Source organism: Sphingobacterium sp. PCS056 (assembly GCF_023273895.1).
Taxonomy (GTDB): Bacteria; Bacteroidota; Bacteroidia; order Sphingobacteriales; family Sphingobacteriaceae; genus Sphingobacterium.
The window spans coordinates 4,498,373-4,556,043 of sequence record NZ_CP096883.1; the positions used below are offsets into that span (position 1 = coordinate 4,498,373).

At 35.9% G+C, this 57,671-nt stretch carries 48 protein-coding genes, 2 tRNA genes and 1 pseudogene (2 of these 51 running past the window's edge); 20 read left to right on the top strand and 31 right to left on the bottom strand.

Features of this window, described 5'->3' with window-relative positions; genetic code table 11:
- The 5 genes from carA to MUB18_RS18885 form a co-directional block, all read right to left on the bottom strand.
- Nucleotides 1-518: the start of a glutamine-hydrolyzing carbamoyl-phosphate synthase small subunit gene (gene carA / locus MUB18_RS18865; protein WP_045752669.1), read on the bottom strand. Its footprint begins 583 nt before the window's first position; the window shows 518 of its 1,101 coding nt (coding positions 1-518); it begins with the start codon at nt 516-518; its stop codon lies beyond the left edge, outside the window.
- A gap of 690 nt (nt 519-1,208) precedes the next feature.
- Nucleotides 1,209-2,207: a GTPase ObgE gene (gene obgE / locus MUB18_RS18870; RefSeq protein ID WP_045752668.1), complete on the bottom strand. Its 999-nt coding sequence runs from the start codon at nt 2,205-2,207 to the stop codon at nt 1,209-1,211.
- Nucleotides 2,208-2,251: 44 nt separating this feature from the next.
- Nucleotides 2,252-2,821, bottom strand: a complete 570-nt coding sequence (locus MUB18_RS18875; RefSeq protein ID WP_045752667.1) for an adenylate kinase — start codon at nt 2,819-2,821, stop codon at nt 2,252-2,254.
- 70 nt (nt 2,822-2,891) lie between these two features.
- Nucleotides 2,892-2,965 (bottom strand) — tRNA-Arg (locus MUB18_RS18880).
- Between the two features lie 496 nt (nt 2,966-3,461).
- A tRNA-Arg gene (locus MUB18_RS18885) sits at nt 3,462-3,535 on the bottom strand.
- A 188-nt stretch (nt 3,536-3,723) separates the two neighbouring features.
- Here MUB18_RS18885 and MUB18_RS18890 point away from each other — a divergent pair.
- Nucleotides 3,724-4,551 carry an alpha/beta fold hydrolase gene (locus tag MUB18_RS18890; protein ID WP_248754230.1) on the top strand — a complete coding sequence of 276 codons (828 nt, stop codon included), beginning with the start codon at nt 3,724-3,726 and terminating at the stop codon, nt 4,549-4,551.
- A gap of 75 nt (nt 4,552-4,626) precedes the next feature.
- Here MUB18_RS18890 and MUB18_RS18895 read toward each other — a convergent pair whose 3' ends face one another.
- Nucleotides 4,627-4,860, bottom strand: coding sequence for a hypothetical protein (locus tag MUB18_RS18895; RefSeq protein WP_045752665.1), 234 nt, complete (start codon nt 4,858-4,860; stop codon nt 4,627-4,629).
- Between the two features lie 579 nt (nt 4,861-5,439).
- Here MUB18_RS18895 and MUB18_RS18900 point away from each other — a divergent pair.
- The 4 genes from MUB18_RS18900 (at nt 5,440) to smc (ending at nt 11,127) form a co-directional block, all read left to right on the top strand.
- Nucleotides 5,440-6,051 carry a TetR/AcrR family transcriptional regulator gene (locus MUB18_RS18900; RefSeq protein ID WP_045752664.1) on the top strand — a complete coding sequence of 204 codons (612 nt, stop codon included), beginning with the start codon at nt 5,440-5,442 and terminating at the stop codon, nt 6,049-6,051.
- A 1-nt stretch (nt 6,052) separates the two neighbouring features.
- Nucleotides 6,053-6,685, top strand: a complete 633-nt coding sequence (locus MUB18_RS18905; RefSeq protein ID WP_248754231.1) for a nitroreductase family protein — start codon at nt 6,053-6,055, stop codon at nt 6,683-6,685.
- A 54-nt stretch (nt 6,686-6,739) separates the two neighbouring features.
- Complete coding sequence (locus MUB18_RS18910) at nt 6,740-7,441, top strand: DsbA family oxidoreductase (RefSeq protein ID WP_248754232.1); 702 nt, start codon at nt 6,740-6,742, stop codon at nt 7,439-7,441.
- Between the two features lie 143 nt (nt 7,442-7,584).
- Entirely contained in the window at nt 7,585-11,127 is a 3,543-nt protein-coding gene (gene smc, locus MUB18_RS18915) for a chromosome segregation protein SMC (RefSeq protein ID WP_248754233.1), read from the top strand.
- A gap of 96 nt (nt 11,128-11,223) precedes the next feature.
- Here smc and MUB18_RS18920 read toward each other — a convergent pair whose 3' ends face one another.
- The 5 genes and pseudogenes from MUB18_RS18920 to MUB18_RS18940 form a co-directional block, all read right to left on the bottom strand.
- Nucleotides 11,224-11,859, bottom strand: a complete 636-nt coding sequence (locus MUB18_RS18920; RefSeq protein WP_248754234.1) for a YceI family protein — start codon at nt 11,857-11,859, stop codon at nt 11,224-11,226.
- 111 nt (nt 11,860-11,970) lie between these two features.
- Nucleotides 11,971-13,295 (bottom strand): annotated as a pseudogene (gene murA, locus MUB18_RS18925) (UDP-N-acetylglucosamine 1-carboxyvinyltransferase).
- A 115-nt stretch (nt 13,296-13,410) separates the two neighbouring features.
- Nucleotides 13,411-14,223, bottom strand: coding sequence for a DUF4290 domain-containing protein (locus MUB18_RS18930; RefSeq protein WP_045753107.1), 813 nt, complete (start codon nt 14,221-14,223; stop codon nt 13,411-13,413).
- A gap of 52 nt (nt 14,224-14,275) precedes the next feature.
- Nucleotides 14,276-16,552, bottom strand: a complete 2,277-nt coding sequence (locus tag MUB18_RS18935) for an ATP-dependent helicase (protein WP_248754235.1) — start codon at nt 16,550-16,552, stop codon at nt 14,276-14,278.
- Between the two features lie 344 nt (nt 16,553-16,896).
- A complete protein-coding gene (locus MUB18_RS18940; protein WP_248754236.1) occupies nt 16,897-17,610 on the bottom strand; it encodes a class I SAM-dependent methyltransferase in 714 nt (237 codons plus the stop codon).
- Between the two features lie 91 nt (nt 17,611-17,701).
- Between MUB18_RS18940 and MUB18_RS18945 the strand changes: the two genes are divergently transcribed.
- Complete coding sequence (locus MUB18_RS18945) at nt 17,702-18,577, top strand: LysR family transcriptional regulator (protein WP_045753110.1); 876 nt, start codon at nt 17,702-17,704, stop codon at nt 18,575-18,577.
- Nucleotides 18,578-18,638: 61 nt separating this feature from the next.
- Here the strand turns inward: MUB18_RS18945 and MUB18_RS18950 are convergent, their stop codons facing one another.
- The 4 genes from MUB18_RS18950 to proS all read right to left on the bottom strand — a co-directional run bounded on the left by MUB18_RS18950 (nt 18,639) and on the right by proS (nt 22,958).
- Nucleotides 18,639-19,415 carry a TIGR02757 family protein gene (locus tag MUB18_RS18950; protein WP_248754237.1) on the bottom strand — a complete coding sequence of 259 codons (777 nt, stop codon included), beginning with the start codon at nt 19,413-19,415 and terminating at the stop codon, nt 18,639-18,641.
- Between the two features lie 81 nt (nt 19,416-19,496).
- Nucleotides 19,497-20,642 (bottom strand): cystathionine gamma-synthase, encoded by a 1,146-nt coding sequence (locus MUB18_RS18955; RefSeq protein ID WP_248754238.1) that lies wholly within the window; start codon nt 20,640-20,642, stop codon nt 19,497-19,499.
- Between the two features lie 39 nt (nt 20,643-20,681).
- Complete coding sequence (locus MUB18_RS18960; RefSeq protein WP_045753113.1) at nt 20,682-21,467, bottom strand: NAD-dependent epimerase/dehydratase family protein; 786 nt, start codon at nt 21,465-21,467, stop codon at nt 20,682-20,684.
- A gap of 18 nt (nt 21,468-21,485) precedes the next feature.
- The gene (proS, locus tag MUB18_RS18965) at nt 21,486-22,958 is read right to left on the bottom strand and encodes a proline--tRNA ligase (protein WP_248754239.1); all 1,473 of its coding nucleotides are present in this window, start codon (nt 22,956-22,958) and stop codon (nt 21,486-21,488) included.
- 177 nt (nt 22,959-23,135) lie between these two features.
- Between proS and MUB18_RS18970 the strand changes: the two genes are divergently transcribed.
- Together MUB18_RS18970 and MUB18_RS18975 are read left to right on the top strand one after the other, a co-directional pair.
- Entirely contained in the window at nt 23,136-24,266 is a 1,131-nt protein-coding gene (locus tag MUB18_RS18970; RefSeq protein WP_248754240.1) for a hypothetical protein, read from the top strand.
- A gap of 72 nt (nt 24,267-24,338) precedes the next feature.
- On the top strand, nt 24,339-25,901 hold the full coding sequence (locus MUB18_RS18975; RefSeq protein ID WP_248754241.1) for an OmpP1/FadL family transporter: 1,563 nt from the start codon (nt 24,339-24,341) through the stop codon (nt 25,899-25,901).
- A gap of 101 nt (nt 25,902-26,002) precedes the next feature.
- Here MUB18_RS18975 and MUB18_RS18980 read toward each other — a convergent pair whose 3' ends face one another.
- Complete coding sequence (locus MUB18_RS18980) at nt 26,003-27,352, bottom strand: NfeD family protein (protein WP_248754242.1); 1,350 nt, start codon at nt 27,350-27,352, stop codon at nt 26,003-26,005.
- Between the two features lie 45 nt (nt 27,353-27,397).
- Between MUB18_RS18980 and MUB18_RS18985 the strand changes: the two genes are divergently transcribed.
- The 5 genes from MUB18_RS18985 (at nt 27,398) to MUB18_RS19005 (ending at nt 32,067) form a co-directional block, all read left to right on the top strand.
- Nucleotides 27,398-28,147 carry a hypothetical protein gene (locus MUB18_RS18985; protein WP_248754243.1) on the top strand — a complete coding sequence of 250 codons (750 nt, stop codon included), beginning with the start codon at nt 27,398-27,400 and terminating at the stop codon, nt 28,145-28,147.
- A gap of 78 nt (nt 28,148-28,225) precedes the next feature.
- Nucleotides 28,226-29,038, top strand: coding sequence for a LysM peptidoglycan-binding domain-containing protein (locus MUB18_RS18990; RefSeq protein ID WP_248754244.1), 813 nt, complete (start codon nt 28,226-28,228; stop codon nt 29,036-29,038).
- 34 nt (nt 29,039-29,072) lie between these two features.
- Nucleotides 29,073-29,708, top strand: coding sequence for a uridine kinase (locus MUB18_RS18995; RefSeq protein WP_248754245.1), 636 nt, complete (start codon nt 29,073-29,075; stop codon nt 29,706-29,708).
- A gap of 107 nt (nt 29,709-29,815) precedes the next feature.
- Nucleotides 29,816-31,342 (top strand): bifunctional phosphoribosylaminoimidazolecarboxamide formyltransferase/IMP cyclohydrolase, encoded by a 1,527-nt coding sequence (gene purH / locus MUB18_RS19000; RefSeq protein WP_248754246.1) that lies wholly within the window; start codon nt 29,816-29,818, stop codon nt 31,340-31,342.
- Nucleotides 31,343-31,521: 179 nt separating this feature from the next.
- A complete protein-coding gene (locus MUB18_RS19005) occupies nt 31,522-32,067 on the top strand; it encodes a DUF1697 domain-containing protein (protein WP_248754247.1) in 546 nt (181 codons plus the stop codon).
- Nucleotides 32,068-32,113: 46 nt separating this feature from the next.
- Here MUB18_RS19005 and fabV read toward each other — a convergent pair whose 3' ends face one another.
- Nucleotides 32,114-33,310 (bottom strand): enoyl-ACP reductase FabV, encoded by a 1,197-nt coding sequence (gene fabV, locus MUB18_RS19010; RefSeq protein WP_248754248.1) that lies wholly within the window; start codon nt 33,308-33,310, stop codon nt 32,114-32,116.
- A 171-nt stretch (nt 33,311-33,481) separates the two neighbouring features.
- On the opposite strand from fabV, the gene MUB18_RS19015 reads away from it, so the two are divergent.
- Entirely contained in the window at nt 33,482-34,405 is a 924-nt protein-coding gene (locus MUB18_RS19015) for a multidrug resistance efflux transporter family protein (protein WP_248754249.1), read from the top strand.
- Here MUB18_RS19015 and MUB18_RS19020 read toward each other — a convergent pair.
- The 3 genes from MUB18_RS19020 to MUB18_RS19030 form a co-directional block, all read right to left on the bottom strand.
- A complete protein-coding gene (locus MUB18_RS19020) occupies nt 34,402-36,183 on the bottom strand; it encodes an ABC transporter ATP-binding protein (RefSeq protein ID WP_248754250.1) in 1,782 nt (593 codons plus the stop codon). The two genes, MUB18_RS19015 and MUB18_RS19020, sit on opposite strands and share 4 nt — an antisense overlap.
- 142 nt (nt 36,184-36,325) lie before the next feature.
- The gene (locus MUB18_RS19025) at nt 36,326-37,120 is read right to left on the bottom strand and encodes a S1/P1 nuclease (RefSeq protein ID WP_045753126.1); all 795 of its coding nucleotides are present in this window, start codon (nt 37,118-37,120) and stop codon (nt 36,326-36,328) included.
- Between the two features lie 67 nt (nt 37,121-37,187).
- Nucleotides 37,188-37,652 (bottom strand): DUF4268 domain-containing protein, encoded by a 465-nt coding sequence (locus tag MUB18_RS19030; protein ID WP_248754251.1) that lies wholly within the window; start codon nt 37,650-37,652, stop codon nt 37,188-37,190.
- Between the two features lie 132 nt (nt 37,653-37,784).
- Between MUB18_RS19030 and MUB18_RS19035 the strand changes: the two genes are divergently transcribed.
- A complete protein-coding gene (locus MUB18_RS19035) occupies nt 37,785-38,318 on the top strand; it encodes a lipocalin family protein (RefSeq protein WP_248754252.1) in 534 nt (177 codons plus the stop codon).
- Here MUB18_RS19035 and MUB18_RS19040 read toward each other — a convergent pair.
- Entirely contained in the window at nt 38,315-38,620 is a 306-nt protein-coding gene (locus MUB18_RS19040) for a hypothetical protein (RefSeq protein WP_248754253.1), read from the bottom strand. The two genes, MUB18_RS19035 and MUB18_RS19040, sit on opposite strands and share 4 nt — an antisense overlap.
- An 84-nt stretch (nt 38,621-38,704) precedes the next feature.
- On the bottom strand, nt 38,705-40,243 hold the full coding sequence (locus MUB18_RS19045) for an OmpA family protein (RefSeq protein ID WP_248754254.1): 1,539 nt from the start codon (nt 40,241-40,243) through the stop codon (nt 38,705-38,707).
- A 322-nt stretch (nt 40,244-40,565) separates the two neighbouring features.
- Here MUB18_RS19045 and MUB18_RS19050 point away from each other — a divergent pair, with 322 nt between their 5' ends.
- From MUB18_RS19050 to MUB18_RS19060, 3 genes are all read left to right on the top strand, one after another.
- On the top strand, nt 40,566-41,723 hold the full coding sequence (locus MUB18_RS19050) for a hypothetical protein (RefSeq protein ID WP_248754255.1): 1,158 nt from the start codon (nt 40,566-40,568) through the stop codon (nt 41,721-41,723).
- Nucleotides 41,724-41,728: 5 nt separating this feature from the next.
- Entirely contained in the window at nt 41,729-44,530 is a 2,802-nt protein-coding gene (locus tag MUB18_RS19055; RefSeq protein WP_248754256.1) for a hypothetical protein, read from the top strand.
- Between the two features lie 129 nt (nt 44,531-44,659).
- Complete coding sequence (locus MUB18_RS19060; RefSeq protein ID WP_248754257.1) at nt 44,660-46,072, top strand: alkaline phosphatase; 1,413 nt, start codon at nt 44,660-44,662, stop codon at nt 46,070-46,072.
- A 63-nt stretch (nt 46,073-46,135) separates the two neighbouring features.
- On the opposite strand, the gene MUB18_RS19065 is transcribed toward MUB18_RS19060, so the two are convergent.
- From MUB18_RS19065 to MUB18_RS19085, 5 genes are all read right to left on the bottom strand, one after another.
- A complete protein-coding gene (locus MUB18_RS19065) occupies nt 46,136-46,900 on the bottom strand; it encodes a TerC family protein (protein ID WP_045753134.1) in 765 nt (254 codons plus the stop codon).
- Between the two features lie 30 nt (nt 46,901-46,930).
- Nucleotides 46,931-47,461, bottom strand: a complete 531-nt coding sequence (locus MUB18_RS19070) for an adenine phosphoribosyltransferase (protein WP_045755341.1) — start codon at nt 47,459-47,461, stop codon at nt 46,931-46,933.
- 2 nt (nt 47,462-47,463) lie between these two features.
- A complete protein-coding gene (locus tag MUB18_RS19075) occupies nt 47,464-48,399 on the bottom strand; it encodes a helix-hairpin-helix domain-containing protein (protein WP_045753135.1) in 936 nt (311 codons plus the stop codon).
- A gap of 89 nt (nt 48,400-48,488) precedes the next feature.
- Nucleotides 48,489-49,790 carry an efflux RND transporter periplasmic adaptor subunit gene (locus tag MUB18_RS19080; protein WP_045753136.1) on the bottom strand — a complete coding sequence of 434 codons (1,302 nt, stop codon included), beginning with the start codon at nt 49,788-49,790 and terminating at the stop codon, nt 48,489-48,491.
- Between the two features lie 20 nt (nt 49,791-49,810).
- A complete protein-coding gene (locus tag MUB18_RS19085) occupies nt 49,811-51,181 on the bottom strand; it encodes a TolC family protein (protein ID WP_248754258.1) in 1,371 nt (456 codons plus the stop codon).
- A 45-nt stretch (nt 51,182-51,226) separates the two neighbouring features.
- Here MUB18_RS19085 and MUB18_RS19090 point away from each other — a divergent pair, with 45 nt between their 5' ends.
- Nucleotides 51,227-51,835 (top strand): polysaccharide deacetylase family protein, encoded by a 609-nt coding sequence (locus tag MUB18_RS19090; protein WP_248754259.1) that lies wholly within the window; start codon nt 51,227-51,229, stop codon nt 51,833-51,835.
- Here MUB18_RS19090 and MUB18_RS19095 read toward each other — a convergent pair.
- The 4 genes from MUB18_RS19095 to MUB18_RS19110 form a co-directional block, all read right to left on the bottom strand.
- On the bottom strand, nt 51,830-52,630 hold the full coding sequence (locus MUB18_RS19095) for a DUF4249 domain-containing protein (RefSeq protein ID WP_248754260.1): 801 nt from the start codon (nt 52,628-52,630) through the stop codon (nt 51,830-51,832). The genes MUB18_RS19090 and MUB18_RS19095 overlap by 6 nt on opposite strands.
- A 100-nt stretch (nt 52,631-52,730) precedes the next feature.
- Nucleotides 52,731-55,067: a TonB-dependent receptor domain-containing protein gene (locus MUB18_RS19100; RefSeq protein ID WP_045753140.1), complete on the bottom strand. Its 2,337-nt coding sequence runs from the start codon at nt 55,065-55,067 to the stop codon at nt 52,731-52,733.
- 137 nt (nt 55,068-55,204) lie between these two features.
- Nucleotides 55,205-56,050, bottom strand: coding sequence for an alpha/beta hydrolase (locus MUB18_RS19105; RefSeq protein ID WP_248754261.1), 846 nt, complete (start codon nt 56,048-56,050; stop codon nt 55,205-55,207).
- Nucleotides 56,051-56,054: 4 nt separating this feature from the next.
- On the bottom strand, nt 56,055-56,936 hold the full coding sequence (locus MUB18_RS19110; protein WP_052627450.1) for a hypothetical protein: 882 nt from the start codon (nt 56,934-56,936) through the stop codon (nt 56,055-56,057).
- Between the two features lie 49 nt (nt 56,937-56,985).
- Between MUB18_RS19110 and MUB18_RS19115 the strand changes: the two genes are divergently transcribed.
- A protein-coding gene (locus tag MUB18_RS19115; RefSeq protein ID WP_052627451.1) for a DUF4377 domain-containing protein crosses the window boundary here: on the top strand, nt 56,986-57,671 show its 5' portion. The gene runs 238 nt beyond the window's last position; only the first 686 of its 924 coding nucleotides appear in the window; it begins with the start codon at nt 56,986-56,988; the stop codon falls past the right edge of the window.

Sequence of the window (57,671 nt, forward strand, 5' to 3'; positions counted from 1 at the left end):
TAGAAATAAGGTTCGGTAGTCGATACCTGAGATGATAATTCAAGTCCATCCATAGATGGAACAGTAGCTAATGTTGCTTTTAAAGATTCAACATCTAAATTCTCAGATGAAATAATCGCATTCATAGCCCCTTTGTTGCGGATATGACGCACTAAAGATCGCGTATCAATATCAGAAATACCAACTAGATTTCCTTCTTCAAAATAGCTTTGAATAGATTCATCAGCCATTTTACGACTATAGTTAATATTATAATTCTTACAAACTAGTCCTGCTATTTGAATCTTACCTGATTCTGTGTCATCTTCATCAATTCCATAGTTACCAATATGGGCATTGGTTGTTACCATGATTTGTCCGAAGTATGAAGGGTCGGTAAAAATCTCTTGATAACCTGTAGTTCCGGTATTGAAACAAATCTCGCCAGTAGTCGTTCCAATTTTACCCGCTGCCTTTCCGTGATAAACTGTTCCGTCTTCTAAAACTAAAATTGCAGGCAATTTGCTGTAGTTGGTCATTATTTATTAAATATAAAATTGTTTTTAATAATTCCTTGCTTGATCGAAGTTTGGTGTATAAAAAAAGCCCTAAATGGGCTAAATTATCAACTAAAAAATTGATTTAACGATAACGAATTTATCGTTCTTTATAACATTTGCGAAAGCATTTACTTCAATTTTCACAGGAGACAAAGGTATAACAAAATCATCAAAGTAAAAAGACTTTTTTTATTTAATTGTGATATTCCAAATTTATTGGCGTAATAAATTAAATTTCAGCACGAAAACCATGTATTTGTTATCCATTTTCAATGCTATTTATGCGATAATCCTATCCTATGCCCATATAGTCAGAGTCTATTGATGAATATCCAGATGCTACATCCACAAAAAGAGAACCAACCAGCTGCACCTATTTGTATCAGCCACGATGTTGAATCCCGCAACTTTAAAAAGATACCATATCACGAACAAACACCCCTCTTTAACCTTTCGCATAGGATGACATGGTCAGTGTTCGTTATTTTTGCTAACCATATAGCAGAAGTAATTCAAATCGAAGTTGCTTTGCGCAACAGTACTCCTATTTGCCACGATATCTGCGCTTAAAAGCATTAAATTGATCATAATGATACAATGTGGTATGAATTTAAAATAAGAAAGGCGATTGCTGTTTTGCAATCGCCTTTCTTATCCATATACAAATGATTATGAATTAATAGCTTTCCAGATCATGTCCTTCAATTGCAAAATATTTTTACCTGCAACCGATGATATGAAAATATGTGGCAATCCTTCCGGAACTTCTTTTTCCATCTCACGTTCCAATTCTTCATCCAGCATATCCGACTTCGTAATCGCCAATAATTTTGGTTTATCACGAAGTTCAGGATTATAAACAGATAACTCGTTCAATAAAATATCATACTCCTGTTTTATGGTACGTTCTGTATCAGCAGGTACCATAAATAATAAAACAGAATTTCGTTCGATATGTCTTAAAAATCGATATCCCAAGCCCTTTCCTTCTGAAGCACCTTCAATAATACCGGGAATATCTGCCATGACAAAAGATTTGCCATCACGGTAGCTCACAATACCTAAATTGGGAACCAGAGTTGTAAAAGGATAATTGGCAATTTCTGGTTTAGCAGCAGAAACAACAGATAAAAGCGTTGATTTTCCGGCATTTGGAAACCCTACTAATCCCACATCAGCTAATACTTTCAATTCCAAGATAATCCAGCGTTCTTGACCAGGCATACCTGGTTGTGCAAAACGAGGAGTTTGCTGTGTAGAAGATTTAAAGTGCCAGTTTCCTAATCCACCTTTACCACCAGGAGTTAAAATCTGCGTTTCACCATCTTCGGTAATTTCAAATAAAACTTCTCCGGTTTCAGCATCTTTAGCAACTGTACCAGCAGGAACTTCTAGAATTTCATCCTTACCCGAAGCACCTGTACTTGTAGCTGAGCTACCAGATTCACCACTAGAAGCAATGATATGCTTTCTATATTTAAGGTGTAATAACGTCCATAATTGTGTATTCCCTTTTAGAATAATGTGACCTCCACGGCCTCCATCACCACCATCAGGTCCACCTTTCATGGTTGTTTTATCTCGATGCAAGTGCGCTGAGCCAGATCCTCCGTGTCCCGATCGACAACACACCTTCACATAATCAACAAAATTCGAACCCTGCGCCATAGAAATAAAATATGTTTGTTAGTAAAACGTTTCCGTTTCCTTATTTAATAATTGTCAATAATAGCAGTTAACTCTCCGAAAATAAAATCAATATCACCGATACCGTTTACTTTGGACAATTTACCCTGTGCTTCATAATAGGGTAAAACATGAATTGTCTTGGTGAAATATTCATCAATACGTTTTACCAATTTATCTGCTGCATCATCTGCACGTCCAGAAATCTCCTGACGCTTGGCAATGCGTGTTTTTAATTCTTCTTCATTCACATCTAAAGCAATAACTACAGAAATAGAAGAGTTAATACCGGTTAGAAATTCATCCAACGCTTCGGCTTGTGCCACTGTACGTGGAAAACCATCAAAAATAAATCCTTTCGCTTCCGGATTTTTCTTCACTTCCTCTTCCAACATCGCAATCGTAATCGAATCAGGTACCAAATTTCCGTCAGCAATAATCTGACTTACTTGTTTACCTAGAGCTGTCTGGTTTTGAATATGAGCTCTAAAGATATCACCCGTTGAAACATGAACTAACTGATATTTATCGATAAGTTTCTGCGATTGTGTTCCCTTCCCTGCCCCCGGAGGGCCAAATATTACAAGGTTTAGCATAGTAGTATTTAGAGTAATAGAGTAAAAAAATAAAAGCCTAATCGCTATATTGATTAGGCTTTTCAAATAGTGCGCTCAAAGGGAGTCGAACCCCTAACCTCCTGATCCGTAGTCAGGTGCTCTATCCAATTGAGCCATGAGCGCGTCAACCATTACGTCATCTTCATTGCTGTTCTTCCGTTTTGGTGATGCAAATATAGGCAAAATAGCACTGCCTCCAAATTTTTTTTTCAAATTTTATCTAATAGTCTGATAATGAAACAAAATAAATAATCGCTTATCGAATACTTTAATGATTACTTATAATCGATCTCAGAAGCTTCCTGATACCACATTATAGATCATGTACAAAACGTCGCAGCTATCAACAATCAGAAGTTAAAACTGGAATATTAATATCATACCTGATGATCAACTACAATAATAGCGTAAAAATTATTTTCCCTCTTTTATGTATAGCAGCAGTATCTCAATTTGGTCTTGGCTTATGATCGTCATAAAAAATCAAACATCATATTATATAACATAATTGATATCCCTTACACTATTAGTGGGCTCCGAGAAAATAGATGACAGATGATAGGAAAGATATAGAAAAAAGAAAAAGCTTAATCTTTATCAGACTAAGCTTTTGTAGTTGTGCACTCAAAGGGAGTCGAACCCCTAACCTCCTGATCCGTAGTCAGGTGCTCTATCCAATTGAGCCATGAGTGCATTTTAATTTGACTTGTTTAAAAGTCATACCCTTTTGTTTGGTGATACAAATATCGGGACTTTTTTCAATTCTGCAAACTATTTTCCAACTTTTTTGATCAAAAAAACTAATATTTTTTTTATCTTATTGATAGTATTACATTTACAGGAGTTATTTTTTTAATATTTTTTTTCATAAAGACGATCCTATGTTCCAAAAGGAAACGAAACTAAGCAAAATACGCATCGATGATATCAGCATTTCTTACATGATAAGACCAAGCAAGCTGCATATGCCGCAAAAGACGATTATATTTTTACATGGATTTCCATTTAACAAAAACATGTGGCGTGAACAACTATTGGATCTGGATGAAACAATGACTGGTATTGCAATTGATATTAGGGGACATGGACATAGCACTCGAGGGCATGGATTTTTTAGTATCGATGTATTCGCAAAGGATTTAATCAAATTGATCACTCATTTAAATTTAAATAATGTTGTGCTTTGTGGCGTATCCATGGGAGGTTATATTGCACTTCGGACCTATGAATTAAAGAGTGATAAAATAAAAGGACTTATTTTAAGCGACACGCACGCATTTGCCGATGATAATCAAGGCAAACAAAAACGTTTTGACTCGATCCAAGCATTACTGAAATATGGTAAGCGTCCCTTTTCTTTAGGATTTATTGAAACTATTTTTTCCAAGAAAACATTATCCGACAATCCTCAAGCGATTGAAGTGATTAAAAGTTCGATCAGAAGAAACGATTTGGCGAGCATCTGTGCCACGCAATTAGCTTTGGCAGCTCGAACAGATACCACGGCAATGCTATCGTCTATTACTGTTCCCACTCTCGTGATTAAGGGAAAAGAAGATAAATTGGTAAATGAAAAACAAATTAATAGCTTATTGGAGGGGATAGCAGATGTTAAATACGTTGAATTTGCAGCATCTGGTCATTTGCCTAATTTAGAAGAACCCAAAAAATTCAACCAGGAAATCAACTCTTTTTTACGTTCTTTTTAATTAAAGAGCGTAAAAAAATGCAGTGGATAAAAATCGACACTGCATTAAATCGGATGTTCCAATAGAAACCAAGTTTTATAAACCACGGTATTTACTTTGTTTATATTTAAAAAAATCATTCAAATGCTGTATATTTTCCTTTCTTTCCTCCGATTTACGATAAGAAATAATGGCATCCCAGATAAACAAACCAAACGCCAATGCTGCAAAAAGTACAGGTAAGCTTAGTAAGTTTCCAGTTGCATTTTGCATGATTAACCAAGTTGAAATAACTACCGTCAATAAAAATTTAATAATAAATCCTAACATAATAATAAATTAAAGTGAATTGAATAAGACGCTGGCAATTCTTGCCCCACGTGTGAATAAACGATGATGCTCAGTTTTGAAGTCTTAGTTCACTAGCATAAAATATGACCAGCAACCTAAATTGGTGGAGAAGAACCAATATATGGATGAATCAAAACTATGAAGTCAATTTTTAAAATAGCAAGAAACGTATGGATGAGAAAAAAATAAATTTTTTTTCATGAGTGCTATTCAAGAACTGACCAAAATTAAAGCCATCATAGAGCATTTAATTTTGCACCAACCACAAATGTACTAATTTTTTTAGATATAACAAAATGTTATGCGCAAAATATTAGTTAGCATGTATTATATTTTATTTTATAAATAACTAAAATTTAAGTAAATAAAAAGTATAAGACTCATAGCCAGATGATATTATCCGATAGTTGAAAATATGGAGAGCATCTGATAGAATGATCAAAATATCGCTTGTCATGGTAGGAGCATCTGTCATATGAGTGTAGTAAATTTGGCATGATATTCAGGTTTTAAAAATCATTGTTAATTTTGCTAACACTGTTAACTAATGAAGTTTAGATGGGGGTTGTAGAGCGCAAATTAAGAGATTTAGAAAAAATTAAATTACAAATAATTGAACAGTCATGGCTTATTGTAGAGGAAGAGGGCTGGCAGGCACTTTCGATTCGTAAAATTGCCGATGCTATCGAGTACAGTGTACCCGTGATCTATAAGCACTTTGAAAACAAAGATGCCATTATTGCCTATTTTACTAGACAAGGTTTTGCGATGATGGCAGAGCAACTCGCTTCTGCCGTGGACCTCAATAAAAATGCTGACGACAATTTATACAACATCGCCACATCATACTGGAAATTTGCCCTTGAACATAAAAAATGTTATGAAATTATGTTTGGATTAGGCATTCCACAATGCGAGGTCGTTAACAGTATTAAAGAAATGAAAGCAACATCTACTGTCATGTTAACTTGCATTTCTAAATGTATAACAGAAAATAATGTCGATCAGATCGATCTGTATTTAAAGTTCAAAACCTTTTGGTCGATTTTACATGGCATTATTACTATTGAATTTCTATCAAACAAAGAAACCAATCCAGAAGAAGTGTCTCCAATTTTAACAGATGCGATTCAAGGATTTATTATATCATTAAAACATCATAATAACTAACATGAGTTTATTAGAAGATTTAAAATGGAGATATGCCACCAAGAAAATGAATGGCACTCCTGTAGCACAAGAAAAAATTGACTACATTTTAGAAGCTGCTCGCCTAGCTCCTACTTCCTCTGGATTACATCCTTTTCGCGTCATTGAAATTTCTGATCCAGAATTGAAAGCTAAAATCCAGCCCATCGCATATGGACAATCACAAATCGTCGATAGTTCACATATCTTGGTATTTGCAGCGTACGATGCCTATACAAAAGAACGTGTCGAAGCAACTTTTACACAACAAGCAGAAGAAAGAGGATTACCATTAAACTTTGCAGATGATTACAAAAATAACTTATTCGCACAATTATCAGCATTGTCTCAAGAACAGCAATTTAGTCATGCTGCGCGTCAAGCTTATATTGGTTTTGGATTGGCATTAGCAGCTGCAGCAGAGCAAAAGATTGATGCCACTCCTATGGAAGGTTTCAACAATGAACAATTAGATGCTTTACTTGAACTGAATAAATTAGGTCTTAAATCAGTGTCCATCATAGCAATCGGCTATCGTGATGAAGCTCATGACTGGTTAGTGAACATGAAAAAAGTGAGACCGCTCCAAGAAGATTTTATTATTAAATTTAACTAGATATATTTCTGGGAACCCTCTAATGAAGAGTGTTCCCATTATTAAGCACATATTATGAAAATAGAAATTTGGTCTGATATCGTTTGTCCTTTTTGTTATATCGGCAAAAAAAGATTAGAACAAGCTTTAGCATCCTTTCCACATCGTGATGAAGTAGAAATTGTATGGAAATCCTACCAATTGCATCCTCAATTTCCACAAGATGCAGCAGGCATACCCGCAGTTAAGTACATCAAAGATGCTAAAGGATTGAGTGAAGAAGAGACTTTGGGCATGATGCATCAAGTCCAGTCCATCGGCAAGTCTCTGAATATTGACTTTAATTTTGAAAAATCATTGATCGTTAACACCTTAAATGCACATCGCCTCATTCATTTCGCTCAAGAAATCGGTCAGGGCAATGTATTAAAAGAGCGCTTATTTAAAGCTCATTTTAGTGAAGGTAAAGATATCAATCATATCGACAGTTTAACTGCACTCGCTGTAGAAATAGGTCTAGATCAAATAGCTGTTGAAGAGCTGCTAAACAGTGACCGCTTTGCCTACGAAGTGACACAAGATATTCAAGAAGGCATCAACTTAGGTTTACGTGGCGTTCCGTTTTTTGTTTTCAACCAAAAATTTGGAATCGCAGGAGCACAACCTTTAGAAATGTTTGAGAAAACACTTCGTCAAGCCTATGATGATGCCAAACCGGCAATCATTATGAATGATAATGAAGGTCCTAGCTGCGACAGTGAAGCAGGATGTTGTTAATGGTATTCGATGAACAATTTTCATAATCAGACATAACCATCAGGTTACCAAAACTTATGCTTTTGAATCGCAAAATCGTGCGAATAAGTTGAACTTATTTCTTAATTTCGTTTCCTATTTAATGCAGAAAAATTGTAGTATAAATGCAGTTAACCAAACTAGAAATAAAAGGATTCAAAAGCTTCGGCGACAAGATCACCATCAACTTTAATGAAGGCGTCACGGCTATCGTGGGTCCTAATGGTTGTGGAAAATCAAATGTTGTAGATGCAATACGTTGGGTTTTGGGAGAGCAAAGTACACGGATGCTCCGTTCAGAAAAAATGGAAAATATCATTTTTAATGGAACGAAAAATCGTAAAGCCGCAAACTTGGCTGAAGTATCGCTCACGTTTGATAATAATAAAAATGTGCTTCCTACCGCATTTACGACAGTCACCGTGACGCGTAAATTGTTTAGAAACGGGGATAGTGAGTATCGATTGAACGATGTAAAATGTCGTTTAAAAGATATTACTGACCTCTTTCTAGACACAGGGGTTGGTGCTGATTCGTATTCGATCATTGAACTGAGAATGATCGACGAAATCATCAATAATAAAGAGAACTCACGTCGTAATCTATTTGAAGAGGCTTCAGGAATTTCCAAATACAAAGTTCGCAAAAAACAAACCTTAAATAAGCTTAGAGACACCGAAGTAGATTTAAGTCGCGTAGATGATCTGCTCTTTGAGATCACTAAAAACTTAAGGTCTTTGGAAGGTCAAGCTAAAAAAGCAGAAAAATATACGTTGTTAAAAGATGAGTACCGTCACAGCAGCATCAATCTAGCCTACTATCGCATCGGAGATTTCAGCAGTGAATTGGAACGTTTACAGCAACAGGAATCTAAATTGAATAAGCAAAGCACAGATGCTCAAGAACATATCAGTAAAGCTGAAAATGAATTGAAGCAAATTCGTGAAGATAATTTAGAACAAGAAAAAAACGTCTCCCTGCAACAAAAAGCAACGCAAGAGTTTATCAATAAAATCCGAAATTATGAGTCGGAAAAAAAAGTTAAAAACGAGCAGCTTAAAAATCTTCAAGATAAAGAAAATCGGCTGAATCTGGAGATCAACAATGACAATCAGCAGCTCAATCATGTGCTCTATACCATTAAACGTCTCCATGAAGAATTATTTCATGAACAACAGCAATTGGATAATTTTCAAGCAAATCTTGAAAAGGATAAATTTGAAGTCGAAGAACTGAGAGGTCAACAGCAAGCTGCCAAAGGAAAACTCGATGCTTTCAATAAAGCAAGTACATCATTGCAGGACAATATTTATAGGCTTGAAAAAGATATTGCAGTATTAAATATACAAAAAGAAGCTCTTTTACAAGAGTCTGTACGCACACTGGCGGATACCGAATCAAAAGAAGCAGAGTTAAATCAATTCAACATCGCTGTTGCCGAGTTGGAAGGACGTGTTGAAACACAACAGCAACAGTATGAGACTGCTATCCAAATGGAAGAAGAGTTGCAAACTCAACTGCAGCATCATACTACAAACATCAATACCCTCAAAGAAGATCTAAGTAAAGAATCTAGATTGGCAGATGCCAAGCAAAACGAATATAACTTAACAAAATCATTAATAGATAACTTAGAAGGATTTCCGGACTCCATTCGATTTTTAAAGAAAAATGCAGGCTGGAAAAAGCAGCCACCTTTATTTTCGGATATCCTATTCTGTGAAGAAGATTATCGTGTAGCTATCGAAAATTATTTGGAACCGATCATGAACCATTATGTCGTGGAAACACAACAGGATGCTGTTCAGGCGATCAACCTTTTGAGTGACGCGGCCCGTGGACGTGCAAATTTCTTTATTCTGGATGCTATTGAGTCAGTACCCGCTGCTCCATCAATTGATCATGATCTCCTGACACCGGCATTGGATGTGATTACTGTTGATGACAGATTCAAACCCTTGTGTCAAGTACTGCTGCAACATGTTTTTATTTTACAACGTGAACGTGATCATGAACTCGAACTAGCACTACCTCAAGGAGATACCATTATTTTGCAAAAAAATGGCAAATTTTCTAAAAGCAAATTAGGGCTATCAGGAGGTTCTGTTGGATTATTTGAAGGAAAAAGAATTGGACGTGCTAAAAATATTGAAATCTTAGCGAAAGAAATCAAAACGCTTAATGAAAGTATCCATATTTTACAAGATAAAATAGCAGATGAGACTGGACGCTTAACAGCTTTACAATCGAATTCGCAAAAGGAAACAATTGATGAACTTCGTTTTCAATTAAACCGGTTAAATAATGAACTGATATCTGTTAAAACAAAACAAGAACAGTATCAAACCTTTATTACGAATGCGCTCAATCGCAAGAAGGATTTACAAGATAAAATTGTCGCCATCGAAAATGATTTGTTGATTTTGGAACCCAAAATACAAGATTTCAAAAACGAACGTGAACAACAGGTTGGTGATTTACAAGACTATCAGGATCGTTTCAATAAAATTTCTGAAATCTTAACAGAGAAATCTGCTAGCTATAATCAAGGGAATATTGCTTACCACCAACAGCAAAACAAAGTTTCGAATATCAATAAAGATCTTGAATTCAGAGAAACGCAACAAGATGATTTTCAAAACCGTATCGAACGTAACAGTAAAGATCTCGCAGAAGTGCAACTTTCTTTAAAAAATACTGCCCAATTCGTCGATGAAGAAGATGAAGATCTCGTGGATATGTACACGCAGAAAGATGCGTTAGAAAAGGGTTTAGAGGACTTAGAAAAGAATTACTATGGCGTACGGAAACAAATCAATGAGCTTGAGGAACAGATCATCCAGTATCGTCGCTCAAAGGAACAGGACGATCTTCTAATTTCTGAAATAAAAGATAAGAAAACAGCACTTCAAATTGATCTCAACACGTTAAAAGAGCGCCTCTCAGCGGAGTTTAATATTGAATTGAAAGACTTATTGGAACAGGAAGAAGCGCCCATAATTACCGAAGATCAGGATGCACTTGTAGCCAAATGTACTAAGCTGAAAAAACAGTTGAATGAGTATGGTTCTATCAATTTAATGGCCAAAGAAGCTTTTGATGAGATGAATGAACGTTACAACTTTATCAATAAAGAAAAAGCTGATTTATTAGAAGCAAAAGGATCTTTAATGGCAACAATTAAAGAAATTGATGATACCGCAGAAGTACAATTTATGTTTACATTCAATAGTGTCCGTGATAACTTTATCAAAGTTTTCCGTTCCTTATTTAATGAAGAAGATAGCTGTGATTTAATCCTAACAGATCCTTCCAAACCTTTAGATTCGGATATTGATATCATCGCGCGTCCAAAAGGAAAAAGACCACTTTCGATCAATCAGTTATCTGGGGGCGAGAAAACATTGACTTCTACGGCGCTTTTGTTCTCGCTGTATCTATCTAAGCCTGCTCCCTTCTGTATCTTTGATGAGGTAGATGCACCATTGGATGATACTAATATTGATAAATTTAACAACATTATTCGCGACTTTTCGAAGAACTCACAATTTATAGTGGTTTCTCACAATAAGAAAACGATAGCAAGCACCGATATCATCTACGGTGTAACGATGGTCGAGCAAGGTGTATCGCGCGTGGTTGCTGTAGATTTGAGAGATGTTGCTTAAGGTTTCATAACAGTTGCTAGGATGGCCTATTGTATAAAAAAAGGAGCGATAAAATTTTATCGCTCCTTTTTTTATACTGCATCTAAGCAGTTGCTATTATTTAGTCGCTACCAAAGAAACCTTAAAGTTAATTTCAGCAGAGATTAAATCATCTTTTTTACCTTCATAACTTACACCCCAATCTGCACGAACGATATTAAAATCAGCTTCTGTTTTGATTGTTGTTGCAGTAGATTCAACAACTTTAGTATCGAATGAAATATTTTTAGTAACACCTTTGATTGTTAAGTTACCAGAAACTTTCACATCTTGAGGAGTTGCACCAGCTTCAGCTTTAGTGATAACAAAAGTGGCTTCTGGAAATTTAGCTACATCAAAGAAGTCTGCTGCTTTCAAATGTCCATCCAATTTCTCCTTATACTCACCTTCCAAATCTGTAGAACTAATTGTATTCAAGTCCAATGCAAATGTACCACCGGTCAGAACACCGTTATCTACACTTAAAGTACCTGATTTAATTGCAATTGTACCTGTATGTGCACCTGTTACTTTTGTACCTGTCCATACCACTTTCGATTGTGCAACATCTACTTGATAAACATCTCCTGCGGGAGTAGCAATTTGTTCAGTAGCGACAGAATCTTGAACTTCGGCTTTTTTTCCTTCAGGATTTCCAGCGCATGAAGACATGATAACAGCTGCAATAGCGGGCAATAACAATAATTTTTTCATAATTAATATACTTTTATATGTTTAAACATTTGATTTATCAAATATATTATAAGATTGAAATAAAATCTACCTTTGTAGTATACAAAATTAAATTATGACAATACCATGTTTTTAATGTCCTTTTGGAGTTGCCTCTACACGTCGAATGTCAGCCCCTAGTTTTTTCAAGCGTTCTTCAATATGTTGATAACCACGTTCTATTTGTTCGATATTATGAATGGTAGACGTGCCTTTAGCTGACAAAGCGGCAATTAATAAGGATACTCCTGCACGTATATCTGGAGAAGTCATCTCAATGCCTCGCAAAGGATACATTTTATTTAACCCAATCACAGTAGCGCGATGTGGGTCACAAAGAATGATTTGAGCACCCATATCGATTAATTTATCAACAAAGAAAAGACGGCTTTCAAACATTTTTTGATGCACCAAAACATTTCCTTTTGCTTGTGTAGCCACAACCAAGACAATACTTAATAAATCAGGTGTGAATCCTGGCCATGGAGAATCGGATATCGTTAAAATTGATCCATCAATAAAAGTATCGATTTCATATGAATCTTGAGCTGGAATATAAAGATCATCACCTCTTAGTTCCATTTTAATTCCTAATCGTTGAAAAACAGTAGGAATAATCCCCAGCTCCTTATAACAAACATCTTTGATGGTAATCTCAGAACCTGTCATAGCTGCCAGTCCAATGAAAGAACCAATCTCGATCATATCGGGCAACATGCGGTGTGTAGTACCGCCTAAGCGCTCTACTCCTTCTATGGTAAGCAAGTTTGAACCGATACCTGAGATTTTAGCTCCCATGCGATTCAACATTTTACATAACTGTTGTAGATATGGCTCACATGCAGCATTATAGATTTCAGTCGTTCCTTTTGCCAATACAGCTGCCATCACAATGTTGGCAGTACCGGTCACTGACGCTTCATCTAATAAAATATATGCACCTTTTAATTGAGAAGCATCAACATTGAAGAAATGATTTTCCGCATCGTAGATAAACTTAGCTCCCAACTTTTCAAATCCCAAAAAGTGCGTATCCAAACGTCGGCGACCGATTTTATCACCTCCTGGTTTCGGAATAGCAGCCTTTCCAAAACGAGCTAATAAAGGTCCAACGATCATAATAGATCCGCGCAAACTTCCGCCTTTTTCCTTAAACTCGTTGGATTGGAAATAATCAATATTAATATTTTTGCTTCAAAGACATAAGTATCCTCGTCAATCTGATTAACACTTACCCCTAGAGCTTTCAAAAGATCAATTAACTTATTCACGTCCTTAATATCGGGAACGTTACTGATTGTCACGGGCTCCTCCGTCAACAATACTGCAGACAGTATCTGCAATGCTTCATTTTTTGCCCCCTGAGGAATAATCTCTCCTTTTAATGGCTTCCCGCCATTGATTTCAAATGCATTCATTCGTACACCTATATCTTTTTATATTCTCTTTACGTTATCTATAAGAAAAAAAGCAATTGAAAAGAAATATAAATTACTTCACAATTGCCTTATCTAATACCCAAGGTATTAACAATTATCCTCTTTTATAACCGCTGTTACTGTTACTACTGCTGTTGCTATTATTATTATTTTGATAAGGGCGTCTGTTGTTGTTATTACTGCTTCCGCCACCAGAGTTGCTACGCTTTTGGAACGAATTCGTGCCAGAAGGTCTTCTATTGTTTGAGTTATTATTATTACTGCTGCGACTGTGGTTATTATTAGAATGACCCGAATTGTTATTCGTTGTTTGGGCAGGGCTATTTCCTTTAACGCGGTTGCCTGGAGGCGCGCTTTTAAAGTCTAGCTTCGTTAATACAGTGCCTTCGGGCAATTGCAAAACTTTACTTGATAATTCGGATAAATCTTGGATGATAAATTCATCTGCAACCGCATCCTTATTCCAAGTTGTATAAGCCATTTTCATAAAATTGGCAATGGAAAGAGCCATTTTTTGACGCTTTTCCTCATCTGTGATCGAAATGGCCTTATTAATCATCTTCTCCACAGTAAAACCGTAATGTTTGTACTTAATATTATGCTGTGGATAGGTTAACAATTCCGGTTCATGTTTTACCAATTCTGGAGTTGCTGTAGGATAAGGTGAGTCTACATCGATTTTAAAATCAGAAATAATTTGTAAGTGATCCCACAATTTATGCTTAAAATCTGCCACATCGCGTAAATGAGGATTTAAAACCCCCATCATATCAATGACAACTTGAGCATACTTATTTCTTTCCTCTTTTGTCGGTAAATCACAAATATAGTTTACCATATTTTGCACATTCCTACCGTATTCAGCTAGGATTAGCTTCGGTCTTGTGCTGTTGTAGTCAAAGTTCATATAGTGAATTTCAGTACCAATACAACGTTGTATTTGATACTTTGGTATTAAATTATTGAATAATTCTCAGTTTTGCAAATTTAAGCAACAATTGTTTCTGTCCCAAGTCTTTAAAGAAAATAGTTGCTTTTACTTCTCCCTTCGATCCTTCCAGGTTCACAACCTTTCCAAATCCAAATCTTTCATGCTCCACTTCCATGCCAACTTGTAAATTATTGGTATCAGACGGAGTAAAACCAGCGGAAGGTGTATGCGCTTTGGGTAATATCGAGGTAGTTTTAAAAGGTTTCGGCTTAGGTTTTGAAAAACTATCCGTCTCTTTTTGCTGCCAAGCAATACGCTCACCTTGAAAACCTCCAGATTCTGCAGAAGAACTTTGTCTTGGTTTAAAATCCAAATCCAAACAAGCTGGATTCAGTTCATCCAAGAATCTACTTGGTTCACAGTTATTCAGTGTTCCCCAACGATATCTAGAAGTTGCGTACGAAAGTAATAATTTTTTTTCAGCTCTGGTAACTGCAACGTAAAATAATCTTCGTTCCTCCTCCAATTCTGTCCTCGAATTTAAAGCCAATTGTGATGGAAATAGATTCTCTTCCAATCCTACGATAAATACAACTGGAAATTCTAACCCTTTTGAAGAGTGTATCGTCATCATGGAAACCGTGTCGGCGTTGGGATCTTTGTCATTATCATCATTAGTTAACAAGGCGATATCTTGCATATAGATATCCAAACCACGCTCCTCGATATCTTCACGTTCAGAGAACTCTTTAATACCATTGAGCAATTCTTGGATATGCTCATAACGTGTCAATCCTTCTACTGATTTATCTTCGTACAATTCCTTTAATATACCCGAATGCTGCGCAATGTGCATCGCGGTATCAAAAGCACTATTGGTCTTTGCTAATGCCTGAAAACTCAATATCATTTGACCAAAACCACCTACAGATGCCGCACTGCGACCATCCATAAACATCTGAGCATTGGCTACAATGTCCCAAAGACGATATTGGTGCTGATCTGCTGCAATGACAATCTTCTCGACCGTGGTATCACCAATACCTCGACGTGGGTAATTAATGACGCGCTTCAACGCCTCCTCATCATTCGGATTGAAGGTCAACCTAAAATAGGCGATTAAATCTTTAATTTCTTTCCTTTGATAGAATGAAGTACCACCGTATATTTTATAAGGAATATTAATTTTTCGTAAGGCTTCCTCCATCGCTCGAGATTGGGCATTTGTACGATATAGAATCGCAAAGTCTTTATAATTTAAAGATTTCAAAGCCTTTTCTTGCGAAATTAATTCCGCAACAATTTTACCTTCCTCATTATCCGAAAATGCACGTGAGACCTTAATCTTCTCTCCTTCTTCATTATCTGAAAAGACATTTTTCTCCAACTGATTCTGATTGTTAGCAATGACCGAATTTGCAGCATTCACGATCGTTTGAGTCGAACGGTAATTTTGCTCTAATTTGAAAACTTGAACAGTTGGATAATCTTTTTGGAAATTCAGGATATTCTGAATATTTGCTCCACGGAATGCATAAATACTTTGTGCGTCATCGCCCACCACGCAGATATTTTCATTGACAGCAGCTAAGCGTTTAACGATCAAGTATTGTGAAAAGTTTGTATCCTGATACTCATCGACCATTAGGTACTTAAACTGATGCTGATATTTATGCAGTACTTCTGGGTGCTTATTAAGCAGTACGTTGGTCTTAAACAACAGATCATCAAAATCCATAGCACCTGCACGATAACAACGCTGTGCATAGGTCATATAGATTTCTCCCAATTGTCCTCGGCCGTTAGAAATATCTTCAGCTTTTAAGGCTTCATTTTTATTGTACTCCTGTGGTGAGATCAGATTATTTTTAGCCTGCGAAATACGTCCATATACGTGATTGACATTATAGAGCTTATCGTCCAAGTTCATTTCTTTTAAAATGGACCGCAATAAGCTTTTCGTATCATCGGTATCATAAATCGTAAAATTACGGGGATATCCAATTAATTCTGCTTCAACACGTAAGATCTTTGCAAACACCGAGTGAAATGTACCCATCCATATGTTCTTGGCTTCAGCCCCAACAACGGACATAATACGATTACGCATTTCTTTAGCTGCCTTATTCGTAAAGGTCAATACTAATATATGGAAAGGATCTACTCCTTTTTGTATTAAATGTGCTACACGGTAAGTAATGACACGAGTTTTTCCTGATCCAGCTCCAGCAACAATCATTACTGGACCATCAGTTTGTTCTACAGCTCCTCTTTGAGATGGGTTCAATCCTGCTAAAAAATCCAAAGCTTTCTCCTAATATTATATGTTATCTAAAATAGCTTATAAAAGTACGAAAATCATTTGGTGGATAGGGAGTGATCATCTACAAATATTATTTTTTTTAATAAAACAGCCTATTATTGATAATTATATAAAACACTGTTTCAATATCAAAAAGAGACCAAATTAAATAATAATTTAGGCTTACTTTAGATATAGCTTAGGGTTAGTAGGGGGTTAATAGGGGTATACCCCTATTAACCCCCTACTAACCCTCTATAACCCCCCTATTATATCCCCATTATTATAAAACTTGTTATTAATCAAATCCGAAGTTGAAGCAGAAACTATGGCCGCAAAATCGACAGTTATTTAAAAGCCACAAAAGAGGCGAAATTTAATTTTTTGTGAAGCACGTCTACGAAATTAAACCCCACTGTTTTCAATAAATTTAGCTGATAGGTCAGACTACGTGGTGTGTCTTCGTATTCAATATAATTGAACACATGATCGCGGTAGGATGCGTCTTTCAAACTCGTCAGATAGGCTCCGTAATGCTGATGATAGATTAAATGCTGAATAGCTTCATGATCCTGTATCACTAAATCAAAAATCCACAGACTCCCGCCCTTTTTTAACAACCTATATAATTTTTCAAACGCTTGTTCCCAATCTTGATCATCACGCAGATGATGCAATACTGCCGTAGCTATAATCACGTCATAACTATTTTCTTTTAGCGCCGCTGTTCTAAAATCACCTTTAATTATTTCAACTTTTCCTGATGTCAATCCTTGTAGGCGTTCATAGGCCTTATCGAGCATCGGTTGACTTAAATCAACCAACGTACAATCAAAATTTGAAAGTTGATGTGCTAATTTGACCGGATAATTTCCGGCACCACAACCAATATCCAGCACCTGCTTTAAATCGGGATATACAGTAGCGATACCATCCGTGATCAGCTCCATATTAAAAAGCGCATCTAAAGTCGTCTGCTGACCGGTGTCAAGATTTGAAAAACGACTTACATCCTGATCAAAACGCTCTTCAATGTCCTTTAATGTTGATTTTTTTGTCATTTCATAGTTTTTTAACTTTTTCAAATCTAAAGCATTGATTAATACTTTAAAAATACTATTTTAGGCAATTATTAATACCTTTCAAGTATCGATGGAATTAAGACATTTACATTATTTTAAAGCAGTAGCGACCACGTTACATTTTGGACGAGCAGCAGAACAATTGCACATCTCTCAACCTCCGCTTACCCGCCAAATTAAAGATTTGGAGAAAGAGTTGGGCGTGATTTTATTTTATCGAAATAACAAGCGTGTAGAGCTGACTAATGCTGGTCGCTATTTTTTAAAGGAATGTGATCAATTGATGCAGCAGCTGGAGAAAGCTAAATTGATGGCCAAGCAGCTACATCAAGCAATATCGGGCGATTTTAGATTGGGATACATCAGCTCTACCCCGAAAAAGATGTTGGCACACATCCTCAAACAGATAAAAGCAGAGTTTCCATATTTGCATGTATATCTTTATGAGATTTCTTCTCAAAAGCAAAAAATAGCATTAGAAAACGGCAAGTTGGACTTAGGGATCTTACGTGCGCCAATATTCACGACCGATCTTCAGGTTCATTCTTTATTCAAAGATTCGTTCTGTCTAGCAACTCCAAAAGATTGGACAAAAGAAATCAGTGCGATTACATTGATGCAAGAAGACTTTATCTCCTATAATGCCAGCTATGCGGATGACTATCACAATCAAATTATAGCTTGTGCCAATAGAATTGGTTTTCACCCACAGATTGTCCACGAATGTAATACCATGCATTCCATATTGGAATTAGTAGCAAATGGCTTGGGCATCGCATTTGTTCCAACATCGGTATCTAAACAGGACACCGAGCTGACCTTAAACTTCCATAGTCTAAAGGAGCAGGAGATTCAAACGGAAGTCATACTAGCCTATGATCACAAAAGCCAGCATCCCGTTTTACAACAATTTATAACCTTGATTAAAGACTACTATACCACATAAGTAGTTTATCATATAGCTATAAAATAAAGGTCAGATCTCCATTCGTGTGCTGATCTTTATTTTATAATTCTCGCTCTACCCCTAAACCAAACAAAGCAAAATCATATTTAACAGGATCAAGGGGATCCAATTTTCTTAAATTGGCAGTCAACTCCAATGCTGTTTTCCAATTTACTTTATCTAAGGTAATCAATCCGAATTTTCGGGCTACGCGTTCTACATGAAGATCACAGGGACAAATGAGATCTTTTTGATTCAGTCGCTTCCAAATTCCAAAATCTACACCTTTATCATCGTCACGTACCATCCAACGCAGAAACATATTGATCCTTTTTACAGTTGATTTTTGAATGGGCGAACTGATATGCTTTCTTGTTCTTAATGGATAATCGGGAAGCGAGAAAAAATAATTTTTAAACTCATCTAATGACTTCTCCAGAATAATCTCATCGGCATGTTCCTGACCAACTAAAAATGCATCTTCTAAAGATGGAAAATGGTTATAATGATAGCGAAAAAACTGAATAAAATACAAAAGATCGGTATCATTAAAGGTGCGATGCTTAAATCCGAGCACTTGCTTAAGATCGATTTCTTGATGATTCATGATAAAATCATGTGGACTTCCATCCATGCGCTCAATCAGCTCTGTGCATTTATTAATAATCGTTTTACGCTGCCCCCATGCTAATACAGCTGCTATAAATCCCATAATTTCAATATCTTCTTGCTTTTGAAAACGATGGGGAATAGAGATGGGATCATGAGTTATAAAATGGGGTTGATTATATTCTTCAACTTTTTTATCTAGAAAATCCTTAATATTAAAATCTGCCATTACACTAAAATAAAAACCATCAGTTTCCTCTAATAAAGAATATCAGAAGAAACTGATGGTCATAACCTTTTTAATCTATAATTATACTAGAGCTTGCTCAAGATCTGCGATCAAGTCATCAGCATCTTCTATTCCTACAGAGATACGGATCAGATTGTCCACGACACCAACTTTTTCTCGTGTTTCTTTTGGAATTGATCCATGTGTCATCGTTGCTGGATGATTGATCAAAGACTCTACGCCTCCTAAAGATTCAGCGAGGGTAAATACTTTAAATTGTGAAGCGATACGGAAAGTTTCTTTTAGATCGGCACCTTTTAACACAATAGATATCATACCACCAAAATCACGCATTTGTTTTTTAGCAATATCATGTCCAGGATGATCTTCGAAACCTGGCCAGTAAATTTTCTCAATTTTAGGATGGCTTTTTAAGTACTCCGCAACTTGACGTCCATTGGCACAATGTGCTTCCATACGCAGATGTAAAGTCTTGATACCACGAAGTGCTAAAAAAGAATCCTGAGGACCAGGAGTTCCACCTACAGCGTTATAATAAAAGAACAATTGTTTATATAGCTCTTCATCATTCATGACTAATGCTCCCATAACCACATCTGAGTGACCATTGATATACTTTGTTGCCGAATGCATAACGATATCAGCCCCCATATCCAAAGGATTTTGTAAATATGGAGAGGCAAAGGTATTATCGACAACATAAAGCACCTTCTTCTCTTTAGCAACTTGACCTATTGCTTCGACATCTGCAATCTTCAATGTTGGATTGGTTGGTGTTTCTACCCAGATTAATTTAGTCTTATCCGAGATTGCTGATCGTACTGCATCGACGTCTGAGGTATTGACAAATTTGAAAGTTATACCATAAGCTTCGTATACTTTGGTAAAGATTCGGTAAGAACCGCCATATAAATCGTCACCTGTCACGACTTCGTCTCCCGGTTTCAATAAACGCAACACGCAATCTGTTGCTGCCATACCGCTTGAAAAAGCTAAGCCATACTGACCATTTTCTAAAGCAGCTAAACAATCTTCCAATGCTTTACGTGTTGGGTTTGTTCCTCTCGAATATTCATATCCCTTGTGTTCGCCAGGAGATGCTTGTTGATAGGTAGAGGTTTGATATATTGGAGTCATCACCGCACCCGTTGTTGGATCCGATTGTTGACCAGCATGAATTGCTTTCGTTGCAAATTTATATGCCATATTTTTTACTATTTATGTTAATTCTGAAAAGTAAATTTATTAAAAATCTAACGGAGATTTGTATTTAAAAGTATAATTCAAGTCATTTTGCAAACGCGCTGATCGTACAATTTTTTGAAATGATGCGCTATCATGGAAAGCACTGGGCAAATCAAAGCCATATTTTTTTGCCGATGCTTCAATGACATCTTTTTTTGAGGGATGAAGCGGGCATACCACATTATATATCGCATAGGTTAAGGGGGTCACAAACCCCAAACTGATAATCCTAGCAACATCTTCTAAATGGATAAAGTTAGCGAGTTGCCCTCCTGTTGTACAGATCTTATTTGCAAAATACTTAGCAAATATGCGATTTAGACCAAACAAGCCTCCTAAACGGAAAACATGTGTTCTTGGAAATTGACCAATGGCTTTTTCTGCTAGCAATAATTTTTCCTGCAGCTCATTTTCTGCAAAAGTATCTTCCATAATTTCTTTGGACACATCGGGATATATTCCGGTAGAACTTAAGAATATAATTTTTTTATACGTTAGCGTCGATAACGATTGAGCTACATGGAAAAACCGATGAGTTAATTGTTCGATTGTTGATTTACTTGATGCCGGAATACTCACTAAAATATAATCAAAGTCAATTGGCAGATCATCTGGAAGTGTAGCAGATTTGTCAAAATTGTGTGTAAATACAAAAATACCATCGGAGCGTAACCGATGGTATTTTTCATCTGTAGTCGTTGATGCCCAGACCTCATGTCCTTCGTTCAACCACAACTTAGCAACAAACTCCCCTACCCATCCACATCCTAATATAAGATAACGCATGAGAAAGTGATTTATAGATTAATATGCTTTCGCAAATAAAACTCTTTTTGTTGATGGCTTACCTGTGAAAATACAGATACCAGCTTCTTCTTTGGCATCCAAAGGAATACAGCGGATGGTAGCTTTCGTTTCTTCTTTAACAAGTTTCTCCGTTTCTACTGTTCCGTCCCAATGACAGGAAATAAAACCAGCTTTGGTTTCTAATACTTCTTTAAATTCATCATACGAATTTACTTCTGTAATATGAGAATCTCTATAATCTAGTGCTTTCTTAAAAATGTTTTCTTGAATTTCATTCAATAAGCGCTCAATTCTGTCACCTAAACCATCTTGTTCAACAGTTTCTTTTGTTTGTGTATCACGTCTTGCTAATTCAACAGTTCCATTTTGCATATCACGGGCTCCGATCGCCACACGCAGTGGCACACCTTTCAGCTCCCACTCTGCAAATTTGAATCCTGGTCTTTGCGTATCGCGGTCATCATATTTCACAGAAATATTTTTACTTTTTAATTCTGTAGACAGGGCATCGATAAACGTATCGATGGCTTGTTTTTCTTCTGCAGTTTTAAAAATTGGAACGACTACGACTTGAATCGGTGCTAACATGGGTGGTAATACCAAACCTTGATCATCCGAGTGCGCCATAACCAAAGCTCCCATTAGACGGGTAGAAACACCCCAAGATGTTGCCCACACATGCTCTAGTTTACCTTCTCTAGAAGTAAATTTAACATCAAAGGCTTTTGCAAAGTTTTGACCAAGAAAATGTGAAGTACCAGCTTGCAAAGCTTTACCATCTTGCATCAATGATTCGATACAGTACGTATCAATTGCTCCTGCAAAACGTTCATTTTCTGTTTTACGGCCGCGAATAACAGGTACACCTAAATAGTTCTCAACGAAGTCACCATATACGTGAAGCATTTTTTCTGTTTCTTCAATTGCTTCTTCTTGTGTAGCATGGGCTGTATGACCTTCTTGCCATAGAAATTCTGTCGTCCGTAAGAATAGTCTTGTACGCATTTCCCAACGTACCACATTGGCCCATTGGTTGACTAAGATCGGAAGATCACGATAAGATTCGATCCAACCGCGGTAAGTGTTCCAAATAATCGTTTCTGAAGTTGGTCTAACAATTAGTTCTTCTTCTAATTTAGCATCTTCATCTACAATAATATTTCCATGACCATCATTTTTTAAACGGTAATGTGTTACGACAGCGCATTCAGTTGCAAAACCTTCAACGTGTGAAGCCTCTTTCGAAAAAAATGACTTAGGGATGAACAAAGGAAAATAAGCATTACTGTGTCCAGTATCTTTAAATTTTTTATCCAAAACGGCTTGCATACGCTCCCAAATAGCGTATCCATATGGCTTAATTACCATACAACCTCTTACTGCAGCGTATTCTGCCAAGTCAGCCTTGATCACAAGGTCATTATACCATTGTGAATAGTCTTCTTCACGACTTGTTATACCTTTACCCATATTATTTATTTCAAAAATTATTGTAACATTGTGATTAAGAATTCCGTCTAATAAGCGAATGTCAGTTTTAAAAAGAAATATTTATTTATTTTTGAAAAACGATTAAACCCTTATCAGAAATCTGGGTCTAAGATAGTAAATTAGACTGTATTGTCGAACATAACGACTTAGTATATTATGAAAAAAAATAGTTTTTTACTCGGCGCTATTGTGATTTCAGGAGCCCTAACATTAGGTTCTTGTACTACTAGCAGACAAATCACCCATAGTGATGATGTCTATAATAATAATGCCCAGGCAAGACAAGCTTACCAAAGTCCTGACTATTACTACACGGATGAAAGCGAAGTGAATCAAGGCCAAGATAATGGATATTATAGTGATGATTATTCTGATCAGGAATATGAGGAAGGAAGATATGAAGATTTGGAATATGCAAATCGAATCAATCGCTTCTATTATTCTTCTCCAGGAATGACGTACTTTGACCCTTTCTTTGATCCATGGTATGGTATGGGTATGGGTTACGGAGGTTGGTATGGTCCATCTTTTGGATTTGGTTACGGTGGCGGAGGTTGGTCATTGGGACTAGGTTTTGGCTTCGGTCATGGATGGGGGTATAATCCTTGGTATCCAGGATGGGGATACGGCGGCTATTGGGGCGGCGGATACGGCAATTATTGGGGTGGTGGATATGGTAATTATTGGGGTGGTGGATATGGTGCTCCTTATTGGGGGAACCACAGATCTCGTCAGTTAGCGTCTCGTAGCGTTTATCGCGACAACTATAATACACGTTCTGGATCTAACGGACGGTATAGTGATGCCGGCAGAACATCAGGACGTACACGCTCAAATACTGTTGTATCGAGAGATGCAAATGGTAGAATCAGTACGGTAGGTAGAACGCGTTCATCTGCTTCAAGCAATAATCCAAACGACACAAGAACAGGTAGAACACGTATCGGATCAAGCAACACTAACCGTGGTGACTACAATAGTAACGGTGTGGGCAGAACAAGATCAACTCGCTCAGATAATTATGATAACAATACAAATGGCGGTGTAAGCAGAACGCGCTCAACAAGTACAAATAGAGCACAATATAACACACCGACAAGAAGTACAAGCAGAGATAACTACCAAGAATCAAGAACACGTAGTAGCGAACCTGTACGTTCATCACAACCAACCATGAGAACGCAATCTAGTGGTGGTTTTAATAGCGGAGGTGGTGCAACACGTTCATCTGGAGGAGGCGGCGGTGGCGGCGCAACACGTAGCAGTGGCGGAGGACGTACAAGATAAATAAGATCAATAAAAAGAGTGATTGAGCCCAATTCAATCACTCTTTCATTACTACTATAACAATTAAACTATATGACTATTAAAAAAATACTTTTTGGAAGTGTACTAGCTATAGGTATGGTTGGCACTGCAAAAGCCCAGTATACGGAAGACGCTCTTTTATTTTCTCAAGGAGATAATGGAGGAACAGCTCGTTTCAAGGCTATGGGTGGTGCATCAACAGCATTAGGTGGTGATATCAGTTCAATTACCGGCAACCCCGCTGGATTGGGTTTCTATAATCAATCTGATGCTTCGGCAACACTACGTTACCAATATAATAAAAACAAGGTAAACTACTTTGGTCGTAAAAGTGATAGTAAAACAGATAACTTCAATATAGATAATGGTGGTGTTGTATTTCACCTACCGACTGTCCGTTATGGTGGAGATCTAACAAAGGGTTGGTTAAACTTTAATGTTGGTATCGCCTACAACCGTACGAATCTTTTTGACAACAAATTAGATTACAGTGGAATAAACACCGATAATTCTATCACGCACGCCTATGCTGATCGAATGATCGATACCGATGGTTCTGCTTGGTCAAATGACTTTTATCGTTCATTTATGTTTGAAGAAGCATATGACAAACAAGGAAAATTTTATTTTCCATTGGCAGAAGATAAAAATAGTGAACAACTTAATTCCGTATGGAGTAAAGGAGGAAAATCAGAAACAGCTTTATCTTTTGGTTCAAACTACAGTAATAAATTTTACATCGGTGCTACATTCAGTTTAACTGATTTTCGTTACGAAAAATCTGCTGTATTTACAGAATACGGTATGACAAAAACAGCAGCAGGTATCTCAGCTTTAAATCCAAATTCTGACTATCTAAAACCAGATAAGGAAGAATCTAAATTTGTAGATGTAGATTATGAATTGTTTGATCATTATGGTCAAGTAACACAAGGATCTGGTTTTGATTTCAAACTAGGAATGATCTATAAGCCCACGCCTTCACTTAGTTTAGGATTTACGGCTAAGACACCTACGTTCTTATCGATCACTGACGAATCTACAGCGTACACTGACATCAACTATTTTAGACCTAATGAAGAAACTTCATTTTCGACTTTTAAATCTGACTATTACGACAGTTCTTACGACTACAATTTACAAACTCCATACAAATTATCCGCAGGTGTAACTCAATATTTAGGAGCAGGTCTACTAACTGCTGAGGTAGAATTTGTGGATTATGCAAGTATGCGTTGGAGAGATGTCAATAGCAATAGAATAACAGAAAAACGTATGAATGATAATATCAAAGAAACTTATCAAGCAGCATTCAATGTACGCTTAGGTGGTGAGGTATTATTTGATCAAACATTCAGCGGTAGAGCGGGTTTCAACTTTAATGGTAATCCTTATAAAAATGCGGACTATAAGACTTATGGTATCTCAGCAGGTGTAGGAGCCAAATTAGGCGGAGGTGTTTATCTTGACTTAACAGGCGTTTATAATGCCAATAATTATAAAGAGAGTCCTTATAAAATTACTTATGAAGGTGACTGGAATACTGTCAGCCCACGTGCTGATATTAAAAACAGTAGAACGAACGTCATGTTAACAATAGGATCAAAGTTCTAAGGAGTTACTTTTATACAAAAAAAGCTTCTATTTTTAATGGAATAGAAATGCCCCAAAAAGCTAGACACTTTTTGGGGCATTTTTTATTATAATGGAAAGACTTAAACTTGCTCTACTTTTCTTCTTACGAATAAGTTATAGTTTTCATGTTTATCCACATAGATTTCTTCTCCTTCTTCAATAAAACCATCTAATGCGACAGCATCATACCACACCCCCTCAATCTCGATCTTACCTGAAGGACGTAATACTGTTTTTGCTATCCCCACCTTATTTAAGAGGTTGGATTTTAATATGGAAGAAGTGTACCCTTCTTCTGATTTTTGTTCTTCTTTCAGCACAAGACGTCTAAAAATAGGAGCTTTTAACAAACTCTTTCCAAATATAACCATCAATACGACAGATAGTATCATGGCTCCTATAACTAATAAAAATGAATTGAATAACATACCTGGATAAGCGAGTTTAAAATCTAAAAAATCATTGGCAACGAGACTAAACGTCAGACCGCAAATAACGAAAATTATTCCTAAAATCCCGGCAATTCCAAAACCAGGTATTATAAAAACTTCTAAAAAGAGAAGCACAAGACCAACGACAAAAATTGCTATTTCCCAATTGGCGGCTAAACCTTGTATGTAAAGCGGAGCAAAAAACAACAGCGCGGCTACAATGGCGACTGCAATGGCAAATCCTAATCCTGGCGCCTGCATTTCAGCATAGATACCCCCTATGATCAACAAAATCAAAACTCCACTCACAGCTGGATTAATTAAAAAACTGATGATATGGTCGATTGTTCCTTTGCGATATACGGTCTCTTGCACTTGATTTAAATTCAGATCCTTATAGATCATCTCCCGGTTGGCAACTTCTGCTTTTGCTAATCCAAATTTCACAGCTTCACTACTGGTCAATGTAAGTAACTGACCATCTTTTTTGATATGAGGTAAAGAGACATTGGGATCAACAAATGATTCAGCTAATTGTGGATCACGCTTTTTAACTTCAGCAGTTGCGCGCATCAAACCCCGCATATAGGATTGGTATTTCTCAGGAAGCACCTCCCCTTTGGCATTCACCACGCTTGCTGCTCCAATACTGCCGCCCGGATGAATATAAATATAATCACTGGCTAGGGAAATCAAAGCTCCCGCGGATGCCGCATTATTATTAATATAAACAATCGTTTTGATTTTAGAATCGAGTAATTTACTCCTTATCGAATCTGCAAAATTTAAGGCACCACCATAGGTATTCAATTCCATTAATACATAATCTACCTTTTTACTCTGTGCACTGTCATAAACTTGCTTAACAGTACGCCAAGAACTTGGCCCTATATCATCCTTTAATTCAAATACATATACCTTTTGAGCAAAACTTGAGGAGAATAATACCAAGCTTAAAAAGACTGTTATTAAAAATGATTTACTAATTTTGCTTTCCATAAATAAGATTATTAAAAAAATAAACGAGCGATTAATACATTTGCTATGTCTAAATATACTATTTCTAACGCATTTTCTCAAACATTCAGATTTCCGATCTGGAAAATAGAAATAGATGAAAAGAGTAAATTAATCGCAATAGAGTGCCGTGATCCCCAAAATACCTTACCATATATTAGTGTTATGGATTTTGATGGACTGGTGCATTTGGATCATTATATCTTGCCTGAAAAGGAATGGACATTGACCGCTATACAAGGTAAAAAAGTCATTTTGAAAAAAGTATCGGAAAATAGCCCGGTATCGCCAGGACTATGGATGATCGATTATACCAATCCTACTACGACCTCTTTGTTTCATCAGTATCAATATTTAGGTATACTGAATGGCTATATCCAAATGAGGCCCCAGCATATCACGTCTGGGTTTGAGCTCTACTTTTCACTTAAAGATCAGGAAGTGTTGACCAGCATACCAACAGAAATTAAACCTTTTGAAAATGATGTAGTCTTTCCACTGGAATTTAATGCTGAAAAACCTGGATTTTTGCAGCATTATCATAATGAAGATCTTTGGATCAGTAAATGCCATGATCATTTTTTATGGTGTTTTCATGAAAAGCAGCAGGATAAATATATAGTCAGATTACTGATCTCCGATCAAAAACAGATTCTAGATGAAGCAGTAATTATTCGGGATCTAGATTTAAAATTGGTGCAAATTTATTTTCAGATTGGGTGTCAGATTTTTCTTTTAACACACAATAAACAGGAATTTGTATCGTATTTAGTATAATTGTAAAACATGATGAATATTCTATCAAAATCTACCACATATAAAACACTAGCATTCTTATCATTAACAATGTTAGCTATGAATCATAACAAAGTGACAGCGGGCACATTTTCTACAACTGCTGTACCTGATTCAGTAGGAGTCGAAAAAATTGATGGTCAGGAATATGTTCTTTTCAAAATTGAAAAGGGCGACAACTATTATCAATTGAGTAAGCGGTATAAAACAAGTGTTGGCAAATTAACAGAGTTAAATGGAAATAAAACATTGGCTGTCGGACAGATTGTTAAAATCCCTACCGGAAGAATGTTTTATGTAACACCAAGTAATCCGAAGAATAACAATAAAGGAACTCAAAAAGAACTCATCGATTATAAAGTCGGTGACCAAGAAACACTTTATGCGATCTCCCGTAAATTTGATGTAACAGTTGAAGAAATCAAAAGAGCGAATAATTTGCGTTCTAATAATATCAGTGGCGGCCAGATTTTAAAAATCCCAAGTAATGGTACTTTTATTATTCCACAAAAACCAGATACCATTTTAATTACTCCAGATACCACCAATGTAGAAGAACCGACCATTACAGCCAATAAATATGGTATTCGTGAAAAAACAGAACGTGGGATCGGTGTTTGGATTGATGGACTGAACGAAAGCGGCACCAGCAATTTGGCTCTTCATAAAACAGCGGCTATCGGTACCGTCTTAAAAATCACGAACCCCATGACCAGAAGTGTCACTTATGCTAAAGTCGTTGGGAAATTTAATGAAAATGCAGATACGCACAATGCAATAGTTGTTTTATCAAAATCTGCAGCAGCCTATATTGGCGCATTAGATAAACGCTTTCAAGTCGAAATTACTTACGGAGTTCCCTTAGAGGACTAGTATGCATCGATTCTTTTCGAATATTATATATTAAATGAATAAAAAACCATATGTCATAGGAATCGCAGGTAGCAGCGGTTCTGGTAAAACATTTTTTCTAAACTGTTTTTTAAAACACTTTAGTCCTGAAGAAGTAACGCTCATCTCACAAGATGACTATTACATTCCTGCTAATACAAAAACTCAGGAGGAAAATAAATTGTACAATTTTGATCTTCCAACTTCGATCGATCGCGATGCTTTTTACAAAGATATTAGTGATCTTTTTGAAGGCAAAACAATTTATAAAGAAGAATATACGTTCAACAATCCGGCAATAAAGCCTAAGATGTTGGAAATAAAACCAGCACCGATTCTAATCATTGAAGGTCTGTTTATCTATCACTATACAGAGGTAAATCAGTTAATCGATCATCGTATATTTTTGGATGCAAATCAAGAAATCGCTTTGGAACGCAGGTTGCGTCGTGATCTGATCGAACGCGGCTATTTTGAAGATGATGTGCTATATAAGTGGGTCAATCACGTGTTACCATCTTATAATGAATATTTATTGCCTTACAAAAATACCTGTGATCAGGTCATTATCAATAATACGGATGATCCAGCACCAATTTGGAAGATCACGGATGATATCTGTCAGGAACTTAAAGATAAAATATATAAATAACGATTAAAAGACTGCACGATGCAGTCTTTTTTGTTTTCAATCTGTGCTAAAGGGTTTGTGTATACTTATTATTTAGCTATCTTTGCGCCAGCAAACAAATTATACTAATGAGCCATTCTGTAAAGATTAAAAATGCTTTAGTGTCTGTATATTATAAAGACAACTTAGCACCATTAATTCAATTATTAAACAAATACGGTGTTACCTTCTATTCTACAGGTGGCACAGAAGCTTTCATCAAAGATCTAGGTATTGATGTAGTTCCTGTAGAAGACTTAACGAGCTATCCTTCTATTTTAGGAGGTCGTGTTAAAACATTACACCCAAAAGTATTTGGTGGTATATTAGCAAGAAGACCTTTGGAAAGTGATCAACAGCAATTAGCACAATACGAAATTCCAGAAATTGATTTAGTCATTGTTGATTTATATCCATTTGAAGAAACAGTCGCTTCTGGAGCTTCAGAGGAAGATATCATCGAAAAAATTGATATCGGAGGTATTTCATTGATCCGTGCTGCAGCCAAAAACTTTAATGATGTCGTTATTTTATCCTCAAAAAATGACTATACGGCATTAGAAGAAATGCTAGCCAATCAAGAAGGAACAACAACTTTGGAACAACGTAAAGAATTTGCTAAGCTGGCTTTCAATACTTCTTCTCACTACGACACTGCTATTTTCAATTACTTCAATAAAGAAAATACACTTGATGTCTTCAAACAATCTGAACAAAAAGCTCAAGTATTGCGTTACGGCGAAAACCCTCATCAAAAAGGTGTTTTCTATGGTGATTTAGAGGCTATGTTCACCAAATTGAACGGGAAAGAATTATCGTATAACAATTTAGTAGATGTTGATGCAGCAGTAGCAATTATTGATGAATTTACAGAACCAACATTTGCAATTTTAAAACATACAAATGCATGTGGAGTAGCTTCACGTCCAACAATCAAACAAGCATGGGTTGATGCTTTAGCGTGTGATCCAGTTTCTGCATTTGGTGGTGTACTGATTACAAATGGTGAGGTCGATGCTGAAACTGCTACTGAAATCAATAATTTGTTTTTTGAAGTGCTCATCGCTCCTGCTTACTCTGAAGAAGCAATTGCAATTCTTACAGCAAAGAAAAACCGCATTATTTTAGTACGCAAAGAAGTGAAATTACCTACACAACAATTCAAAACATTGTTGAACGGGGTTATCCAACAGGATAAGGACAATACGGTTGAAGGACCTGAGGAGATGACTGCAGTTACTCGCGTAGTACCAACAGCAGCTCAATTAGAAGACTTATTTTTCGCAAACAAAATTGTAAAACATACGAAATCAAATACAATTGTATTTGCTAAAAATGGCACATTAATTACTTCTGGTGTAGGCCAGACATCAAGAGTAGACTCTTTGAAACAAGCTATTGAAAAAGCAAATGCTTTTGGGTTTGACTTGAAAGGTTGTTCAATGGCTTCTGATGCTTTCTTCCCTTTCCCTGACTGTGTTGAAATTGCAGCTGAGGCGGGTATCGCAGCAGTGCTTCAACCAGGAGGATCGATCAAAGATCAGTTATCTATTGATATGTGCAATGAAAAAGGGTTAGCGATGGTCACCACAGGTGTGCGCCATTTCAAACACTAATCATCCATAATAAACAATATTTAAAAAAAGGCTCATAAATTTTTATTATGAGCCTTTTTTGATAGATCAATTCACATCACTGCAATTTCCAATAATTAGAAAGAGGTTAATGCTTATCTTTGATATCATTATAATTTCAGGTTGTTCATTTTCATAAAAATAGTTTAAACATCTAGCGTATGTACATTGCAATTTTAAGAGGGATCAATGTAAGTGGCCGAAATCTCATCAAAATGGAGGCTTTGCGACATGCTTTTGAATCATTAGGTTTTAAACAAATCTCTACCTATATCCAAAGTGGAAATGTGATATTTCACTCTGATATCACAGATGAAACTACTTTGGAAAATATAATCAGAAATATGATCTTACAGGATTTCGGTTATGATATTCCGTGTATAGTTGTTCACGCAGATCAATTAGAACAGATTATCGACCAAAATCCGCTCACTGCCCAGATCGATAAAGATGTGGCTTTTTTTCATGTAACCTTACTAGCTGAAAAACCAAAATCAAATGATATGACTAGTCTAAGGGAAAAGAAACAACTTGATGAAGAAATCTTTTTGGTTGATAGAGCGGTTTATCTATACTGCCCATATGGGTACGGGAAGACCAAATTAACGAACAACCTAATCGAATCAAAACTAAAAGTATCTGCTACGACAAGAAATTGGAGAACACTCCATGAACTACTTAAAATGGCATCACAAACAGTTCTTTAATAATAAAGGCGACCGATGGTCGCCTTTATTATTATCATAATAATTTTTAGATACTTGGAATATTCACCAGTTCATTGGTATCAGCATTATAATCGATACCATCAAAATTAAAACCGAATAGGTTAAAGAATTCGTCACGGTAACCTTGTATGTCTGAAATTTCAGATAAATTTTCTGTACATGCTTGTTCCCAAAGTGCAGCTACCTCAGCTTGTACATCTGCTCTCATTTCTAAATCGTCAACACGGATGCGGCCTTTTTCGTCCAATTGAACTTGACCATCAGCCGTATAAAGACGTTCGGCAAATAAACGTTGCATCTGCTCGATTGTTCCTTCGTGAATACCTTTTTCTTTCATCACTTTATATAACAATGAAATATATAAAGGAACAACAGGGATCGCTGAACTCGATTGTGTCACCAAAGCTTTATTAACAGATACATAAGAGACTCCGTTGATATCTTTCAATAATGCATTGATCGCTGGGACAGTTCCTTCTAGATCGTCTTTAGCACGCCCTATTGTACCATTACGATAAATGGGAAATGTAAGCTCAGGGCCTATATAAGAATAAGCAACAGTCTTAGCACCTTCTGCTAAAACGCCAGCTTCTTTTAAATCTTCCATCCAGAATTTCCAATCTTCACCACCCATCACTGCTACCGTATTTGCAATCTCTTCTTGATTATCAATTGGATTGATCGTAATATCTGAAACTACACCAGTGTGAAAATCGACTGTTTTATTTGTAAAAGGAACATCAATTGGTTTCAAAACGGAAGCATGTGCTACGCCGGTTTTGGGATGTGTTCTTCGTGGAGAAGCTAAACTGTAAATCACTAAATCAACTTGACCTAAGTCTTGTTTAATTAATTCGATCGTTTGTTTTTTAATTTCGTCAGAAAAAGCATCGCCATTGATACTTTTTGCATAAAGACCAGCCTCTTGTGCTTCTTTTTCAAAAGCAGCGGTATTGTACCAACCAGCTGTACCAGGTTTACCCTCTGCTGCAGGTTTTTCAAAAAATACGCCAATTGTTGCTGCTCCAGAACCGAATGCTGCCGAAATACGAGATGCAATACCAAATCCCGTAGATGCACCAATGACCAATACTTTCTTAGGGCCATTGGCAATTTCGCCTTTGGATTTTACGTATTCAATCTGGTTTTTAATGTTTTGCGCAGTTCCTTCTGGATGCGAGGTTAAACAAATAAAACCTCTAGTTCTTGGTTGTATAATCATAATGATTAATTTTCTTACTCATGTTTTATTAAGGATGCAAAATAAACAAATTTTAGTAACAATTGATGCATAAATCAAGAATATCTTTTCAAGATATGGGATACAGGATCTCTTGTTATTGTCATATCCATTAATTACTTTAGAAGAGATTAATCTTCATGCTTACAAAATATGCTCCTTACAAATAAATCAAAAGCACTTTCACTCGGTATATTAGCCTCCTTATTTTTTGCAAGCACATTTGTACTTAACCGTATCATGGCTGTTTCTGGGGGTGGATGGCAGTGGTCAGCAGCCTTACGCTTTGTATGGATGCTGCCTCTATTATTACTCATCGTTATGATACGGGGAAATTTTAAGCAATTACTGTTAGAGATGAAAACTAATCTAGGACAATGGGTGCTTTGGAGTACAATTGGATTTGGACTCTTTTATGCTCTATTGACATTTGGTGCCAGTTATGGGCCTTCGTGGTTAGTTGCAGGTACATTTGAGTTTACCATCATTGCAGGTATGTTTATTGGTCCTCTAATCGAAAAAAGAGGTCAGCGACAGCCCTTTTCAAAAGCTACTTTATTTTTTTCTTGCATTATTTTCTTGGGTATAATAATCATGCAAATTTCTGAAGCAAAATCTACTTCTTGGCCAACCCTATTAGGAGGTGCTATCCCTGTTTTAATCGCTGCGATTGCCTATCCACTCGGTAACCGAAAAATGATGGGCATCACAAAAGGGCGTTTGGATACTTATCAACGTATTCTGGGCATGACCCTTGCGAGCATGCCTTTCTGGATCATCCTGATGGTATATGGCTATCAAGAACATGGACTTCCAGATCAAGACCAGCTCTTCCAAACTCTGCTCGTGGCTGTATTTTCGGGCGTTATCGCCACATTGCTCTTCTTTAAAGGGACAGAACTGGTACAACATGATCATAAAGGACTTGCTGCTGTAGAGGCTACCCAAGCCATGGAAGTGATCTTTACACTAGTTGGTGAAATCATGATTTTAAGCAGTCCTTTCCCTAACAACCTAGCTACTTTGGGTATTTTCTTAGTGGTAGTAGGTATGTATCTGCATAGTAAAAACAATTAATGATTGAGGGTCTTACTTATTTTATCTAAATTGAGGCTATTGGCCATAGCCGAAAATATTTTGTAATAAGTGCCTCGTTGATCGTAAAGATCTTCGTGGATACCTTTTTCTACTACCCGGCCTTTTTCCATAACCACAATTTCATTGGAATCAATAATCTGGGAGATACTATGCGAGACAATAATAACCGTACGGTCTTTCTTGATTGCATCTAAGCTATTTTTTATTTGCTCAGTAGCGATTGCATCTAAATTAGCCGTTGGCTCATCCAAGAAAATAATTGGCGGATTTTTTAAAAATAGTCGGGCAATGGCAATACGTTGTTGTTGACCGCCAGATAAGAGATGAGCACCGGAGTCATATCCTTGTGGTAATTCCATAATCTGTTCATGGATATAAGCGTCCTTGGCCGCCTGTATGATTTCTTCCCTTGTACTCCCTATTTTTCCATATTCGATATTTTCGAAAATCGATCCTTTAAAAATATGGTTGCGCTGCAATACCATACCAATATTTTTTCGCAAAAAATTGGTATCATAGTTTTTAAGATCCACGCTATCCAATAGTATCCTCCCTGCTGTAGGTTCATAAAATTTGTCGAGCAGATTGATCACTGTGCTTTTTCCGGCGCCGCTCAGTCCCACTAGTGCTGTGATCTGATTGGGTTTTATTTCAAAGGAGATATCTCGGAGTGCATGAGTGCCATTGGGGTACTCAAATGATACATCTTCAATCACTATGTGACCTTTAATTTGATCAGGTCTTAAAGTTCCACTCCCTTCGATCAGGTCGTCAGATTCCAGTATTTCGAAAAAAGATTCTGAATAGATTAAAGCATCGTTGACCTCATCATAAATACGATGCAATTGGCGGATTGGTGCCGAGACATTGGAAAATAGCATAATATGAAACATGATTGCACCGATGGTAATCTGGTTGTCCAAGACCAAAAAAGCGGTTAACACAATGATGGCAACGACCGCTATTTGTTCAATAAAGTTCTTTAAGCTATCAAAAATGAAACTCGTTTTCCTTGTTTGCATCTGATTTTCGGTCATCTCATACTGGATCTTTTCATGGCGATCGGCCTCTTCAGGCTCGCGAACAAAAGATTTAATGACCAATATGGAGTCAATCAAATTGATGATCCTATTATTTTTCGATTCTCTATACTTCCGCATTTGACGTCTAAATCCACTTAATTTTCCAGCTTGTGTCTGACTGATATAAAAATAAATGGGGATGACTGCCAAGCCTACTAGTCCCACATATAGGTTTGCCATAAACATACAGACGAGGGCTACAATCGCATTGGCAAACAGTGGCAAGATATCGATAAAGAAATTTTGGACTAATCGCGTCAGTGAGCTGATACCCGAGTCGATCCGTGTTTGCAATTTGCCACTTTCATTTTCTTCTGACGTGTAAAAGGCCATCTTATATGTCAAGATTTTTTCGACAATGCGCTGTGAAAAATCACGGGCAATAAATATACGTAGTTTCTCACCATAGAACTTTTGACCAAATTGGATAAAAGAATAGACAATCTCTTTGACCAAAAGTACTCCCGAAATAACTCCTATCAAATGCATTCCCTTAGATAAAGGTTCTTTTGCCACCATCAAATCACTAATCGAATCAACCGTATACTTCAAAATAAAGGCATTGATCTGTGCAGCAAAAGAGCCGACTAAGGTTAAAAGTAAAGTATAAAAAATAAGATTTTTATAGGGCTTGGCAAAAGGTGTTATTTTTTTAAACAGTAGTGATATCGTCATATATGAAGGAAAAAAATGGAAACGACATGAAATTCGTTGTATTTAACTGATAACAACAATAATACCGAAACCAAAAAAAGATATAAAAAAAGGGAAATGAATCATTTCATTTCCCTTTTTAGGTATTCTTAAATACTAATGATTAGCCAAAAACATTATTCAATACTTTTGCTAAGCGTAAACCACCTTTTAACATGCAGTTTTCTACCGTATAAATGTTATTGTAAATATAGTTGTAAGACAAATTTGCATTAAGCTCAACATCAGCATATATTTTATCCGATAGTTGATTTGATTCATATAACCAACTGGCCAACGTCCCTCCTTGCAATTGTTTCACTTCATTTTTATTTAAGATATCCAATACCGTTGCATACTCGGTATAGCTGTATTTTTCACCATCGATTAAATCAGAATCCCAAACGCGGTGGATATTGGATTTTTTACCAAACCAACTGACTTCAATTTTATTACCACCCTGATCCTCAGCTCTACTGACGTGCATTGGTTGATGTGCGTCACCAATTAAATGAATCAACATGTATAAATTTTGTTTCTTTTTCTCCAGTGGCAAATCTTTATCTGCAAATGACTGCTCTAATCTCAATACAGATTTATATAAATTTTCATCGCTTGAATTTTCCATTGCCAATTGAAAATCCGCCCACGGTAAATGTGGATTAGTATTTATAAAGTGTGAATTACCTAATTTTTTAAATTCATCATGTGGATCCGACTTAATAAAATCACCCCAATTTGCCCAATAAGCCAGTTTTTGATTGCCAATTATTTTTTGAATATTTTTCTTTGCTTTTTTTGTCAAATGACGTTCTGCGACCTCGGCAACCACGCGATGTCCAGTAGACCCCCAAGCGAATACGGAAGAAATCTGCAAAGTCATGGCGAGTACAATCAGACTTTTTAGTATATTTTTCATAAACAATACAATTTTAGCGCAAAGGTAAAAATTACATCCTCAAATAAAACCCTATTCGCGTAACAATTTAACTTTTAAAAATTTCAAATCCGTACTGTGCATCGCACCAGAATTCATCCAATGCCATTAATCGCGGCTTGAAGAAAGAGATAAGATCTGGCCAATCTTCTTGTTTAAAAATACTCTTTCCCTCCATAGTCGTGTAAATCATGCTCACCAATTTGCCCTGCTCATCCATTACTTCTAAATCCCAAATCCACTCCTCTCCCAGTATGCTGGTCAACATAGTACGGTACTCTTCAAATTGCTCCCACAATAACGTTCGCATAGATATATCTTGATGGGTCCACTCGATGGCAATTAAAGCTACACGTTTATCTGCTTCCATTTTGAAGCGAAGATGTTTAATTCCCGTCCTATAGTTTACCCAATTGATCTTCTCACCATCTGCAGAAGTGTGTAATGCCATATACTGCCCAAATCGGGTCCAAAAAGTTTCCTTTAATTGTTTTACTTCTTCTCTTGAATACACCGCGTTAAATTTTGAAATAACGAAATTACTACTTTTATTTTCATAAAGCACCAAACATTCAGATCCACTTTGGCGTTTTTATTGCATATCATATTCGAAACACTTCATAATTTTAGAATAAATCATAAAACGATGGATAAGAAAAAATCACTACTCTTACTTGCCACTACTGCCGTAGTAACATTAGTTTACAATGCATTGAAGCCTGTCAAATCGAAGGTGAAAGTTGTCGAGCCTTTTGATATCGATCGTTACTTAGGTAAATGGTATGAAATCGCACGATTAGATTTTAAATGGGAAAAAGGTTTATCTCAGGTAACTGCGACTTATAACAAGAACGATGATGGAAGTATTGCTGTCAATAACCAAGGCTTTCTTGATCACAAAAATAAATGGAAACAGTCCATTGGTAAAGCGAAATTTAAGGATTCGCCAAAAAAAGGGGCTTTAAAAGTATCTTTTTTTGGTCCTTTTTATAGTGGTTATCATGTCGTAAAACTTGATCATAATTATCAATATGCACTGGTTTTTGGTGATAATTTGGACTATATGTGGATACTGTCGCGAGAAAAAAATATACCAGATGAAGTGAAATTAGCTTATCTGGAGTATGCTCGAAAATCTGGCTTTGCTATTGAGAACTTGGTTTGGACTCAACAAGATTAACCAAAAATTGGTTTTAAAACACTATAATCAAGAGTTGGATCTTGTGCAAAAACTTGAGCCAGCTCTTCTCTATCTTCTTTTGTGATCACCCCGCCAACACCTATATTATATAATTCAAGCAAATATAAAGAACCTTCAAGTTTGTTTTGATAGTTTAAAATTGCACTTCCAACATAAAAATTTAAGACAGATACGGCATATTCACCAAAAACATCAAATCCAAATCCAGTAGTTGATTGTACTGCAAAACGCATGTATTTTTCAAAGTCAGATTTTAAAATTTCTTTTAACTTTTGTTCCATACTCACAAAAATGCAATTTTATTATGAATTAAAAAAAGGAGGCGAATATGCTTCGCCTCCTTTTTTTAATTCGAAAATTGAAATTTATCGTACACTTACGGCAACAATACGATCCAATATGCGCTCAGATTCAGGTGCATCAGCCGCGGCTTTTGCAAACTCAGAGCCATACCCTTCTGCTCCAATCACTTGACTACTCGGTCCTTTGCCTACCAAATATACTTGAACTACTTGAGCACGGTCGGTAGATAATTTTTTATTAAAATCTTCATTTCCAGTTTTATCTGTATATCCTCCAATTTTAATGGTCGCCTCTGGAAATGCTTTCAAAATGGCTGCTAAATTTTCTAATTGCACTTGACTTTCTGGCAATACTTTAGCCGTGCCTGTTTCAAAATTCAAATTATCAAAATTAAACCATTTATCTTTTAATTGATCTTCGCTCATAGATTTATAATCCGTTTTTAGAAACTGAACCAGTTGATCTTCAATTCCGCCCTTATAAGCTTTTAATTTAACCCCATCAGGTAAAATAACTTCTAAACTTTCTCTTACTACAGGAACAACTGCAACAACAGTGGTACCCGTATCTACAACCGTTCTTTCAACACTATCAGTGGCTGCAACTTGATCCTTATCTCCTTTGCAACCTTTTCCAAATAGGAACCATAGAACCGCAATGATAACAATTGGTATCAAGATCTTCCAGATTCCACCACCACCTGATGGTGGGGTTTCGGTATGCAAAGGATCAACAGTTGGCCCAGCTGGACGAGGCGGTATAATAGGCACATGATCAATTGGAGGCACTACAGGTGGTACAACAGTTAACGGGTCATCATGGGTTGCTTCCGCAGGAGGAACAACTGGTGGGGTCACCACAGTCAATTCTTCATCCTTGGCAACGGCCTCATCTGTGACGTCGGTTGGATGACTAATCGTTGGTTCGTCCTTTTTATCAAGAGGAACTGATACGAGGATAGCTTCTACTGGTTTATCAGATACAGGGTTATCAGGTATTGAACTTTCATCCGCTACTCGGTCAGTTGTCGATGATGTTATCTGATCATCATGAGCAAACGAAGTTCCAAATGCTGCAAGACCTAGACCTGATGGTAAAGCCGCTGTAAAATGATGCTTATTTTCATCCAGCAATCTACCTATGGAACTTACGCTCCAATTGGTTCCATTTTGTGTCAAACTTGAAAATACAGCAGGTAGGGATAGATTCAATAATTTTTCAACAGTCGATCCGTTGCTACCAACAAAACTTGCTATCGACGAAATAATCGTATTCAGTTTATCTCCAAAAATAGAACTTAGCAGGTCATTATGATGTGGTTCCAAAGGCTCTGCATCTACCAACCCGTTGATGCGACCTGTTTCTGAATTTGTCTTTAAGAAATCACTAAAATTAAAATCTCCATAATATTGTTTTGCTTTTTCAACAACAGAACTTAAACCTATCCCTGATTCCTTTTGTAAACCAATAAAAACAGTAGGCACAATTGCATCCATTGCAGTCCTTACATTTTCTTTATCTTCTCCTACGGAATTACCGAGCTTAGACAAGATATCATCGTTAAAAAATTCTTTAGCAGAATTTAAAAGATTCATTTCCATAATGTTCAAATTTTAGTTTATCTTTTTAGTATAGTCAACACTGCATTTTTTAAGTATGATTTCACAATGTCACTTTGTTGTAACAATTATATGCTAAGAATTGTTTTATTTCAATAGATCAGACTTATAATGATCAACACTGATCAATCGGATTTCCCTGAAAACCATAATTAATATAGACGCAATCGATTGTTTGATTTTCAACATTTTATTTATGGGAAAATATATTTATTTTCAACAAATTATTAACCGAATTGATTTTGTCTGAAAGCAATTGTTAACACATTTATCAGGCAACTTAACCAAGCAAATAAACCTTATAATGCGATTTTTATTATTGTGTCTTGCAGGGCTATTACTACAGCCAGATTCTCTTGTAGCCCAACGTCTTATTTATTCTAAAGATATTCCTGTTGAAAAAATACGTATCGTTCCTGAAACAGCATTGGGAGGCACGATCAATGAACGTATCAGCGACTTGGAATATATACCTTTAAAAGCGAACAAAAATCAACTACTGGATCAAGCATACACTTGCATATTATCGAATAATCGGATCGGTATACTTTCGGGTAAAGGTCATTTGTACCTTTATAACATACAAGGCGATTTAATTAAAATTTTCGATCAAATACCAGGTGTTAAAAAAATAAAGGAGGATAATTTATTTTTTAACCATATCACAACAACAGAAAAAGGCTTCCGTCTCACACAAGGCATGCGCTATGTCAATGTGGATTGGGATGGAAACCTAATTGACACCATAACAATCAAAGAGGACACAACCAGTCACTATACGACTACCATTGGAAATTCTTCATGGCATTACTCAGTTCCACAATTTCATAATAAAAAAATTATGGAAACCAAAACCCTCAGTCAGGGAGATCGTACAATCGTGACTTACCAGAAAATGGATAGTATTTTCCAACCGTACAATTCCTATAGTTCCTTAAGCGAGATTCAAAAGAATAATAAAGCATATGCCAAGTTTACTTACAGTACCCATCTTTTCGAATTAGATTCGTCGGGAGTTTCAAAAGTATATCAATTTATATTCCCCTTAAAAAACACTTTAAATCTCGAGGAAGTAATCAAATTGAAAGATTTTATGCCAGTAATTCAGTATATGAATGCGCATCAAAGTGTGATTACAGGTATTGGTGACGTTTTTCCTTATCGCGATTATTTAATGGTACAATTACAGCTGAAGGGCAATTTTACGATCGCTATTAATATGAAAACCAAGGAAATCATTGGTCTAAGAAATATCATTCCAAACAAAGATAATGACTACCTCGCTTTTATGAACCGCAATATCTTAGGTACCGATGGAGAGTATCTGTATTCTATTTTATTTCCAGAAGATATACGTCAAGCCATCGGTAAATCCATTGATGAACGCCATCCCGTTAGTGATCACCTTAAGGCATTAGAAAAAGTCAATAACCCAATTTTTGTACGTTTCAAATTAAAATAATCTTCATGATATATACTTATATCCGCTATATCCTGCTTACATGTTTTTGTATAGGTTCTTTATACGCACAGACTAAAATTCAGGGAATAGCAATCGATACACTACACAAAAATGTACTACGCTCCGCATCTGTTTCTATTTATGAAAAAGGTAAATCGTCTGTCGAAAAAGTAACTTTGACTGATAGTTACGGAAAATTTGTGATTAATGATCTGTCTATTAATAAATCTTATCTATTAGAAATTCGGTATCAAGGTTTTCAAAAAGCCTTGCGTGAGTTTGCGCTCACAAAAAACCAAGAAAAAGACTTTGGGAAAATTCACTTGGCTTTTGTCGAAAATCAGCTTGAAGAAGTTGAAATCATGCCTCCAGTACGTATGAATGGCGATACGATCGAATTCAATGCCGATGCATTCCAATTGGATAGCAATGCCGTCGTCGAAGATTTACTTCGTAAACTTCCGGGTATAGTGGTTTGGGGAGATGGTAGCCTTACTTATAACGGACGAGAAATACCAAATGTATTGGTCAATGGTAAGGAGTTTTTTGGTAATGATAAAGCCATTGTATTGCAAAATCTTTCGAAAGATGCCGTAAAAAAACTGCAGGTATATGATAAGCGTAATGAGAAAGAAAAAGATGAGAACCCGCTAGATGTGAAATATGAAATGAATGTTTCTTTAAAAAAAGGTAAGGAAAATATGTACTTTGGAAATATATCAATAGGTCTAGGAACTAAAAACCGCTATCAGCAACATGCCAACTTCAATCTATCTAGAGGAAAATCTCAATTTACTTTGGGCTATTCTGGGAATAACAGTAACAAAAACCTACAAAACATGGATCAACTATTGAAAAACACCAGTTTTAAGGGGGTGGGTATCAATGCTGATTTTGATTCTGATTTTTTAAGCTCAGGTATCAATAATCAACACGTTTTGGGTTCAAGGTACCAATATGATATCATCGGAACTAATGAAGTAAACCGTAAACACAATATCATCGGAAATGTATTATCACGTTGGGACAACATAAGTAATGAAAATCACTCTACAACTACACTACTAGCCGAGGAACAAAACAATAATACTCGCACCAATGATAACCGAAGTGAAAACCATCGTCAAAATCAGCAAATGGACTTCAAATACATCAATACGGGCGGAAAAATAGGTACAAGACAAAACAGTGTTACGGCTAACATAATTGCATCTCAGCAAAAAAACAAAGAAGAATCGGCTGGCATTGATCAATACAATTACGTAAACAATCATGCACAAAATACATATAGCAACCATGCTAACAATGAGGTTCGAAAACTTAATTTCAGTTCTAATTTTGATCTATATGGTGTTAATTCAAGTCCTAATATGTCGGTGTATACAAAGCGAGATAAAGCGTTTTGGAAGTTAATAAGCTATGGTTTACAACTAAATAGTGATATCAATGAACAATACAATAAAAATGAACGGAAGACTAACTACGTTAATTACGACAACGACAGTCTCAACCGTAATGATCATCGTCTCTACGATAACAACTTGAAAGAGCAAACGCATGATATCCAATTCACGGTTAGCTACAATAGATGGAAGTTCATACAAAAATTAAATTACTACCATACCAATACAGACAATCAAGTCCACAATTTGATTGAGAACCAAATGGAACAGAATACTGATCTCACGCATGTGAGTACTTTTAATCGGCTTCAGTATCAACCTGCTATCAGCTACTCAAAAAGTCTAGGGTATAAAAACATGCAAGGCAGATACAACAGCTCAATGAATCTTGCTATAACGCTAGGTACCCGCATCCATAATGAAAAAAATAGTTCTACATTGGATTATCGGAATCTTGAACAACATTACTTCACCTTTTTGCCCACTGTCAGAATCAACAAATACTATAATAAAAATGGGAAATACTACATGTATAGTTCTATAAATATCGAATATGATGAAGAATATCCCGACTTAGACCGACTGCGCCCTATCTATGATAATAGCCATGTAGCGTACCGCTATTTTGGAGCCGAATTTCTTAATAAAACCAATCGTAGCCGTGTATCATTAAACACAAGTTATAACGAACAGCGTCAACATGGTTATACTGGAAATCTAAATTTAAGCTTTACACTTTACAAAAATGGTTTAACAGACAGTATTGTTTACGCACCTGGTCAGCAACAGAATTATGTTACACAAGTTAGCGATCTTATACAGCTCTTCAATTTTTCTGGATATATAAACAAATCCTATTTGATCGGTAAAAATCAAACACTGAATATGCGATTAAATACAAGTATCAACTTGGGTAATAAGTTTCAATATATTGATCAGGAAAAACAGGAAATGATTACCAATGGACAGAACATCCAGTTGAATACATATTATACCTTAATAGACCGCTATCAGATAGGTTGGACAAACAGTTGGAATCGCTACAGTAGACATAATAAATTGGTAAATAGCAATAATGATTATGTGTCCAATTTTTGGAGTTCTGGCCTAAGTATGAGCTACTCCTTAACCAAACGCTGGCAGATCAATAGCAATGCCACGAGCCGCCTATCCACATCGAGAGGGTACAAAGATCATGCACTCATCTGGAATGCTAACACCAGTTATCGCATCATGAAGGGAAACAATCTTGAAATAAAATTAGCTACCTATGATCTTTTAAAAGAAAATAAAGGACTATATGTGAATAATGGACTTACGGAGTTTACACAAGGCTATCGTAACAATTTAACGCAATATGTGATGCTGTCACTAAGTTATTTCCCGAGGAAATTTGGATTATAAGAGATGCTGTAGACCCTATTTGATCAAAAATCAAAAAAAATTAACAATAAGCAAATATGGCTTTACTATATTAGTCCATTAATACATAAATATTTAAATTTAATACCAACATTCATTTTAACTTTAGACATGATTAAACGTACATTCGCAACCGCATTTTTCTACTTAGCATCACTATCCATTTTATTTGCTCAAAATAAACCGAAATATATATTCTACATGATCGGCGACGGTATGGGATTGAATCAGGTAAATTCAACAGAAGTATATCTGGCAGATCTTGAAAATCGGATCGGTGTGAAGCCACTAATTTTTTCACAATTCCCGATCGCTACTTTTGCATCTACATATTCTCTTTCTAATGGTATTACAGATTCCGCAGCAGGTGGTACAGCCCTTGCGGTCGGCTCTAAAACAAAAAATGGTGTGATTGGAATGGATTCTACACAAACGAAACCACTAAAAAGCATCGCATATGCAGCTAAAGAGAAAGGACTAAAAGTAGGCATTACAACAAGTGTAAGTATTGATCATGCTACTCCCGCTTCATTTTATGCACACCAAACCAACAGAAACAAGTATTATGAAATTGCAACAGATATCACAAAATCAAATTTTGACTTTTTTGCTGGATCTGGATTTTTAAAGCATAATACCAATGCTGCTAAAGAATCTGTTACTCCTATCTTTAACCTATTTGAGAAATCGGGATATACATTAGCATTCGGAAAATCAGATTATAATCGTTTAAAAACAAAAGCGAACAAGATGATCTTGATGAATAATAAAGATACTGATCCAGAATCTTTAAAATTTGCGATTGACCAAAAAGATGGTGATCTAAATCTTAAAGATATAACGGAAGTAGCAATTGAATCGCTTACTAAAAATAATGACAAAGGCTTTTTCTTAATGGTCGAGGGCGGCAAGATTGATTGGTCAAGCCATAGCAATGACGCTGCTACCACACTGCACGAGGTGATCGATTTCAATAATGCCGTTCAGGTAGCTTATGATTTCTACTTAAAATACCCAGAAGAAACACTTATCATCATTACTGCTGACCATGAAACTGGTGGCATGACATTGGGTACGGGAAGTAGTAATCTAAACTTTAAAGCTCTTGCTAATCAAAAAGTTTCACAAGGAGAACTCTCTAAGATAATTTCTAAATTACGAATAAATCAACCGAATGCTACTTGGGAACAAATCAAAACTGTATTGTCAGATCATCTGGGATTATGGACTCAAGTTAAAGTCAATGCAAATCAAGAGAAAGCAATCTTTGATGCTTATGAAAATAGTTTTATCAAACATGTTAATGCAACTGAAAAAAGCCTCTATGCGAATGACGACAAGCTGGTTTCGATAGCTGTTAAAACTTTAAATGAAGTTGCTAATATTTCTTGGGGATCTGGTAATCACTCTGCAGGTTATGTTCCTATTTATGCTATAGGAGCTGGATCAGAACTGTTTACACATAAGATGGAAAATATCGATATTCCTAAAAAAATAGCACAAGCTGCAGACTTGAGCTTATAATAATCTTTAAATTAAGCAAAACGGGATATCACATGTGATATCCCGTTTTGCTTAATTATTTACTTACTTATCGCTTTGCTTTTGCAAATGTTTTTTCTCACTTTTTATATTTAAGAATTCTACTAGAACAGAAAAAGCCATCGCAAAATAAATATATCCTTTAGGAATATGCTGATCAAATGCTTCTGCTGTCAGTGATACTCCGATTAGAAGAAGGAACGATAGCGCCAACATCTTGACCGATGGATAATCATTGACAAACTTGCTGATTTGTTCTGCAGATAGCAACATGATCAATACAGCAATAATAACGGCAGCAACCATCACTCCGATCTGATCTACCATACCAACAGCTGTAATCACTGAATCTAGTGAAAAAACAATATCTAAAACTAATATCTGTAAGATCGTACTCATAAAAGTTGCGCTTTTTTTACTGACTTTTTGCTCATCGTGTGGACCATCCATTTTATGATGTATCTCCGTTGTACTTTTATAAATTAAAAATAGGCCTCCAATAAATAAAATCAAATCTCTTCCTGATAATTCCAAATAACGGGACCAATCGGGATTATCAATACCAAACGTGGTCGCTAGATTGATGAATGGTTCTGTCAATGACATAATCCATTTGATAGAGAATAACAATAATACGCGCGTTACCAATGCTAATATCAAGCCTAACTGACGCGCTTTCTTCTGCTGCTCGGCAGGAAGTTTACCACTGAGAATCGATATAAAAACAATATTATCGATACCAAGTACCACTTCTAGTACAGTCAATGTAAGCAGTGAAATCCAAATTTGTGGGTCCGAGATCCATTCCATAAAATATATTGGGGGTTTTTATAAATTAAATTATTTATAATGTGCTAACGAAAAAATATGGGGACTAAATCTGGTTAATCTTCCCTGACTATTTAAAAAATCTAAACTTATAACAAAACAGTACCCAGCAACTTCACCACCTAATTTTTCGATCAATTTACTCGCAGCCACAACTGTACCTCCTGTAGCCAATAAATCATCATGAATCAACACTTTACTTCCTTTGGGAAAAGCGTCTTCATGCATTTCGATAGTAGCCTGTCCATATTCAAGAGCATAGGATTCTGAAATCGTATGAAAAGGTAATTTACCCTGTTTACGAATAGGAATAAAAGGTACCTGTAAACGATTGGCCAACATCAATCCAAATAAAAAGCCTCTGCTTTCGATACCCGCTACAGCATCTAGTTGACAATCTTTGAGTTTATCTACAAATACGTCTACCATCTCTGTACATAGCTGCGCATCTTGCAATAATGGTGTGATATCTTTAAAAACGATTCCAGGTTTTGGAAAATCATATACATCACGAATGATATGTTTTAATTTTTCTTCAAGCATCATTAAAATGTTAAATATGGAGCAAGTTTACGCAAAAAATCATCATCTAATAGAATCACTTTTCTTAAATCACCTAAATTTTGAAAACCACCATGCTGATTACGGTAATTGACAATTGCTCTCGCTTGTTTCGGACTAATGTAAGGGTGTTTAGCCAAAGACTTCTCGTCCATTTGATTAATATCAAGTTTGGAAATAGCAATATCTGAGTTGATTTCCAGATTTGGAAGTATTTCTTCAAATGTCTCAGGCGATAATCCGTACACTTCTTTAATTTGGTCTACAGATACAAAACCACCTAGCGATTCGCGGTATTTTACGATTCGCTTTGCAAATATAGACCCGATTCCTTTCAATGTAATAAAAGCGGTCGTATCAGCTCTATTCACATCGATTATAGCGGGTAAATATTTCTTACCCGACGCAGTATTGCTTAGCATAGTACGATTTTCTAACTTATCCTGAGTTTGTTTTTGCATAGATGTTGGGGAGATCACAATAAAATTTTCTATTCGTTTAAATTCAGCTGGAGAAATGGAATAGATCTTGGCAAGATCTTTCTTATTATAAAATTTACCTCCTTTAGCTCTGAAATTGAAAATGACCTTTACCTGCTTTTTCGTAAAACCCAATTTCATCCATCCCTCCTCATCTAAGCTATTGGGATCAAAATGGAACAAGCTTTTTTCTCTATTTACATCTATAGAGGATGTATTCTCTGTCTTTGAAGAGTATGTGTTTTGATAATCGTGATCAGCATTTACAGCTTTTTGAGTAGCTGTAAATGCTTGAATATTATAGTGATCGAAGTCAGTTTTATTTAAAAAATTGACAATATATGGAAAACTGAACAGCAATAAGATCAATATACAAAGTATAAAGAAACCATTCTGTTCAGTTCTTGATAAATTAAAATATTTAAAAAACTGCTGTAACACGTGGATTTAGTTTCGTTTAAAATACATATTTTTTAAATAAGATAAAACAAAACAATTGAAAATCAAACAAATACTAAATAAACGAATATCTACAAGCTGTTTTTATCTACTTTTTCAACTTTGCTGTCATTCTTCAATGTTTTTGATATTGCATCAAATGGTCTAGAAACAACTTCGTCACCTTTTTTAAGTCCCGATAAAATAATGATATTTTTATCATCTTGAATCCCTGTTTTGACAACAGTCTGTTTTGCCAAACCATTATTGAATACAAACACATACTCTTTGAGGCTATCGGTACTTAGACTATCTGCTCCACTACCATTTCTTATCGTTACGGATTGGATTGGAATTGCTAGCCCCTTTTGTTGCTTTGTGAAGATTTGTACCGTAGCAGATAAACCTGGTTTAAAAGGAGATACATGATTTTCTTTTAACAGATCTTCATAAGAACTTAACTGGATTCTCACTTTTACGTTAAAATTGGTAACCTGTTCTGTTGAAGAACCTGCGCTAACAGTTGCAATATTTTTAGATGAAGAAGCGATTTCAGTGACGATACCTTTAAATTTACGATCTTGATATGCATCTACTTCAATTTCGGCTTCATTTCCTACACGTACACGGTTGATATCATTTTCATTAACATCTACATTCACTTCCATGGCGTCCATATTAGCGATACGCATGATTTCGGTTCCAGCCATCTGTGCTGTCCCCACCACACGCTCTCCCAATTCGATTGACAATAACGATACAACACCATCACTCGGTGAATAGATCGTGGTACGATCCAAATTATCCTTTGCCTCTTTTACAGTTGCCTGTGATTGATCAATGCCAAATTTAGTGGAAAGTACATTTTGTTTTTGCGCTTCGATAGCTGCCAAAGCGGAATAATATTCGGATGAACTTTTATCCATCTCTGCAGCAGAAATTACTCTTTTATTAAACAATTCCAAATTTCGTTTATAAGTAGCTTCCACATTCCTAAAATTAGCTTGTTGCTGTTTCAACTGTTGTTGAGCAGCAGCTAGATTTGCCTTTTGTGAATTTAGGGTCGCAATCGATCGCTCATATCCAGACTGCAAAATATCTGGTTTGATACGACATAACACTTGACCTTTCTTAACAATATCGCCTTCTTTGATGTTCAACTCTACAACCTCTCCTGATACCTCAGAACTTAATTTGACTTCAAATTCAGGTTGTATTTTTCCACTTGCCGACACCAGTTCATTGATATTCATCTCTTTGGCTACGTCTACTGCAACCTTGACCACATCCCCTTTTCCGAACCATCCCAATTTGCTCCCCACCAAAACCAATACGAGGATAACGACTGCACTGATGAGTATGATTTTTGGTAATTTACTTTTCTTTTTAGCCATTTCAGATTTTCATTATAAGGTTAATTGACATCGAATTTAATAGGATTTCCAACATAATAATCAATTATTTTATCTTTAAAGATCATATTATATTTGGCTTGAATCAAATCAAACTCAGCTTTATTTCTGTTTGTCTGCGCAGTAAATAATTCAATACCATTGGCCATCCCAATATCATAACGCTCTTTGATGACCTGAAAAGCATCTGTAGCACTATTGAATGCGGACATACTTGATTGGTATCTCTGGGCTGCAGCAGAAAGATCCAAAACAGCTTGATTAACTGTTTTATTCAAAGTTGTTTCCAAAAGTTGAACATTGGTTTCTGCCAATTGTAGATTAATCCTTGCCTTTGAAACATTTACTCTATTTCTATTATTATCAAAAATTGGAACAGACAACGTAATGCCAGAACCAAATGATTTATTTTGATTTAATTGATCACCAAATGGAAGATAGCTTCCTGTAAAAAGATTTCTTCCTTCCGATGAATAATTGGTACCATAACTAACACCTACAGAAAGAGTAGGATAATAGCCCCCTTTTGCAATATCAATTTGCTTTAAAGCAACTTGTTTGTCTATCTGCGCTTTCTTAACTTGTGGATTGAAGCTTTTAGCTTTTTCAAAGACCTCTATGGCTGCGTACTGGCCTAGTACATGATTGATGGCTTCCACTTTAGGCTTGACCAATTGGAGGTCTGTTTGTGGTGGCAATTCCATCAACTGCTTTAGCGCAAGTAATGACGATTCGTACGCATTTCTCGCATTGACAAGATTCAATTCATCTGTTGCAACTTGATTTTTAGACTGCGAAAGATCTGCCAATGTTTTATTACCAACTTGGAATTGAATGGAATCGGTTTTTACTTGCTCTCTGGATAATAGAATTTGTTGAGCGCTTGCAATCATCATCTCATTGTTAGTGATTGCTTCCAAATAATTAACCAACACGGATAACATGAGATCATATTTAATCTTTTCGATTTGGGAGGCAGCTGATTCCAGCAACAACTTATTGGCTTTGATCTGATTGATTTTTTGGAAACCTTGAAATACGGTTACATTAGAACTTAAGCTTGCTCCAGTCGATGTCGTCCATTTATTACCCGTGATCAGTGTTCCGGATACTTGATCAAACGCAAGACCATTATTAAACCGTTGACTGACTCCTAAACTCAAATCTGGATACAAGTTTGACTTGGCCTGAAATACATCTTGAGCCGCTAGATCCTTGTTTAAAGAAGCTTGCTTAATTTGCAGATTTTTTTCCAACGTGATCCGAATCGCATCTTCAACAGTTACTTTGCTTTGTCCAAAACTTGTAAGTCCCATCATGGATAACATGATGGTCATAAAAGCTATTTTTTTATAATTTTTTCTATCGTCCATAGTAAGAACTTAATAGTTTTAATATTTTTGCTAAAATATAAAAGTATGTATCTTGTAAAAGCACCCTTCTTTCTTAAATTATTTTATTCAAAATCAATTTGGAATAAATCAAGGAAAGAAAACAAAATTTACCTCACATTTGATGATGGGCCGATTCCAGAATTAACTCCTTTTGTTTTAGATACATTAAAACAATATAACATCAAAGCGACATTTTTTTGCGTAGGTGAAAATATTAAAAAAAATCCACATTTATTCGAAAGAATTTTGATTGAGGGTCATCAAGTCGGCAATCATACTTATAATCATCTAAAAGGTTGGCAAACTACAGATGATCATTATCTTGAAAATGTTCAAAAATGTCAAGAATTAACTCAAAGTAATCTCTTTCGTCCACCCTACGGCCGAGCCACAAAATCACAGTTAGCAAAACTATACCCTGACTATCAAATCATCATGTGGGATGTACTCACTGGCGATTTTGATCTATCGCTATCTCCGGAAAAGTGTTATAAAAATGCTATTAAACATACTAAAAATGGTTCTATCATCGTTTTCCATGATAATATAAAGGCGATTCCAAGAGTTGAATATGCGCTCCCAAAAACGATAGCTTATTTACTATCAAAAAATTATCATTTTGAATTGTTATAATTTTTTGGTTTGCAACACTTTCAAATCATAATATTGGGCACTACTTACACTGAAATAACCTAATGCACCATTTGAAATATTGGAAATTGGATTTGAAGGGGCAGCAGATCCTGGATTTTGACCTTTAATATTTGACCAATAAGTGTAAACATCTTTAGCGATACATTGTCTCAAAATTTTAATCTCATCACCTACTTTTATGTCATTATCTTCATTGGCAATTTCATGCTCAACAAAAAGACCATCATTAAACTTATCACTAAATACATCACTGAATTTGAAATCTTCATTATTCAATTTTATTTTATATTTATAATAATTTTCCTTTGCAGGTGGATCTAAAAAGCTCAACGAAGCATATATATATTCTTCATCGAATGTTTTTTTACGAACTAGGCCGATAGAATCGACAGCAACGTATGCTGGCATCGTACAGGTTGATTCATACAAGCTTCCGTCTGGCATTTGAACCGATAAGGCATAGCTGTTGCCTTCTCTCAAAGTCATACGGTCCATTATGTATTCACCATTGCTCTGATCAACAAACTGATACGACCGACCACTTGTTATATTTTTCACGACAACATTGGCACCTATCACAGGATTACTCGCTGAGTTATTAGAAAAATCAACAGCACGGTTAATCACGATCATCTGTGCGGTATTGGCATTATGCAAATCTGCTACGATTACATACTTATCCGCTACAGAATCCAATTTCAAATCAATTTTATCTTCACAAGAATTCAAAAAGACAATTATGAATACCGCGATACAATTAAAAATAACTTTCATTTTTATCAAAATATTTTTTTTTAAAAAAGGGATTTAACATTCATGAATAACTAACTATACTCATTGTCATGAGTTCTAGTGATCCATGATCATTAGATCATTAAAATTTAAAATTCCAGGTTACAGAAGGAATTACTCCAAAAAGTGCAATCCGATAAGCTTCTGTAATATTTGGATTATCTTCATTTTCTCTGAAATCAATGAGATATGCATTTTTTCTATTATATGCATTGTAAAGCCCAAATGACCAAGAAGACGAATATCGTTTATTTAACTTAGCACCTGGATCGTAGGTTGCAGATATATCTAATCGATGATAGTTGGGCATCCGGTAACTGTTACGATCCGTATAATAAAATAATGTTTTGCCATCGACTTGATACTTTCCAGAAGGAAATGTAACTGCATCACCGGTGTAGTACACAAAGGTTGATCCTAAAGTCCATTTCTCCGTTAACTTATACATTGCAACTAATGCTACATTGTGGGTTTTATCTTGTCGTGCATTGAACCACTTTCCACCATTAATCTGATCAAATTGACGCTCACTTTTTGATAAGGTATAACTCAACCATCCGGTTAACTTCCCTTTGTTTTTCTTCAAAAACCATTCTATACCATAAGCTCTACCTTTACCAAATAGAAGTTCTCCATCCAGCATTTCATTTGCTTGTAAATCTGCGCCATTTTTAAAATCGATCTGATTTTTCAGATCTTTATAATAGGCTTCTACCGAGGCTTCATACTTGGCGTTGTCGAAGTTTTGGAAATATCCCAATGAAACTTGATTGGCCAGCTGTGGTTTTATATTATTGGAACTCAGTACAAATTGATCTGTTGGAAGACTTGATGTTGTATTGGTTAACTGGTGCAAATTTTGAGAATTTCGATTTAAAGATGCTTTAATACTTTGATTTTCATTGAACATATAATTTAATGATAGTCGAGGTTCCAAAGTAAGGTAATTTTGAATTACATCATTTTTATCATATAGGGTTTTTGCCGTTTGATTTCCATCTGCATCGAAACTATAGATGGTGCCCGGGCCCAACATACTGTAATTGTTTATTCTTAAGCCATAAAGTGCTTTGAATCTATCCGAAAGCGTCCACTCATCAGATATGTAAACTGCGGTCTCTAATCCTTTTCGGGGTTCAATTTCAATGGTATTAACGGCAGACCCCTCTCCTCCATACAGACTAGCAGGACGTATGGTCTGAGCAGATGCTTGTAATCCAAATCTAATCTGATGATCGTTATTGGGATAGTATTGAAAGTCTTGCTTTAAGTTTAAATTTTCAATTTTAGATGTGATCTTAAAATTTGAATTGTCTTCAACATTCACATTATAGTTAAAGTCGCTATAAATAAATGTGGTGTTGCTAAACAATTTATTGTTCCAAACATGATTCCACCGTACTGTTCCAGTGGCATTCCCCCAATTGAAATCAAATAAATCACTATAAGCCATGGCATCTTTGCCAAAGTAACCAGATAAAAACACGGAGTTCTTATTATCAAAACGGTAGTTTACCTTAGCGTTGAGGTCATAGAAAAATAATTTGCTTTTATTAATATCTTCATCCTTTGATAGTTTTAGAAATAAGTCAGCATATGTTCTACGTCCACTGATCATAAAAGATCCCTTATCTTTAACTATAGGGCCTTCTACTTTTAACCTTGAAGCGATCAATCCAATACCTCCTTCTACACCGAATTTTTTATTATTACCATCAATCATATTAATATCCATAACGGAAGACACCTTGCCTCCAAAATGGGCCGGCATACCTCCTTTATAAAAATTAACATCTTTGATTGCATCCGAATTAAATGTAGAGAAAAAACCAAAAAGGTGTGATGCATTATACACGGCTGCTTCATCCAATAAAATTAGATTTTGATCGCCACCACCACCACGGACATAAAAAGAACTACTTCCTTCGCCTCCACTGGTAACACCTGGTAATAGTTGAATGGTTTTTAACACATCTTGCTCACCAAAAACAACAGGAATATTTTTAATATCTTTAATCTCCAACTTTACCAATCCGGTCTGCACACCCGAAACATTTCCAATCTTTCTTCGGCCAGATACGACAACCTCTTCCAACTTTCGTCCAGCAGGTGTCATATCTACGTTTAATACACTATCACGATCGATATCCAAAGTGAATATACGTTCATCAAAACCAACATAAGATATGGCAATAGACTGGCTACCTGACGGTAACTGAATTGAATAAAAACCATAATTATTGGTTCTTGCGATCTGACTGGAATTAAGATCTCGCACGACCGCACCTATAAGTGTCTCTCCATTTGCAGCATTCTTAATATATCCCGAATACTGAAATTTACTTTGTGCAAAAGTGAAAGAAAAATTAAAGAAGAAACAGAAAAAAATAAAAAGGATAGGTCTTAGTAATCGTGACATTATATGAAATTAGTGATTTTTACCAAAGATAAAAAAAGCCTTGTGGTTAGAAAGGCTTTATGTCATTAAGTTTATAATAAATTAATAAAGATTTCAGTATTACAAATTTATATCATTTATTCAAAATAGCCAATTATTTATTTATTTTTTTTGAACTCTACTTTTTTAGTAAAAAATTCATTGAAAAATGCCATTTGATAAACGATTGATTTTGACCAGTAATCCCAGTTATGTGCTCCTGCACGTGTCATAAATGTATGAGCAATATTGTGATAATCCAATTTATCGTGTATGGCCAGATTCACTTTATAAAAGAAATCTTCTTTACCGCAATCTATGATTAATTCTAAGCGATTTGGTTCAAGTAAATGGATCAAATTAATAACTGATTTTGCTTCCCATTCCATCGGTTGACTGGAGTATGTGCCAATCCTATTTCTAATATTCCAATTCATAGGAAAAGGGCGAATATCTAAACCTCCAGAGGTACTTCCTGCAGCACCATATGTCGCTTGATGGTTGATAGCTAAGGTCATCGCTCCATGTCCTCCCATACTTAAACCGGTTATCGCACGTGCCGAGCGATCTTTCTTTGTTGCATAGTGTGTATCTATATAATGGACCAATTCTTGACTCACAAATGTATCGTACTGGTAGTTTTTATCACCTGCTATATCCCAATACCAACTGTCAAAGCCTCCATCAGGACATACGACAATATAATTATAGATGTCGACAAGTTTCTTGATTTCTGGAGCATTATTGACCCAGTTATCATATCGGCCACTATAACCATGTAGCAGATATAATACTGGATATTGTGCTGCTTTATCATACTTATCAGGAAGCACAATAACTGTTTTGATTCCTTTTGACATACTTTTACTTTCGATACTTAACGTATCGACTGTTGCAGCTTGGATACCACTGCAGATAAGGACGAAAATAAGGCTGATCAGCCAATACTTGATACTTTTGTTCATTATATTATCGTTTTTCAAAAAAATAAAGATATGATTTTAATCCAAATGGACGTTCACTTACGGTGTAAAATCCCTCACCTTCCAGACCAAAGGCAATAGCCTCCCCTTGCGACTCAATTTCATAAGGAATTGAGACAGGTTTTTGAGATAAAGTCTGCTCAATTGACCCACCCCTTCTTCTTTTCCAATAAAAAATTTGCGTGAGATTTTTAATCAAAATAGCGTCTCCCGATGGACTAATATCTGAAGAAGTTACAAAAGTAAAGGGTAATTTCTGCACGGGTGTCAGCATGCTAAAGTTCTTTTTACTGTTGCTAAATACAGTTGCTGTATATACGGTAGATTGAAAGTCTCTTTTTGAAACGATATAAAGCTGATGATCGATTGGGTCAACAAATAAGGCTTCTGCATCTCTTGGCCCATCTTTATATCGTAACGTAACGGTACGAATATCATCCTTTGGAATGGAGACCAATTGATCCCCATCCTTATAAACAGGTTCGGGAAATATATGCAATTTAATATTTTTACGGCGAGCTCGATTATCACCTATATCTGCTAAGATTAAAAATGATTTTCCTTTGATCATGACTCGCCCTATATCTTCACAGTCTTTTACTTGAATAGACTCCAATTCATAGGTACAAACTAATTTGCCTTTCTTATTGATCAAATAAACACGCGCATCATCACCGCTATCGTTATGTACCCAAAAATAAGAAGATTGCTTTGCATTGATAATTCCTGACAATTCACTTAACTGTTTATCGACAATTTCACCCAAAGCGACCTGCGGTTTAAAGATTTGCGGATTTAGTTGACTATACCCAATGTGAAATTGTACGAACAAAAAGTAAAAAACAATAACTTTGTTTAAGTGATTCATACCTTAAAAGTACAATATTTTTTAATGATACACCGTTTTCTATTTACAAATGAAGCATATGATCAAATTCTCGGCACTATTACTTTTGTTCCTTACCACCATAGGTTTTACGTCATCGGCTCAAACCAATGATTTCACAATTAAAATAAAAAGTGGCGTTCCACACGAGCAAGCATTACAAGTTAAATATTATAACAGTATAAACTGGGAACCATTTTATGCTCATATTGAGTCTTTTACTTATGACCCGCATTATAACTATGAACTACGTGTAAGAAGAATAAAGCTAAAAAATGCGGAACTTAATAAACCCAGCTATCGTTATTCACTGTTAAAAATAACACATAAATCATTAACAAAAGCTGAACGGCTTGAGATGGAAATCAATGACAAACGCGTAGATTGCCAAGGATCTGGACAGATGAAATGTTTAATGGTAAAATTTAATCGAAATGACAAATGGGAATATTTTTACGATCATATCAATGGATTTGACTATAAAGAAGGGTATACCTATAACATAATCGTTAACCGCACAAAGCTAGAAAACCCTCCACAAGACGCTTCGGCATATCAATATGACTTAGTGAAACTAGTAAATAAAACTATAACCAACACAATATCTTTACCCACCGCAGCTGCATTTTTATCAAAATTTAAATGGAAATTAATTAGTCTAAATGGAAAAGAAGTATCCAAACACAATGCATTTCTCCTATTTGATGCACATAACGG

Coding starts and splice junctions, on each gene's coding strand:
- obgE (WP_045752668.1), bottom strand. CDS start 2,207: ATGGCGCAGGGTTCGAATTTTGTTGATTATGTGAAGGTGTGTTGTCGA.
- fabV (WP_248754248.1), bottom strand. CDS start 33,310: ATGATTATACAACCAAGAACTAGAGGTTTTATTTGTTTAACCTCGCAT.
- MUB18_RS19015 (WP_248754249.1), top strand. CDS start 33,482: ATGCTCCTTACAAATAAATCAAAAGCACTTTCACTCGGTATATTAGCC.
- purH (WP_248754246.1), top strand. CDS start 29,816: ATGAGCCATTCTGTAAAGATTAAAAATGCTTTAGTGTCTGTATATTAT.
- MUB18_RS19110 (WP_052627450.1), bottom strand. CDS start 56,936: ATGAATCACTTAAACAAAGTTATTGTTTTTTACTTTTTGTTCGTACAA.
- MUB18_RS18975 (WP_248754241.1), top strand. CDS start 24,339: ATGACTATTAAAAAAATACTTTTTGGAAGTGTACTAGCTATAGGTATG.
- MUB18_RS19090 (WP_248754259.1), top strand. CDS start 51,227: ATGTATCTTGTAAAAGCACCCTTCTTTCTTAAATTATTTTATTCAAAA.
- MUB18_RS18980 (WP_248754242.1), bottom strand. CDS start 27,352: ATGGAAAGCAAAATTAGTAAATCATTTTTAATAACAGTCTTTTTAAGC.
- MUB18_RS18910 (WP_248754232.1), top strand. CDS start 6,740: ATGAAAATAGAAATTTGGTCTGATATCGTTTGTCCTTTTTGTTATATC.
- MUB18_RS18985 (WP_248754243.1), top strand. CDS start 27,398: ATGTCTAAATATACTATTTCTAACGCATTTTCTCAAACATTCAGATTT.
- MUB18_RS19070 (WP_045755341.1), bottom strand. CDS start 47,461: ATGCTTGAAGAAAAATTAAAACATATCATTCGTGATGTATATGATTTT.
- MUB18_RS18990 (WP_248754244.1), top strand. CDS start 28,226: ATGAATCATAACAAAGTGACAGCGGGCACATTTTCTACAACTGCTGTA.
- MUB18_RS19060 (WP_248754257.1), top strand. CDS start 44,660: ATGATTAAACGTACATTCGCAACCGCATTTTTCTACTTAGCATCACTA.
- MUB18_RS19025 (WP_045753126.1), bottom strand. CDS start 37,120: ATGAAAAATATACTAAAAAGTCTGATTGTACTCGCCATGACTTTGCAG.
- proS (WP_248754239.1), bottom strand. CDS start 22,958: ATGGGTAAAGGTATAACAAGTCGTGAAGAAGACTATTCACAATGGTAT.
- MUB18_RS19040 (WP_248754253.1), bottom strand. CDS start 38,620: ATGGAACAAAAGTTAAAAGAAATTTTAAAATCTGACTTTGAAAAATAC.
- MUB18_RS18940 (WP_248754236.1), bottom strand. CDS start 17,610: ATGACAAAAAAATCAACATTAAAGGACATTGAAGAGCGTTTTGATCAG.
- MUB18_RS18955 (WP_248754238.1), bottom strand. CDS start 20,642: ATGGCATATAAATTTGCAACGAAAGCAATTCATGCTGGTCAACAATCG.
- MUB18_RS18875 (WP_045752667.1), bottom strand. CDS start 2,821: ATGCTAAACCTTGTAATATTTGGCCCTCCGGGGGCAGGGAAGGGAACA.
- MUB18_RS18995 (WP_248754245.1), top strand. CDS start 29,073: ATGAATAAAAAACCATATGTCATAGGAATCGCAGGTAGCAGCGGTTCT.
- MUB18_RS18895 (WP_045752665.1), bottom strand. CDS start 4,860: ATGTTAGGATTTATTATTAAATTTTTATTGACGGTAGTTATTTCAACT.
- MUB18_RS19035 (WP_248754252.1), top strand. CDS start 37,785: ATGGATAAGAAAAAATCACTACTCTTACTTGCCACTACTGCCGTAGTA.
- MUB18_RS18900 (WP_045752664.1), top strand. CDS start 5,440: ATGGGGGTTGTAGAGCGCAAATTAAGAGATTTAGAAAAAATTAAATTA.
- MUB18_RS18960 (WP_045753113.1), bottom strand. CDS start 21,467: ATGCGTTATCTTATATTAGGATGTGGATGGGTAGGGGAGTTTGTTGCT.
- MUB18_RS19065 (WP_045753134.1), bottom strand. CDS start 46,900: ATGGAATGGATCTCGGACCCACAAATTTGGATTTCACTGCTTACATTG.
- MUB18_RS18950 (WP_248754237.1), bottom strand. CDS start 19,415: ATGGCAGATTTTAATATTAAGGATTTTCTAGATAAAAAAGTTGAAGAA.
- MUB18_RS19050 (WP_248754255.1), top strand. CDS start 40,566: ATGCGATTTTTATTATTGTGTCTTGCAGGGCTATTACTACAGCCAGAT.
- MUB18_RS19055 (WP_248754256.1), top strand. CDS start 41,729: ATGATATATACTTATATCCGCTATATCCTGCTTACATGTTTTTGTATA.
- MUB18_RS18905 (WP_248754231.1), top strand. CDS start 6,053: ATGAGTTTATTAGAAGATTTAAAATGGAGATATGCCACCAAGAAAATG.
- MUB18_RS18945 (WP_045753110.1), top strand. CDS start 17,702: ATGGAATTAAGACATTTACATTATTTTAAAGCAGTAGCGACCACGTTA.
- MUB18_RS18920 (WP_248754234.1), bottom strand. CDS start 11,859: ATGAAAAAATTATTGTTATTGCCCGCTATTGCAGCTGTTATCATGTCT.
- MUB18_RS19005 (WP_248754247.1), top strand. CDS start 31,522: ATGTACATTGCAATTTTAAGAGGGATCAATGTAAGTGGCCGAAATCTC.
- MUB18_RS19020 (WP_248754250.1), bottom strand. CDS start 36,183: ATGACGATATCACTACTGTTTAAAAAAATAACACCTTTTGCCAAGCCC.
- MUB18_RS19080 (WP_045753136.1), bottom strand. CDS start 49,790: ATGGCTAAAAAGAAAAGTAAATTACCAAAAATCATACTCATCAGTGCA.
- MUB18_RS19105 (WP_248754261.1), bottom strand. CDS start 56,050: ATGAACAAAAGTATCAAGTATTGGCTGATCAGCCTTATTTTCGTCCTT.
- MUB18_RS18930 (WP_045753107.1), bottom strand. CDS start 14,223: ATGAACTTTGACTACAACAGCACAAGACCGAAGCTAATCCTAGCTGAA.
- MUB18_RS19085 (WP_248754258.1), bottom strand. CDS start 51,181: ATGGACGATAGAAAAAATTATAAAAAAATAGCTTTTATGACCATCATG.
- MUB18_RS19100 (WP_045753140.1), bottom strand. CDS start 55,067: ATGTCACGATTACTAAGACCTATCCTTTTTATTTTTTTCTGTTTCTTC.
- MUB18_RS19045 (WP_248754254.1), bottom strand. CDS start 40,243: ATGGAAATGAATCTTTTAAATTCTGCTAAAGAATTTTTTAACGATGAT.
- MUB18_RS19095 (WP_248754260.1), bottom strand. CDS start 52,630: ATGAAAGTTATTTTTAATTGTATCGCGGTATTCATAATTGTCTTTTTG.
- MUB18_RS18890 (WP_248754230.1), top strand. CDS start 3,724: ATGTTCCAAAAGGAAACGAAACTAAGCAAAATACGCATCGATGATATC.
- smc (WP_248754233.1), top strand. CDS start 7,585: ATGCAGTTAACCAAACTAGAAATAAAAGGATTCAAAAGCTTCGGCGAC.
- MUB18_RS18970 (WP_248754240.1), top strand. CDS start 23,136: ATGAAAAAAAATAGTTTTTTACTCGGCGCTATTGTGATTTCAGGAGCC.